Origin of the sequence: Streptomyces sp. NPDC035033, from assembly GCF_040636735.1 — a bacterium.
GTDB lineage: Bacteria > Actinomycetota > Actinomycetes > Streptomycetales > Streptomycetaceae > Streptomyces.
In genome coordinates this window covers 1-54,905 of the sequence record NZ_JBEZUZ010000050.1, presented here as the reverse complement: position 1 = coordinate 54,905, position 54,905 = coordinate 1, and the positions used below count along the sequence as shown (strand labels likewise).

Below are 54,905 nucleotides of genomic sequence, written 5' to 3'. Positions count from 1 at the left end.
TCGTCGAGGAAGACAGAGTTGAGCAGGATGCGGGCGGCCGGGTTGAGGCCGAAGGAGATGTTCGACAGGCCCAGCGTCGTCTGCACGTCCGGGTGGCGGCGCTTGAGCTCCCGGATGGCCTCGATCGTCGCGATGCCGTCCTTGCGGGACTCCTCCTGCCCGGTGCAAATGGTGAAGGTGAGGGTGTCGATGAGGATGTCGGACTCGTGGATGCCCCAGTTGCCGGTGAGGTCGTCGATGATCCGCTCGGCGATCTCGACCTTCTTCTCGGCGGTGCGGGCCTGGCCCTCCTCGTCGATGGTCAGCGCGATGAGCGCGGCGCCGTGCTCCTGGGCGAGGCGGGTGACCTTGGCGAAGCGGGAGTCGGGCCCGTCGCCGTCCTCGTAGTTGACGGAGTTGATGACCGCGCGGCCGCCGAGCTTCTCCAGGCCGGCCCGGATGACCTCGACCTCGGTGGAGTCGAGGACGATCGGGAGCGTCGACGCGGTGGCGAACCGCCCCGCCAGCTCCTCCATGTCGGCGACGCCGTCCCGGCCCACGTAGTCGACGCACAGGTCGAGCATGTGCGCGCCCTCGCGGATCTGGTCCCGGGCCATCTCCACGCAGTCGTCCCAGCGCCCGTCGAGCATGGCCTCGCGGAACTTCTTCGACCCGTTGGCGTTCGTCCGCTCGCCGATGGCGAGGTACGAGGTGTCCTGCCGGAAGGGGACGGTCTGGTAGAGCGAGGCGGCGCCGGGCTCGGGGCGCGGGTCGCGCGGGGCGGGCGTGAGGTCGCGGACGCGCTCGACGACCTGGCGCAGGTGCTCGGGGGTCGTGCCGCAGCAGCCGCCGACGAGGGAGAGGCCGTAGTCGCGGACGAAGGCCTCCTGGGCGTCGGCCAGCTCGGCCGGGCTCAGGGGGTAGTGGGCGCCGTCGGAGGTGAGGACGGGCAGGCCCGCGTTGGGCATCACCGAGAGCGGGACGCGGGAGTGGCGGGCGAGGTAGCGCAGGTGCTCGCTCATCTCGGCCGGGCCGGTGGCGCAGTTCAGGCCGATCATGTCGATGCCGAGCGGCTCCAGGGCCGTCAGGGCGGCCCCGATCTCGGAGCCCAGCAGCATGGTGCCGGTGGTCTCGACGGTGACGGAGACGATCAGCGGCACGTCGGCGCCGAGCGCTTCGAGGGCGCGGCGGGCGCCGATCACGGACGCCTTGGTCTGGAGGAGGTCCTGGGTGGTCTCGACGATGAGCGCGTCGGCGCCGCCGGTGAGGAGGCCCTCGGCGTTCTGCTGGTAGGCGTCGCGCAGGACGGTGTACGGGGCGTGGCCGAGGGTCGGCAGCTTGGTGCCGGGGCCGATGGAGCCGAGGACCCAGCGCTGGCGGCCGTCGGCGGCGGTGAACTCGTCGGCGACCTCGCGGGCGACGCGGGCGCCGGCCTCGGACAGCTCGTGGACGCGGTGGGCGATGTCGTACTCCCCCAGGGCCGCGTGGTTGGCGCCGAAGGTGTTGGTCTCGACGCAGTCGACGCCGGCGGCGAAGTACTCGCGGTGGACGGAGGCGACGATGTCCGGCCGGGTGAGGCTGAGGATCTCGTTGCAGCCCTCCAGGTTCTGGAAGTCCTCCAGAGTGGGCTCCTGGGCCTGGAGCATGGTGCCCATGGCTCCGTCGGCGACGACCACGCGGCTGGCGAGGGCTTCGCGGAGGGCGGCGGCGCGGGTCCGGCTGTCGGCGGAGACGGAAGGGGTCGGCGACGAGGCCATGAAGGAGCTCCCTGGGATGCGACGGCTGTCGGCTTTGCACCCTGGGCGCAGGGTGCACGGGCCCAGCGTAACCATGGTTCGACCGGGGCGGACACGGCGTCCCACGTGGCGGACGGCATCCTGTGTGCGAGGACTCCCGGTACGGCCCCTTCTTCGACGACACTGTCAGGTGCGAGGCAAGGTCGGCATCGACCGATAGTGTTCAGCATTGTCGAACAGCGATATGTGTGCGGTACGTGAGGGAGAAGGGCCGGGCGATGGCGAAGAACATCCAGTCGCTTGAACGGGCGGCGGCCATGCTGCGACTGCTCGCGGGCGGCGAGCGCCGGCTCGGCCTGTCCGACATCGCGTCCTCGCTGGGGCTGGCCAAGGGCACGGCCCACGGGATCCTGCGCACCCTCCAGGCGGAGGGCTTCGTGGAGCAGGACGCGGCCTCGGGCCGGTACCAGCTGGGGGCCGAGCTGCTGCGGCTCGGCAACAGCTATCTGGACGTGCACGAGCTGCGGGCGCGGGCGCTGGTGTGGACGGACGACCTGGCGCGGTCCAGCGGGGAGAGCGTGCACCTGGGGGTGCTGCACCAGCAGGGCGTGCTGATCGTCCACCACGTCTTCCGGCCGGACGACAGCCGCCAGGTGCTGGAGGTGGGGGCGATGCAGCCGCTGCACTCCACGGCGCTGGGCAAGGTGCTGTCGGCCTACGACCCGGTGGCGCACAGCGAGGCCGTGGAGGTGGAGCGCAAGCCCTTCACGCCGCGCACGGTCACGGGCCTGGAGGACTTCGAGTCGCTGCTCGACATGACGCGGGCGCGCGGCTGGGCGGCGGACGTGGAGGAGACCTGGGAGGGCGTGGCCTCGGTGGCGGCGCCGATCCACGACCGGCGCCGGATGCCGGTGGGCGCGGTGGCGGTCACCGGGGCGGTGGAGCGGGTCTGCCCGGCCGGGGAGCTGCGCCCGGAGCTGGTGGCGGCGGTGCGGGACTGCGCCCGGGCGGTCTCCCGGGACCTGGGGGCGGGCCGCTTCTGAGCCCGCGCCGCGGCGGCCGGTGAGTCGGTCCGCACGGAGAGCGAACCCGTCGGTAACGATCGCGTTATCGGCGGGTTTTTCGCTTCCCAGACCCTTGACGCGCTGTTAACCCCGGGGCAAAACTTCCGTTCATCGGTCGACATTGTCGAACACCTACCGGCAATACGCGTTAGAGTGTGGCAGTGCCAAGGGCCGTGGACGCCCTCACACGAGGGCGCGGACCACCGGGGCGGACCGGGGTCCGCCATCCCCTGGACGAAGGACAAAGGAGTCGCGGGTGTCCAGCTCCGACATCTTCCTCGGCGAGACCATCGGTACCGCCGTACTCATTCTTCTCGGCGGCGGCGTGTGCGCCGCCGTGACGCTCAAGAGCTCCAAGGCCCGCGGGGCGGGCTGGCTCGCGATCACCTTCGGGTGGGGCTTCGCCGTCATGACGGCCGTCTACATGACGGCTTCCCTCTCCGGCGCCCATCTGAACCCCGCCGTCACGGTCGGCATCGCCGTCAAGGACGGCGCGTGGGGCGACGTGCCGGTCTACTTCGCCGGCCAGCTGCTCGGCGCCATGATCGGCGCGGCGCTCGTCTGGATCGCCTACCACGGCCAGTTCCGGGCCCACCTCACCGACCCGGAGACCGTCGGCGACAAGCCGGTCGAGGGCCCCGGTCCGGTGCTCGGCATCTTCTCCACCGGCCCCGAGATCCGGAACACCTGGCAGAACCTCGCCACCGAGGTCATCGGCACCGTCGTGCTCGTCCTCGCCGTGCTCACCCAGGGCCTCAACGACAGCGGCAAGGGCCTCGGCGTCCTCGGCGCCCTGATCACGGCCTTCGTCGTGGTCTCCATCGGCCTCTCGCTCGGCGGCCCGACCGGTTACGCGATCAACCCGGCGCGCGACCTCGGCCCCCGCATCGTGCACGCCCTGCTCCCGCTGCCGAACAAGGGCGGCTCCGACTGGGGCTACGCCTGGATCCCGGTCGCCGGTCCGCTGATCGGTGGAGCCCTCGCCGCGGGTATCTACAACCTCGCGTTCGCCTGAGCCGTACGAGTACAGCAGAGCCCCGAGCCGTCCTTCCCAGACTTCCCCAGGAGCACACCGTGACCGACGCCCACACCGCCGGCCCGTTCATCGCCGCCATCGACCAGGGCACCACCTCGTCCCGCTGCATCGTCTTCGACAAGGACGGCCGGATCGTCTCGGTCGACCAGAAGGAGCACGAGCAGATCTTCCCGAAGCCGGGCTGGGTCGAGCACGACGCCACCGAGATCTGGACCAACGTCCAGGAGGTCGTCGCCGGCGCCATCGTCAAGGCCGGCATCACCGCCGCCGACGTCAAGGCCATCGGCATCACCAACCAGCGCGAGACCACGCTGATGTGGGACAAGAACACCGGCGAGCCCGTCCACAACGCGCTCGTCTGGCAGGACACCCGCACCGACGCCCTCTGCAAGGAGCTCGGCCGCAACGTCGGCCAGGACCGCTTCCGCCGCGAGACCGGCCTCCCGCTCGCCTCCTACTTCTCCGGCCCCAAGGTCCGCTGGCTCCTCGACAACGTCGAGGGCCTGCGCGAGCGCGCCGAGCGCGGCGAGATCCTCTTCGGCACCATGGACTCCTGGGTCATCTGGAACCTCACCGGCGGCACCGAGGGCGGCGTCCACGTCACCGACGTCACCAACGCCTCCCGCACCATGCTGATGAACCTGCACGAGATGGCCTGGGACGAGCGCATCCTGCACTCGATGGACATCCCGGCCGCCGTGCTCCCCGAGATCCGCTCCTCCGCCGAGGTGTACGGCACGGTCAAGGGCGGCGTCCTCGACGGCGTCCCGGTCGCCTCCGCGCTCGGCGACCAGCAGGCCGCCCTCTTCGGCCAGACCTGCTTCGCCGAGGGCGAGGCCAAGTCCACGTACGGCACCGGCACCTTCATGCTGATGAACACCGGTGACAAGATCATCAACTCCTACAGCGGCCTGCTGACCACCGTCGGCTACCAGATCGGCGACAAGAAGCCGGTCTACGCCCTGGAGGGCTCCATCGCCGTCACCGGCTCGCTCGTCCAGTGGATGCGCGACCAGATGGGCCTGATCAAGTCTGCCGCCGAGATCGAGACCCTGGCCTCCTCCGTCGAGGACAACGGCGGCGCCTACTTCGTGCCCGCCTTCTCCGGCCTCTTCGCCCCGTACTGGCGCTCCGACGCCCGCGGCGTGATCGCCGGCCTCACCCGGTACGTCACCAAGGCGCACATCGCCCGTGCCGTCCTGGAGGCCACCGCCTGGCAGACCCGCGAGATCACCGACGCCATGACCAAGGACTCCGGCGTCGAGCTGACCGCGCTCAAGGTCGACGGCGGCATGACCTCCAACAACCTGCTGATGCAGACCCTCTCGGACTTCCTGGACGCCCCCGTGGTGCGCCCCATGGTCGCCGAGACCACCTGCCTCGGTGCCGCCTACGCCGCCGGCCTCGCCGTCGGCTTCTGGCCGGACACCGACGCGCTGCGCGCCAACTGGCGCCGTGCCGCGGAGTGGACCCCGCGCATGGACGCCGACAAGCGCGACGGCGAGTACAAGAACTGGCTCAAGGCCGTGGAGCGCTCCATGGGCTGGCTCGAAGAAGAGAAGTGACGAGGAGTAGACCGAGATGACCACCCCGCAGACCGTTCCCGCCCTCGGAACGCACCCGGCCGCCGGCTCGCTTCCGACCCGCGCCGAGACCAGAGAGCAGCTTGCCAAGGCGACGTACGACCTCCTGGTGATCGGCGGCGGCATCCTGGGCATCTCCACCGCCTGGCACGCCGCGCAGGCCGGTCTGCGGGTGGCCCTGGTGGACGCCGGCGACTTCGCCGGCGCCACCTCCTCGGCCTCCTCCAAGCTCCTCCACGGCGGCCTGCGCTACCTGCAGACCGGCGCCGTGAAGCTCGTCGCCGAGAACCACTTCGAGCGGCGCGCCGTCTCCCGGCAGGTCGCCCCCCACCTGTCCAACCCGCTCACCTTCTACCTGCCCGTCTACAAGGGCGGCCCGCACGGCGCCGCCAAACTGGGCGCCGGCGTCTTCGCGTACTCCGCGCTCTCCGCCTTCGGCGACGGCGTCGGCCACCTCCTCTCCCCCGCCAAGGCGGCCCAGGACGTGCCCGAGCTGCGCACCGACAACCTCAAGGCCGTCGCCGTCTACGGCGACGACCAGATGAACGACGCCCGCATGGCGCTCATGACGGTCCGCGCGGCCGTCGACTCCGGCGCCGTCGTCCTCAACCACGCCGAGGTCACCGGGCTCCGCTTCACCAAGGGCCGGGTCACCGGCGCCGAGCTGAGGGACCGCATGTCCGGCGACGAGTTCGGCGTGACCGCGCGGCTCGTCCTCAACGCCACCGGCCCGTGGGTCGACCACCTGCGCCGGATGGAGGACCCCAACGCGGCCCCCTCCATCCGCCTCTCCAAGGGCGCCCACCTGGTCCTCAAGCGGACCGCGCCGTGGAAGGCCGCGCTGGCCACCCCGATCGACAAGTACCGGATCACCTTCGCCCTCCCCTGGGAGGACATGCTCCTGCTCGGCACCACCGACGAGGAGTACGAGGGCGACCCGGGCGAGGTCGCGGTCAACGACAAGGACATCGCCCAGATCCTGGACGAGGCCGCCTTCTCCATCCGCGACCAGCAGCTCGACCGCTCCCTCATCACCTACGCCTTCGCCGGCCTGCGGGTGCTCCCGGGCGGTCCCGGCGACACCTCCAAGGCCAAGCGCGAGACGGTCGTCACCGAGGGCCGCGGCGGGATGCTGTCGGTCGCCGGCGGCAAGTGGACCACCTTCCGCCACATCGGCCGCACCATCATGAAGAAGCTGGAGGCCCTTCCGGGCCACCCGCTGGGCGAGGACTACGAGCCGGTGTCCACGCTCCCCAAGCGGCTGCCGCTGCCGGGCATCGCCAACCCCAACGCGGTCGCCCACCGGCTGCTCGTCGACGGCCCGGCGCCCGGCCCGCGGATGGCCGCCGACACCGCCAAGCACCTGGCCACGCACTACGGTTCGCTCTCCTTCGACATCGCCCGGATGGCGAACGAGAACCCCGAACTGGCCCGCCGGATCCACCCCGACGCGCCGGAGATCTGGGCGCAGGTCGCCTACGCCCGCGACCACGAGTGGGCCGAGACGGCCGACGACGTGCTGCGCCGCCGCACCACCCTGACCATCCGCGGTCTCGCCACCGACGAGATCCGCGCCGGGGTCGACGCGATGCTGCGCGCGAAGTAGCCGCCACGAGCCGAGGGGCGGTCTTCTCCGGGGAGGGAGGAGGCCGCCCCTCTTCGCGCGTCCGGCCCCCCGCACGCGCGCGTGCCGGAGCCCCGTGTGCGGGGCCCCGTTCGTGGGTAGTCGATCAAGGCCGCACGGGTTTTCGGGCGCGCCCGAGGGCTGCGGCCGGGCGACCGGAAAGCCGTAAGGTTGGTCCGTACGACACGAACTTCGAAGAAGGAGGCACTGGGTGATCGAGCTCGAGGGGGTTCCCGAGCTGATCGACCCGGTCATGGTGGCCGCGTTCGAGGGCTGGAACGACGCCGGCGACGCCGCCTCCACCGCGGTCGCTCATCTGGACCGGGAATGGAAGGGCGAGGTCTTCGCGGCGCTCGACGCCGAGGACTACTACGACTTCCAGGTCAACCGTCCGACGGTGTTCCTGGAGAACGGCGTCCGGAAGATCACCTGGCCCACGACCCGGCTCTCCGTGGTCCGGATCGGCGGCGACAAGCCGCGCGACCTGGTCCTGGTGCGCGGCATCGAGCCCTCGATGCGCTGGCGCTCCTTCTGCAACGAGCTGCTGGGCTTCGCCCACGAGCTCGGCGTGGAGATGGTGGTGATCCTCGGCGCGCTGCTCGGCGACACCCCGCACACCCGTCCGGTGCCGGTCAGCGGCGTCACCTCCGACCCGGACCTGGCGCGGACGATGGACCTGGAGGAGACCCGGTACGAGGGCCCGACGGGGATCGTCGGCATCCTCCAGGAGGCGTGCACCCACGCGGGCGTGCCGGCCGTGAGCCTGTGGGCCGCGGTGCCGCACTACGTGTCGCAGCCGCCGAACCCGAAGGCGACGCTGGCGCTGCTGAACCGGCTGGAGGACCTGATCGGGCTGCGGATCCCGCTGGGCGAGCTGCCCGAGGACGCGCGCGCGTGGCAGGTGGGCGTGGACCAGCTGGCGGCGGAGGACAGCGAGGTCGCCGAGTACGTGCAGACGCTGGAGGAGGCCCGGGACACCGCGGAGCTCCCGGAGGCGTCGGGCGAGGCGATCGCCCGCGAGTTCGAGCGCTATCTGCGGCGGCGCGAGCCGGGCCCCAACCCGGGCGCCGGTCCGGGGGTGGCGACGGAGAGCGGGGACACCTCGTACCTGCGGGATCCGGGCAGCGGCCGGACCCGTCCGCCGAAGCCGGAGCGGACCGGCCGGCAGCCCGAGGAGCCCGAGCGGCCGGAGGAGGCCGACGGGGACGCCGGGGGTACCGAGGGCGCCGGGGACGGCGACGAGGAGTGAGGAGTGCGGGAGGGGCGGCGCGACCGCCCCTCCCGCTTCCGTCCCGGGTCCTTCTCGCTTCCGTCCCGAACCCGGACCGCTTCCGGCTCAGGCCCGGGCGACGGCGACGGCCTCGTACTCCGTGGTGGGCGTCGGGTCGACGTCGAAGCGGGCGTTGGGCAGGTAGATCCGGTCTCCCCAGGCGGCCGCCGTGGTGGGGATCCGGAAGCGCGGGTCGGTGATCCGGGCCACGGGCGTGCCGCGGGTGCCCGCCGCGTCCAGCCGGACCACGTTCACCTCGTTGGACGCCTGCTGGACGACGTACAGGTGCCGGCCGAGGAGGAGCAGTCCGTCGCCGTTGGGGATCTTCAGTCCGCCGAGGTCGACGGCGGTCGCGGCGCCGGTCGCGGGCTCGACCCGCATCAGGGTGCCGCCGTCGGCGATCGTGTTGACCACGAGGAGGGCGCGGCCGTCCGGGGTGCGCTCGATGCCGTTGGCGGTGAAGTCCGCGCCCTGGACCCAGTCGCCGCCCAGCGGCACGACGGCGGGGTCGCCCACCGGGTCGCCGGCCCGGTCGAGCGCCAGCCGGTAGAGCTGCGGCCGGTAGGAGTCGGTGAACCAGGCGGCGCCGGGGGTGAGGACCACGTCGTTGACCATGACGCTCTCGGCGAGGTCGTAGGAGCGCAGCGGGGCGCCCGAGCGGGCGTCGACGACGCGGATGGCGCGGCCCCAGCCGCCGGCGAGGAAGAGCCGCCGTTCGGCGCGGTCGATCTTGAGGCCGACGGTCGGGTGGCCGTCCCCGGGCCCGGTGGAGAGCAGCCGGCCCCGTCCGGTGGCCAGGCTCGCGCGGTAGACGTCGCCGTTGCCGAGCGAGCCGAAGTACGCGTACGGGCTGTGGCCGATCGCGATGCCCTCGGGCCGGAAGCCGGCGGGCAGCGGGAGGGCGGTGGGCCACCGGCCGGGCGCGGCGGCGGCGTGGGCGGTGCCGCCGAGCGGGCCGAGGAGCGCCGCGGCGCCGGTGGCCGCGGCGGAGACGAGCAGGTTCCGGCGGGTGACGGAGCGGTGCGTCGAGCGGGGCATGAGCGTCCTCTCGTACGGAGAATCGGTCCGCCCTCACCTCACCACAACTCGGCGCCGCTGCCTGCTGATCGACGCGATCCGCTTGTGCGGACGGGCCGCCCCGCGGAGCCCCTGGGGGGGGGTTCCGCGGGACGGCCCGGAGACGGCCGCGGGGCGCCCTAGAGGGCGACGCCGAGGAGCGCGTCGACCGTGCGGGAGACGAGGCCGGGGGCGGACTCGTCGGTGCCGCCGTCCGCCTCCTGGCGGGCGGCCCAGCGGTCGACCGCGGCGAGCGCGGCCGGGGCGTCGAGGTCGTCGGCGAGCGCCTCGCGGACCTCCTCTACGAGGGCGTCGGCGGACGGGCCGTCGGGGCGGGAGACCGCGGCGCGCCAGCGGTCGAGGCGGGCGACGGCGTCGGCGAGGACCTGGTCGGTCCACTCCCAGTCGGCGCGGTAGTGGTGGGCGAGGAGGGCGAGCCGGATGGCGGCCGGGTCGACGCCCTCGCGGCGGAGCGCGGAGACGAAGACCAGGTTGCCCTTGGACTTCGACATCTTCTCGCCGTGCAGGGCGACCATGCCGGCGTGCACGTACGCCTTGGCCATGGGGAACTCGCCGGTGAGGGCCTGGGCGTGCGAGGCGCCCATCTCGTGGTGCGGGAAGATCAGGTCGGAGCCGCCGCCCTGCACGTCGAAGCCCATGCCGAGGTGGTCGAGGGCGATGGCGACGCACTCGATGTGCCAGCCGGGGCGGCCGGGGCCGAGGCTGCCGCCGTCCCAGCTGGGCTCGCCCTCGCGGGCGGCCATCCACAGCATCGGGTCGAGCGGGTTCTTCTTGCCGGGGCGGTCGGGGTCGCCGCCGCGCTCGGCGGACAGGTGCCGCATCAGTTCGGTGTCGTAGTGCGAGACCTCGCCGAAGCGCGGGTCGGCCTCGACCGAGAAGTAGACGTCGCCGTCGAGCTCGTAGGCGGCGCCGGAGTCCCGGAGCCGCTCGACCAGGGGGACGATGGAGGGTATCGACTCCACCGCGCCGACGTAGTGGCGCGGGGGCAGCATCCGCAGGGCGGTCATGTCCTCGCGGAAGAGGGAGGTCTCGCGCTCGGCGAGGGCGGTCCAGTCGATGTCGTCACGGAGAGCGCGCTCCAGGAGCGGGTCGTCCACGTCCGTGACGTTCTGGACGTAGTGCACCTGCCGCTTGGTGTCGAGCCACACGCGCTGCACGAGGTCGAACGCGTTGTAGGTCGCCGCGTGACCCATGTGGGTCGCGTCGTAGGGCGTGATGCCGCAGACGTAGATACGGGCGACGGGGCCGGGGGCGAGGGTCACTCGTCCGCCGGTCGCGGTGTCGTGGATCCGGAGGTCGCGGCCCTTGCCGGGAAGGGCGGGGACCTCGGAAGCGGGCCAGGCATGCATGCCCCGAGCGTAACCGGACAGCTCTTTCGGATACGAACCGGATCCGGAATCTTGTCCGATCATGCGCTCTTGCGGGTGAGCGGCGTCTGTGCATACCCCCCAGGGGTCCGGGACCCCGCTCGGCCCCTGGCCGAAAACATATGGCTCCCGGCCCGACGGACCGGAGAGCCCCGCCTAGACCGGCGGCCAGGGGATCGCGGGCCACTGCCCGGAGGGCTCCGGGTGGAGACCGGAGGCGAGCAGCGCCGCCACCCGTTCCCGTACGGCGGACACCTCGGCGGCCGTGAGCAGTTCCCCCAGCCGGGTGGCAAGGGGCGCTCCGGGCGCCAGCGCCCCGGAGAGCGCCGTGAGGACGGCGGTCGCCTCCGCGGGCAGCTCCTGGCCCGCCCAGCCCCACAGCAGGGTGCGCAGCTTGTCCTCGACGTGGAAGGAGACGCCGTGGTCGATGCCGTAGAGCCGGCCGCCGGGGGCGGGCAGCAGGTGCCCGCCCTTGCGGTCGCCGTTGTTCATCACCGCGTCGAGGACGGCGAGCCGGCGCAGTTCGGGCGTGTCGGCGTGGACCAGGAGCGCGGTGCGGCCCTCCCCCACCTCGGCGGGGCCGATCGCCTTCCAGCCGTCGCCGGCCTCCTCGTCCTCGGTGAGGGCGAGCAGCCGGGCCTCCGGGTCGGCCTCGATCCAGAGCTGGACCATGCCCTCGCCGTACGGGCCGTCCCGCAGCACCGTCGGCGGGACCAGGCCCCAGCCGGTGGCCTCGGAGAGCTCGTACGCGGCGACCTCGCGCTCGGCGAGGGTGCCGTCCGGGAAGTCCCACAGGGGGCGCTCCCCCGCGACCGGCTTGTAGACGCAGGCGGCCTCCCGGCCCTCGTACGCGACCGTGCAGTAGAGCACCGCGTTGGAGGCCTCGCGGAGCCGCCCCCGCACGGTCAGCTCACCGCGGGCGAGCAGCTCGGTGTCCGGCAGGAGATCGGGGCTGCTGCTCATGCTCCGCGGCGGTATCCGTTCTGGCGGGGGCAGACGTGGCCCTCCGGGTCCAGCGGGAGGCTGCACAGCGGGCACGGCGGCCGGCCGGCGTTGACCACGTCCAGGGCCCGCTTGGCGAAGGCGCGGGCCTGGGCGCCGCTGAGCCGGACGCGGAGCATCGGCGGACCGTTCTCCTCGTCCTGGAGCAGCCGCTCCTCGGCGGCGGCGAGGTCCTCCTCGGACTCCACGTCGAGTTCGACGAGGGCCTGGGCCTCGACGATCATGCGCTGCTCCTCGCCGTCCCAGGCGAGCGCCATGGTGCCGACCCGGAACTCCTCCTCGACGGGGGTGTCGAGGGGCGCCGTGTCGGCGGCGTCGGCGGGGGCGACGGCGGGGACCGGGGCGTTGCCCCCGGTGCGGCGCAGCACCTCGTCCAGGAGTTCGTCGATGCGCTCGGCGAGGGCGGCGACCTGGGTCTTCTCCAGGGCGACGCTGGTCACCCGGCCGGCCGCGGACGCCTGGAGGAAGAACGTCCGGCGGCCAGGCAGCCCGACCGTGCCGGCCACGAAACGCTCCGGTGGGTCGTAGAGGAACACCTGACGGGACACTCTCCCGGCTCCCTTGACTGTCGACTGTCGTGCTACGGCGGCGAGTCCACCCTACTGCGCGGGGGTATCACGGTGCGCCCGCACCACCCCCGACCTCGGCCGCCCCACTGGTGTCCGGGGTCTCCCGGGGGGCCAGGGCGGCGAGGTCGCCGGTGTCGCCGAGGCGGACCAGGAAGGGCCGCAGCCGGGTGTAGCGGATCACGGTGAGCGAGCAGGGGTCGACGTGGATCCGCTGGAAGAGGTCCAGGTGGAGGCCGAGGGCGTCGGCGACCAGGGACTTGATGATGTCGCCGTGGGAGCACATGGCGTAGACGGCGTCCTCGCCGTGCTCGGCCTCGATCCGGGCGTTCCAGTCGCGGACCGCCTCGACGGCCCTGGCCTGCATGGCGCGCATGGACTCGCCGCCGGGGAAGGCGGCGGCGGAGGCGTGCGCCTGGACGACCTCCATGAGCGGCTCGTCGTTCAGCTCGCTGAGCTTGCGGCCGGACCAGTCGCCGTAGTCGCACTCGTTGATCCGCTCCTCGACGTGGAGCGGGAGGTCCGGGCGGGCCTCCAGGAGCGGCCGGAGGGTCTCGCGGCAGCGCTGGAGCGGGCTGGAGACGGCGGCGGCGAGCGGGACCCCGGCCAGCCGGCCGGGCAGGGCGGCTGCCTGGGCGGCACCGCGCTCGTCGAGCGCCACGCCCGGCGTGCGCCCGGCGAGCAGCCCGGAGGTGTTGGCGGTGGAGCGTCCGTGCCGGACGAGGATCAGCGTGGCCATGTCGGCCAGCCTACGGTGCACGCGCGCGTACGGGGCGGTCCGGTGGACGGTCCGCACGGGTGTGGAGCGGCGGGCCCGGGGTACGCGCGGGTGCGGGGGCGGGACGACGGAGGGAGAATACGGCGCGTGATCGTCGACTCAGCCCTGTACCGCGACGGACGCCGGACGGAAGGTCCCGGCGACCTCTCGCGGGCCCTGGCCGAGGCGCGGACCACGGGCGACGCCTTCCTGTGGGTGGGGCTCCACGAACCCACGGCGGCCGAGTTCGACCACGTGGCCTCGGAGTTCGTCCTGCACCCGCTGGCGGTCGAGGACGCCCTGAAGGCCCATCAGCGGCCGAAGCTGGAGGTCTACGACGACTCCCTCTTCGTGGTGCTCAAGCCGGTGCTCTACGAGCCGGAGAGCGACCGGGTCTCCACCGGGGAGCTGATGCTCTTCCTCGGCGACTCCTTCGTGGTGACGGTCCGGCACGGCGAGGGCGCTCCCCTGGCGGCGGTGCGCAAGCGCCTGGAGACCCAGCCGGAGGTGCTGCGGCAGGGTCCGACGGCGGTGCTCTACGCGGTGAGCGACGCGGTGGTGGACCACTACCTGGACGTGGCGGGCGAGCTCCAGGTGGACCTGGAGGAGCTGGAGGCCGACGTCTTCGCGCCGGGCGGGACGGGCAGCGCGAACACGGCGGAGCGGATCTACACGGCGAAGCGGCAGGTGCTGGAGTTCCGCCGGGCGACGGGGCCGCTGGCGGGTCCGATGGCCCGGCTGACGGCGGGCACGGTGCCGTTCGTGGACGAGGAGTCGCAGCCCTTCTTCCGGGACGTCACCGACCACCTGCTGCGGGCCAACGAGCAGGTCGAGGGGTTGGACCGGCTGCTGTCGGACGTGCTGTCGGCGCACCTCGCGCAGATGGGGGTGCGGCAGAACGACGACATGCGGAAGATCTCGGCCTGGGCGGCGATGGCCGCCGTCCCGACGATGGTGGCGGGGATCTACGGCATGAACTTCGACCACATGCCGGAGCTGCACTGGACCTGGTCGTACCCGGCGGTGATCGCGCTGATGGCGGGGGTCGAGATGGGCCTGTACCGCCTGTTCAAGCGGCGCGACTGGCTCTGAGCCGGCCGCGCCGCGGGCGGGGGCGGTCCCGGACGGGTCAGAAGGCGGGGGCGGGGGTCGCGGGGCCGCCGAGGGCGTCGAGCCGTTCGGGCATCCGCAGGTCGATCATCCGGTGCCAGCCGGCCGCGCGCTCGTACGCGTACATGCCGTGGACGCCGGCGGCGAGGGCCGCGTTCTTCGCCCTGGACCAGCCCAGGATGCGGCCCATGTGGCGCATCACGGCGAGGCTGACGTCGCGGTAGACCTGGATCTCGGCGAGCGCCGACGCGCGCAGGGTGCGCTGGATGAGCCGGCCGTGGCCGGCCCGGGCGAGCCGCAGCAGCTCCTCGTGGCAGTAGGCGAGGTGGTTGGCCTCGTCGTCGTCGATCATGTGGATGGCCCTGCCGAGCTCCGGGTGGTCGCCGAAGTACGTGACGAGCATGTCCATCTGGTCGGCCGCCCGCTGCTCGGTGACCCGGCTGTGCGCGAGGTAGACGATGACGTCCTCCTCGGTGAGGGGCTCGTCGCGGCGCAGCTTGTCGTGGGCGAGGCCGATGCCGCGCCGCTCCAGCAGCATCGTGTAGTCGGTCTCCGGCGGCACCGGGACGGGTTCGAGGCCGCGCTTGCGCAGCAGGGCGTTGAAGATCCGGCCGTGCTTGTCCTCGTCGGCGCCGTGCCGGGTGATCTTCGGGGTGAGCTCCCGCATGCCGGGGGCGACGAGGGCGGCGATCCGGGCGTTCTCCCAGCCGCCCTGCGCCTCGCCGCTGGCGGCGATCGAGCAGAAGAGCTGGAAGGCCTCGTCGTCGTCGATGATTTCCTGGAACAGGCTCTTGGCCGTGAGCATCGCTGCCACCTCCATGCGGACGTCCGCACTCCGCGCGTCCGGGGAGACCGAGTCAAGTGCGGTCCGGGGCGGCGGGCAACAGGAGGGCGCGCGGGTATCGGCCGAAAGAGTGAGGCCCGGGGCCGTAACCGGGGGCGTGCCGGCGCGTTGAAAGGCATGACGGCCGTGGCGGGGAAGACCCCCGAGCCCCCACCACGGCCGCAGGCCCCCTCACTTCTCGACGGCGACGCCCGCACCGTTCCGCCCCTGGGCCCCACGGGCTTCGGCCGCCCGCGCCGGGTTCCGGCGCGAGCACGCCCCCGGCCGCCGGTTACGCCAGGCCCGCCCGCTCCAGGGCGTCGACGCCGGCGCGCAGGGCGGCGAGGCGCTCGTCTAGGGTGAAGCCCGCCGGGGCGAGCGTCAGGGTGGTGACGCCGGCCTCCGCGTAGGCGGTCATGCGGTCCGCGATCCGGTCCACGGTGCCGAGCAGGGCGGTCTGGTCGATGAGGGCGCGGGGCACGGCGGCCGCGGCGCCCTCCTTGTCGCCGGCCAGGTACTTGTCCTGGATCTCGGCGGCCTCCTTCTCGTACCCCATGCGCCGGGCGAGCTGGTTGTAGAAGTTCTGGTCGCGGCTGCCCATGCCGCCCACGTAGAGGGCGGTGTAGGGGCGGAAGACGTCGGCGAGGGCGTCGACGTCCTCGCCGAGGGCGAGCGGCAGCGTCGGGCAGACGTCGAAGCCGTCCATGGTCAGGCCGGCCTTCTCGCGGCCCGCCCGGAGGTGGCGCAGGGCGGTCTCCTCCAGGTGCTCGGCGGAGGGGAAGATCAGCAGGGCGCCGTCGGCGATCTCGCCGGTCTGCTCCAGGTTCTTCGGACCGATCGCGGCGATGTACAGCGGGATGTGCTCGCGCTGCGGGTGGACGGTCAGCTTGATCGGCTTGCCGGGGCCGCCGGGCAGCGGCAGCGTCCAGTGCTCGCCGTCGTGGGTGAGGCGCTCGCGGGACATCGCCTTGCGGACGATCTCCACGTACTCGCGGGTGCGGGCCAGCGGCTTGTCGAACTTCACGCCGTACCAGCCCTCGGAGACCTGCGGGCCGGAGACGCCGAGGCCGAGGCGGAAACGGCCGCCGGAGAGCGAGTCCAGGGTGGCGGCGGTCATCGCCGTCATGGCGGGCTGACGGGCCGGGATCTGCATGATCGCCGAGCCGACGTCGATCCGGTCCGTCTTCGCGGCGACCCAGGAGAGCACGGTCGGCGCGTCCGAGCCGTACGCCTCCGCCGCCCAGCAGACGTCGTAGCCGAGGCGGTCGGCCTCCTGGGCGACGGCCAGGTTGTCGCCGTCCATGCCGGCGCCCCAGTAGCCGAGGTTGATGCCGAGCCGCATTTCCACGCACCCCTTACCCATCGGTAACGTCTCTCGGGCGGACTCTAGCGCGCGCTCCCCCGATCCGTCAGGAGCCGGGCGCCGCGCCGTCGTCCACAGGTTCCGTCCACAGGGTCTCCGCGCCCGCTGCCCCGGCCAGTAAGGTCCCGACCATGGAGCAGAGGCATCTCGGACGTACCGGCCTGCGCGTCTCGCGCATCGGGCTCGGCACGCTCACCTGGGGGCGGGACACCGACGAGCACGACGCCGGCGAACAGCTGAGGGCGTTCTGGGACGCGGGCGGCACGCTCGTGGACACCGCCGACGTGTACGGCGGCGGCGAGGCGGAGTATCTGCTCGGGCGGCTCATGGAGCGGCTCGTGCCCCGGCGGGACCTGATCCTGTCGACCAAGGCCGGCAGCGTCCCGGACCCGGACCGGCGCACCGACGGATCGCGCGGCCACCTCCTCGCCGCCCTCGACGCCTCCCTCGCCCGGCTCGGCACGGACCACGTGGACCTGTGGCAGCTGCACGCCTACGACCCGTACACGCCGCTGGAGGAGTCGCTCCAGGCGCTCGACATCGCCGTGCGCAGCGGCCGGGCGCGCTACGCGGGCGTGGCGAACTTCTGCGGCTGGCAGCTCGCCAAGGCCGGCACCTGGCAGCTGGCCGGCGACCGGACCCGGCTCGCCGGCGCCCAGCTGGAGTACTCGCTGCTCCAGCGGGGCGTCGAGAGGGAGGTGCTGCCCGCCGCGATCGACCTCGGCATAGGTCTGCTGCCGTCCTCCCCGCTGGGCCGCGGGGTGCTGACCGGCAAGTACCGGAGCGGCACCCCGGCCGACTCCCGGGGCGCCTCGGAGGCGCTGGCGCCGTTCGTGGAGCCGTACCTCGACGAGGCCGCGAGCCGGATCGTGGAGGCGGTCAGCACCGCCGCCGACGGGCTGGCCACCAGCCCCCTGCACGTGGCGCTCGCCTGGGTGCGCGACCGGCCCGGGGTCACCGCCCCGATCGTCGGCGCGCGCACGGCGCGCCAGCTCACGGCGGCGCTGTCGGTGGAGGGCCTTAGTCTTCCTGACGAGATCTGCCGGGCTTTGGACGATGTGTCCGCGCCCGTGCACCGTTATCCGGATCACGACTGGAGCACCTTGTGACCGAGCCTGCCGGGGAGACCGCGCCCGAGGCACCCGAGGACGTGGCCCACGAGGACGGGGCGCCGTCCGCCGAGCCGGAGGCGGCGACCGCCGCGCCGGGGGACGGGACGGCCGCCGACGAGACCGCCGGCGAGGGCGGCGAGGGCGGTGCGGCCTCGGAGGAGGCGGCGCCGGAGCTGAGCGAGGCGCAGGCCGAGCTGGCGGCCCAGCGGGAGCTGCGGGCCAGGATCGAGGCGCGGAAGGCCGAGAAGGCCGGTCCCGTGGCGAGCGGGGCGAAGCTGAGCGGCGCCGCCGCCGACCTGCTCGCCGCCGTACGGGCCGTGGAGGGCGGTTCCGCGTCCGGCGACGCCTTCTTCGCGCCGGCGCCCGAGCCGCCCCGGCCCGCCCACGCGGCCCCGCCGGTCCACCCGGCTCCCCCGGACCGGTCCGCCCCGTCCGGGGCGCCCGCCGTCCGTCCGCCCGTCCCGGCGCCCGCCGCCGCGCCCGTGCCCACGGCCGGGGCCCTGGCCGGGGTCCGCGAGGTGCTGGCCCGCGGCGGCGCTCCCGAGGCGCTGGCCGGACCGGCCGCCGCCGCGCTCGGCGAGCGGGCCGCCGAGGCCCTGGCCGAGGACCCGTGGCGGCTGCTGGCCGTCGCCGGGGTGCGGCCGGAGCAGGCCGACGGCTTCGCGCGGGCGCTGCTCGGCGGGGCCTGCGGCCCGGACGACCCGCGCCGCGCGGTCGCCCTGACCGTGTGGCTGCTGGACCGGGCCGCCCTCCAGGGCCACACCGCGCTCACCGCCGACGAGGTGCGGGCCGGGCTCGCCCGGCACGGGGTCCCCGACCCGGAGAAGGCCGTCGGGACGGCGGTCTCCGAGGGCGCCGTCCTCCTCTTCCAGGAGGAGGACGCGGAGGAGCCCCTGGAGGACGGGGAGCCGGAGGAGGACGGAGGGGGCCGCCCGGCGGAGGCCGGGCCGGCGGAGCCCCCGCTGCTCGGTCTCGACCGGTACGCGCTGGCCGAGGAGAGCCTCGCCGACGGTCTGGCCCGGCTGGCGCGCACGGTCACCGCCGAGGAGTGGGACGGCGGCGAGCTGGAGCGGGCCGTCGGCGGCCACGGTCTGGTGCTGCACACCGGCGGCGAGGCCGCCCGCGCCGAGCCCGTGGCCCTGGCCGCCGCCGCGCGGGAGCGCGGGCTGCGCGTCCTGGTCACCGTGCACGACCCGGAGCGGCCGGGCGAGGAGGAGCGCGCCGCCGGGACGGTGGTGCCGCTCGCCGCGCTGCTCTCCGGGACGGCCGGACCGGGCCGTGACGAGGACGGCTCCCTCGCCCTGGACCTGCTGGTGGTGCTCGACGCCCCCCAGCTGGACGTGGAGACGGGCGCGATGCTCGTCGAGGCCCTCCCCGACGGCTGCCGGCTGGTCCTCAGCGGCGATCCCGAGGTGCTCGGGGCGGCCGGCCCGGGCGCGGTGTTCGCGGACGCGCTCGCGGCCCGCGTCTGCCCCCGGGTGGCCTCCCGCCGGCCCGACCCGGGCCCCTTGGGCGAGCTGGTCTCGGGGATCGGCGTCGGCGAGCTGAACCAGGTCGAGGCCCCCGGCAAGGAGGTCGTGATCGTCCCGGTGCGGGACGCGGGCGAGGCCGTGCACCGCACGGTCCAGCTGGTCGCGGACTCGGTGCCGCGCGCCTTCGGGCTGACTGCCGAGCAGACCCGGGTGATCACGGTCGGCCACGGCGGCTCGGCCGGGACCCGCGCGCTGAACGCGGCGCTGAAGCAGCGGCTGAACCCGGGGCCGGGCCGCTTCGGGGGCTACGACCCGGGCGACCGGGTGGCGTACGCGCCGGTGCCCGGCCGGACGGTGGGGGCCACGGTCCTGGGGGCCGACGCCGAGGGCCTGCGGCTGCGCACCCCGGACGGCGAGGTCGTCGTGGCGAAGGAGCGGGTGGAGTCGGTGCTGCGGCACGGCTGGGCGCTGACCGCGCACCAGGCGGCCGGCGGCCGGTGGCCGGCGGTGGTCGTGGTGCTGCCGGGCGACGCGGCGCCGGGGCTGAGCCGGCCGTGGGTCTACACGGCCTTCGGCCGGGCGGAGCGCCACCTGTCGGTGGTGCACGGGGTGGACCAGGCGCTGCCGCGGGCGGTGGCCGAGGTCCTCGCCCCGGCCCGGACGACCCGGCTGCGGCCGCTCCTGGTGGGCCTGCTGGCCGCCCCCGACGAGGAGTAGGACCACCGGAGAGCGCCGGAGGGCCGGGACACCACGTGCGGGCGTCCCGGCCCTCCAGCGTCCTCCCCGGTACGCGTCAGCGGCCGCCGCCCCGCCCGCCGCCCGTCTCCGCGGCCCCGGCGGCCCGGTCGTCGTCCTCGTCGTCGTCGAAGACGGAGCTGATGTCGAAGCGGCAGACGATCCGCTCCGGGTCGGCCTGCTCGAAGGGGGCGGCCAGCCACTCCCCCGGCTCCGGGAGGTCCCCGGCGGCGGTGACCCAGAGCGTGGAGTCGCCCTCCTCCAGGCCGAACTCCTTGTGCCGGGAGGCGATCTCGTCGGGCTCGTACTCCCCGAAGAGGACCCCCAGCGCGGCGGCGGTGGAGCGGGGCCCGTCCTCGTCGTGGTCGAGGTCGGCGACGCGCCGGGCCTGGGCCACCAGCCGGCGCGGTTCCGCCACGGCGTAGTCGCGGCGGATCAGCACGCTGAGGGCGTGTGGTTCGTCAGGTCCCGCGTAGGGCGGCAGCCCGTCGTCGGCCCCCGGGATCTCGAAGGGGGTCACCTCGTCGTAGCGGTCGTAGAGGAGTTCGTCATAGGTCTCGGCGGCCGCGGCGAGGGCGTTGAACGCCTCGTACACCGCCGTGTCGTCGTCACCCGTGCGGCGTTCGACCGCCGCGAGGTGACGGTCCAGTGCGGTCTTGACCGCCTCTGCGGCGGCACGTACCTCGGCAGCGGTGGGCTGCGCAGCATCAGACATGGGACAGACGCTATCCGTACCGGGCCGGTGCCCGCACAATAGATGCGATGCCGGAATACGAATTTGTCGACGTGTACGTGCCGCGCGGCCTCTCCCGCAAGGAGACCGCGCGGCTTCTGACCGACCATGCCGAGTACGGACACTGGGAGTTGGACCGACTCACCCTGCGCCGGGACGGCAGTCGCAGAGTGCGGCTGAAGCGGCGGATCATCCGTCAGCTCCGCGCGACCTGGTGACGGACGCGAAAGGGGCCCCGCGGTGCGGGGCCCCTTCGCGTTCCGGCCGGCCGGCTCAGGCGCCGCGGCGGGAGCGCCGGTAGACCAGCGAGCCCGCGAGCAGCATCCCCGCGGCGGCCGGCACGATCACGCCGAGCGGCGCGGACGAGCCGGTCTCGGCGAGCTCGTCCGGAGCGGCCGGCGGCGGGGTGAGCTGCGGCCCCGGCTGGTTCGAACCGCCTCCGGGGCCGGGCGGCACACCGGGCGTGCCCGGCGTGCCGGGAGTACCGGGGGTACCCGGCGTACCAGGGGTGCCGGGGGTCCCCGGGGTTCCCGGCGTACCGGGCGTACCGGGGGTGCCGGGCGTGCCCGGGGTCCCCGGCGTACCGGGCGTGCCCGGGGTGCCGGGGGTCTCCGGGGTCTCGCCGTAGCCGCCCGGCTCCTCGCCATAGCCGCCCGGCTCCTCGCCGTAACCGCCGGGCTCCTCGCCGTAGCCCGTGTCGGGGTTCTCGCTCTGGGCGCAGTCGTTGCCGGTGGCGGCGTTGCCGAGGCCGATGCCCGTGACGCTGTTGCCGCACACGTTCACCGGGACCTCGACCGGCACCACGACGGTGTTGCCGGAGGCGACGCCCGGGGAGTCGCTCGCGTGCGCGGTGCCGGACGCGCCGGGACCGGCCTGTGCGGGGATGTTCGCGCAGGAGTTGCCCATCGCCGGGTTGAGCACCCCGACGACGTCGACGGTGTTGCCGCAGGCGTTGACCGGGGCGTGGACCGGGACCTGCACGGTGTTCCCGGACGCGACGCCGGGTGAGTTCGCGGCCCTGCCGTTCGCGGCGGAATCCGCCTGGGCGAGGCCGCCGCCGAGCGCGAAGACGCCTCCGGCCGCCGCGACGGTGATGATGCTCTTGCGCGTGACCTGTCGCATAGCTTGCTTACCTGCCTTCTCGGCATTCGCCTGATCGGCTTGGAAGAGAGGGCCACCGGGCCCGTGCCCGGGGCCGAATCGCCACCGGCCCCGGAGTGCATGGCACGCACTCCGGGGCCGGACCGGCTCACCCCCTCAGGGGGCGGGGCACAACGTCAGGCGTTGACGCAGGTGTTGCCGAAGGCGGGGTTCAGCAGGCCGATCACGGAAATCGTGTTGCCGCAGACGTTGACCGGCACGTGGACCGGGACCTGCACGACGTTGCCCGAGAGGACACCGGGGGAACCGATGGCCGCACCCTGGGCACCGGCGTCGGCGACGGCCATGCCCGCGCCCGCGAGAACCAGACCGCCCGTGGCAGCCGCAGCAGCGACGACCTTCTTGATCATTATTCCTCCTAGTTGACAATGCGGCCCCAGCCGCGGACCGCACCACCTGTAACGAGGGGGAAGGAAGGGGGCTACGAGCTCCCGGGTGCATTCACTCTTTCCGGTCACGCCCAAACGCGCTGCCGAATCCGCCGGTCAGCAGGCGTCGAGGAAGCGGTCCAGGACGCGCACGCCGAACTTCAGGCCGTCGACCGGGACGCGCTCGTCGACGCCGTGGAACATGCCGGCGAAGTCCAGCTCCGGCGGCAGCTGGAGCGGGGCGAAGCCGAAGCAGCGGATGCCGAGGTCGTCGAAGGACTTGGCGTCGGTGCCGCCGGAGAGCATGTACGGGACGGCGCGGGCGATCGGGTCCTCGGCGCGCAGGGCGAGCTGCATGGCGTCGACGAGGGCGCCGTCGAAGCTGGTCTCCAGGGCCTTGTCGCCGTGCACGTCCTCGCGCTTCACCCGGGGGCCGAGGATCCGGTCGAGGTCGGCGAGGAACTCCTCCTCGTAGCCGGGCAGGAAGCGGCCGTCGACGTGGGCGGTGGCCTGGCCGGGGATGACGTTCACCTTGTAGCCGGCGCCGAGCATGGTGGGGGCGGCGGAGTTGCGCAGGGTGGCGCCGACCATCTTGGCGATGCCGCCGAGCTTGGCGAGGGTGGCGTCCATGTCCTCGGGGTCGAGCGGGGTGCCCAGCGCGTCGGACAGCTCGTCGAGGAAGCTGCGGACGGTCTTGGTGACGCGGACCGGCCACTGGTGGCGGCCGAGCCGGCCGACGGCCTCGCACAGCTCGGTGATCGCGTTGTCCGAGTTGGTCATCGAGCCGTGGCCGGCCGTGCCCTCGACGGTGAGCCGCATCCAGTGCATGCCCTTCTGGGCCGTCTCGACCAGGTAGAGCCGCAGGTTCTCGTTGACGGTGAAGGAGAAGCCGCCGACCTCGCCGATCGCCTCGGTGACGCCGTCGAAGAGGTCGCGGTGGTGGTCGACCAGGTGGCGGGCGCCGTAGGTGCCGCCGGCCTCCTCGTCGGCGAGGAAGGCGAGGACGACGTCGCGCGGGGGCTTGCGGCCGCTGCGCAGCCGGTCGCGGACGACCGCCAGGGTCATCGCGTCCATGTCCTTCATGTCGACGGCGCCGCGCCCCCAGACGCAGCCGTCGGCGACCTCGCCGGAGAAGGGGTGGTGGGTCCAGTCGGCGGCGTCGGCCGGGACGACGTCGGTGTGGCCGTGGATGAGCAGGGCCGGGCGGGACGGGTCCTCGCCCTCGATGCGGGCCACGGTGGAGGCCCGGCCCGTGTGGGACTCGATGATCTTCGGCTCCAGGCCGACCTCGGCGAGCTTCTCGGCGACGTACTCGGCCGCGGCGCGCTCCCCCGGGCCGGAGTGGTCCCCGTAGTTGCTGGTGTCGATGCGGATGAGGTCCCGGCAGAGGTCGACGACCTCGTCCTCGCCCGAGACGGTCCGGCCGGTGTTCGACTCGCTCACGCTGCTTCCTCCCACGACGTGCACCGCGTGCTTCCTGGTGATCGCCCCCATCCTCCCGCGCCCCCGCCCCGGCGGCGCAAGGGCGTCCACCGGCCGACACGCCCCGGACACATGGCGAGACCGGCCGGTCCGGCGGGGCCGGCGGGGCGGCCGGGGCGGGCGAGGGGGTGGTGATCGGCCGTCCCGAATGTTTGCTATGGTTTTCCTCGTCGGAACGGCCCAGGGCCGCGAGACACACACCCTGTCCGGGTGGCGGAATGGCAGACGCGCTAGCTTGAGGTGCTAGTGCCCTTTATCGGGCGTGGGGGTTCAAGTCCCCCCTCGGACACCAGTGAAGAAGTCCCGGTCGAGTCCTCTCGGCCGGGACTTCGGCGTATGTCGGCGTGTGCGGACGGAGTGAGGCGGAGCCGTGCGGAGGAAGAGGGTGCCGGCCGCGCCGCTGCCGCAGCGGGACGGGATCGACCCGGTGCGGCTGCGGCTGCCGGAGGACTCGGAGGGGGCCTGGCCGACCGTGGGGGCGTACCTGCTCGGGCGGTACGGGGCGGCGGTGGGCGCGGAGCGGATCGGCGCGATGCTGGACGCGGGGCGGTTCGTGGGGGCCGACGGGCGGGCGGCGGCGGCCTCGGAGCCGTACGAGCCGGGGCGGTGGCTGTGGTTCCACCGGGACCTGGTGCCCGAGGAGCGGGTGCCGTTCGAAATCGGGGTGGTCCACCGGGACGAGCGGATCGTGGTCGCGGACAAGCCGCACTTCCTGGCGACGACCCCGCGCGGGCGGCACGTGACCGAGACGGCGATGGCGCGGCTGCGGGCCGGGCTGGGGCTGCCGGCGCTGCAGCCGGCGCACCGGCTGGACCGGCTGACGGCCGGGCTGGTGCTGTTCGTGGTGCGGCCCGAGGACCGGGGGGCGTACCAGCTGCTCTTCAAGGAGCGGCGGGTGCGCAAGGAGTACGAGGCGGTGGCGCCGTACGACCCGGCGGTGGGGCTGCCGGTGACGGTGCGCAGCCGGATCGAGAAGGAGCGGGGGGTGCCGGCCGCCCGGGAGGTGCCGGGCGAGCCGAACGCGGTGAGCCGGATCGAGCTGCTGGAGCGGCGGGGCGGGCTCGGGCGGTACCGGCTGCTGCCGGAGACCGGGCGGACGCATCAGCTGCGGGTGCACATGAACGCGCTGGGGCTGCCGATCCTGGACGATCCGCTCTATCCGGTGGTGCGGGAGGACGGGCCGGAGGACTACCGGCGGCCGCTGCGGCTGCTCGCGCGGACGCTGGAGTTCACCGACCCGCGCACGGGTGAGGAGAGGCGGTTCGTCAGCCGCCTCTCGCTCGGTCCGCTCAGTGGCCCCGCCTGATCCACTCCTCCAGGTGCGGGGCCTCGGCGCCGATGGTGGTGGAGTCGCCGTGGCCGGTGCGGACGACCGTCTCCGGCGGGAGGGTCAGGAGCTTCTCCCGGATCGAGCCGACGATCGTGGGGAAGTCCGAGAAGGACCGGCCGGTGGCACCCGGGCCGCCCTGGAAGAGGGTGTCCCCGGTGAAGACCGTGCCCAGGTCGGGGGCGTACAGGCAGACCGCTCCGGGGGCGTGCCCCGGGGTGTGGAGGACCCTCAGGTCGGTGCCGGCGATGGTGAGGACCTGGCCGTCGGCGAGGTCGCCGTCGGGGGTGTGATCGGGGTGGGTGAGCTTCCACAGCGGCTGGTCGGCGGGGTGGAGCAGGACGCGGGCGCCGGTGGCGGCGGCGAGCGCGGGGGCCGCGCCGACGTGGTCGTCGTGGGCGTGGGTGCAGACGATGGCGCGCAGGGTGCGGCCGTCGAGGGCGGCGAGGATCGCGTCGGGGTCGTGGGCGGCGTCGATGACGATCGCCTCGGTGTCGTCGCCGACGATCCAGACGTTGTTGTCGACGTCCCAGGTGGAGCCGTCGAGGCTGAAGGTGCCGGAGGTGACCAGGTGGTCGACGCGGGCGGTCATCACAGCACCACCACCGAGCGCAGGACGTCGCCCTCGTGCATGCGGGCGAAGGCCTTCTCGACCTCGTCGAGGGCGATGGTCTCGGTGACGAAGGCGCCGAGGTCGACGCGGCCCTGCCGGTGCAGGTCGATGAGCATCGGGAAGTCGCGGGACGGCAGGCAGTCGCCGTACCAGGAGGACTTGAGGGAGCCGCCGCGGCCGAAGACGTCGAGGAGGGGGAGTTCGAGCTTCATCTCGGGGGTGGGGACGCCGACGAGGACGACGGTGCCGGCGAGGTCGCGGGCGTAGAACGCCTGCGTGTACGTCTCGGGGCGGCCGACGGCCTCGATGACGACGTCGGCGCCGAAGCCGTCGGTGAGCTCGCGGACCGCCTCGACGGGGTCGGCGGCGCGGGAGTCGACGGTGTGGGTGGCGCCCATCTCCTTCGCCTTGGCCAGTTTCCGCTCGTCGATGTCGACGGCGATGATCTTCGCGGCTCCGGCGAGGCGGGCGCCGACGATCGCGGCGTCGCCGACGCCCCCGCAGCCGATGACGGCGACGGTGTCGCCCCGGGAGACGTTCCCGGTGTTGATCGCGGCGCCGATGCCGGCCATCACGCCGCAGCCGAGGAGGCCGGCGATCTCGGGGGCGACGGCCGGGTCGACCTTGGTGCACTGGCCGGCGGCGACGAGGGTCTTCTCGGCGAAGGCGCCGATGCCGAGGGCCGGGGAGAGCTCGGTGCCGTCGAGCAGGGTCATCCTCTGCCGCGCGTTGTGGGTGTCGAAGCAGTACCAGGGGCGGCCGCGGCGGCAGGCGCGGCACTGGCCGCAGACGGCCCGCCAGTTGAGGATCACGTAGTCGCCGGGGGCGACGTCGGTGACGCCCTCGCCGACGGCCTCCACGACGCCCGCGGCCTCGTGGCCGAGGAGGAAGGGGAAGTCGTCGTTGATCCCGCCCTGCTTGTAGTGGAGGTCGGTGTGGCAGACGCCGCAGGCCTGGATCTTCACCACGGCCTCGCCGGGGCCCGGGTCGGGGACGACGATCGTCTCGATCCGCACCGGCTCGTTCCGACCGGGGGCGATGACCCCCCGCACGTGCTGTGGCATCGCTGACTTCCCTTCAGAGGATCTTGTAAGCCTCCTGCGTACCACTATCTCCTGATAAAAGGCGAGACCCCCGCAGGCCGTGCCTGCGGGGGTCCTTCGCTCCCGTGGGGGGAGTCGGGGGTGGGTCAGTCCTGCTTGCCGGAGGTCTCCCGGACCCGGCGGCGGACCAGGAACCAGCCGCCGACGAGGGCCGCGGCGATCAGCGGCAGGCAGTTCACGGTGGTGCGGCCGATGCCGCCGTCCATCCACATGAGGACGATGACGGAGGCCAGGAAGACCAGCGTCACGATCTGGGTGTACGGGGCCCAGGGCAGCCGGTAGGCGGGGCGGGTGAGCTTGCCCTCCTCGGCGCGGCGGACGAAGAGCAGCGAGCAGACCATGATCATGGCCCAGGTGCCGATGATGCCGATGGAGGCGAAGTTCAGCACCAGCTCGAAGGCGTCCTCGGGCATCACGAAGTTGAGGAAGACGCCGGCGACGCCGAAGCCCGCGGTGAGCAGGATGCCGCCGTAGGGCACGCCGCCCTTGTTCATGACGCCGGTGAACTTGGGCGCGGAGCCGGCCAGCGACATGGAGCGCAGGATGCGGCCGGTGGAGTACAGGCCCGAGTTGAGGCTGGAGAGGGCGGCGGTGAGGACGACGAGGTTCATCACGCCGGCGGCGCCGGGGACGCCCAGCTTGTCGAAGACGGTGACGAAGGGGCTCTGGTCGCCGGAGTAGGCGGTGTACGGGAGGATCAGCGCGAGCAGGACGACGGAGCCGACGTAGAAGAGGCCGACGCGCCACATGATCGAGTTGATCGCCTTCGGCATGATCTTCTCGGGGTTCTCGGTCTCGCCGGCGGCGACGCCGCACAGCTCGACGGAGGCGTAGGCGAAGACGACGCCCTGGACGAGCAGGAGCATCGGCATCACGCCGTTGGGGAAGATGCCGCCGTTGTCGGTGATGTTGGCGAGGCCCGGGGTGGAGCCGCCGACGTCGTGCGAGGTCACGACGAGGAAGATGCCGACGAGCATGAAGGCGACGAGCGCGGCGACCTTGATGATCGCGAACCAGAACTCCATCTCGCCGAAGTACTTCACCGAGATGAGGTTGGCGGCGAGGACGACCGCGAGGGCGATCAGCGCGAGGATCCACTGGGGGACGTCGCTGAACATCGACCAGAAGTGGGCGTAGGTGGCCGCGGCGGTGATGTCGGCGACGGCGGTGGTCGACCAGTTGAGGAAGTAGAGCCAGCCGGCCGTGTAGGCGCCCTTCTCCCCCATGAACTCACGGGCGTAGGAGACGAAGGCGCCGGAGGACGGGCGGTAGAGCACCAGCTCGCCCAGGGCCCGGACGACGAAGAAGGCGAAGACGCCGCAGACCGCGTACGCGATGAAGAGCGAGGGGCCGGCGCTGGCCATGCGGCCGCCGGCGCCGAGGAAGAGCCCGGTGCCGATGGCGCCGCCGATGGCGATCATGTTGATGTGCCGGGACTTGAGGTCCTTGCGGTATCCGGCGTCGCCGGCGTCCACGTGGGGGGAGGCTGCCGTGCCCGCCGGGGCGGCGGACAGCGGCTCGGCCGCGATGACGCGGTCACTCATGGAGTTGTTCGCCTTCGTGAGGGGGAGGGGGCTGTGCGGTACCCGGCCGTGCCCCGGGATCCCTTCGTGGGGGTCGCCCCTGGACGGCCAGCCGACATCCTCACGGCAAGGGCCGCTCACTGACTGTGAGCGAATTCACTGAACGCCCGGATTTGAGCTACTTCAGAGGTTACGCAGCGCTGTACGGCGTACGGCGGGAACGCGTCGTCACGGGGCGAGGACGTCCAGTTCCCGGAGCGCGCCGACGGCGATCTCGCGGGTCAGCGCCTCGGCCCGGGCCGCGTCCCGCTCGCGGACGGCCTCGGCGACCTGGACGTGGAGGGTGACGGCGGCCGGGTCGGGGTCCTCGAACATCACGTGGTGGTGGGTGCGGCCGGTGAGGACCTCGGCGACGACGTCGCCGAGGCGGGCGAACATCTCGTTCCCGGAGGCGTTGAGGACGACCCGGTGGAAGGCGATGTCGTGGACCAGGTACGCCTCCAGCTGCCGGCCGCGCGAGGTGGCGACCATGCCGAGGGCCTGCTCGGTGAGTTCGCGGCACTGGGCGGGGGTGGCGTTGAGGGCGGCGAGGCCGGCCGCGACGGGCTCGACGGCGGAGCGCAGCACGGTGAGGGAGCGGAGCTGGCGGGGGCGGTCAGCGCCGGCCAGCCGCCACCGGATGACCTGGGGGTCGTAGACGTTCCAGCTCTCGGTGGGCAGGACCGTGACGCCGACGCGGCGCCGGGACTCCACCAGGTGCATCGACTCCAGGACGCGGACGACCTCGCGGACGACGGTCCGGGAGACGTCGAAGCGCTGGGCGAGCTCGTCGGTGCGCAGGACGGTGCCGGGCGGGTACTCCCCGGCGGTGATGGCCAGGCCCAGGGTGGCGAGCACGTGCGAGTGGAGCCCCTGGGCCGGTGTCGTCATGGGGCTCAGCCTATGCGGGGCCGGGCCGGTGATCACACCGGAGACCGGGCCGGGGCGCGGCGGGGAGGCAGACGGGAATTAAAAGTACGACTTTTATGTCACAGACTCTTGAATACGTCGTACTCAATGGGTTTCATGAGCGCGACGGATCGATGTCGCGAAGACAGCACCGATGTCGAAGAAGACAGCGAGGCACCCCCCATGAGCACCACCCCCCACCCCGCCGCTCCCCCGGTCGTCGTCGTCATGGGCGTCGCCGGCACCGGCAAGACGACGATCGGTCCGCTGGTCGCCGAGGCCCTCGGCCTGCCGTACGCGGAGGGCGACGACTTCCACCCGGCGGCCAACGTGGCCAAGATGTCGGCCGGCGTCCCGCTGGACGACGCCGACCGGGAGCCGTGGCTCGACGCCATCGGCGCCTGGGCGCACGGCCGGGCCGGGCGCGGCGGGGTGGTCAGCAGCTCCGCGCTGAAGCGGGTCTACCGGGACCGGCTGCGCGCGGCCGCCCCCGGGATCGTCTTCCTCCACCTGACCGGCGACCGGGAGCTGATCGAGGGCCGGATGGCGGCGCGCAAGGGGCACTTCATGCCCACCGCGCTGCTCGACTCCCAGTTCGCCACCCTCCAGCCGCTGGAGGAGGACGAGGCCGGCGTCGCCGTCGACGTCTCCGGGACCCCGGAGGAGATCGCCGCCCGCGCGGTGGCCGCGCTGCGGGCCTTCGACCGGCCCGTACCGCTCTTCTGATCCGTCCCCTCCTCCTCCCTCCCCTTCCCCCCTTCCCCCCTTCCTCCCCTTCGACCCCCAAGGGACCCACCGTGACCAGTCTCAGCGTCGAGATGCTGGCAGCGGACGCCGTCGAGCCGATCACCTCGGCCGGCAACGCCCAGCTGGGCATCGCCGTGCTCGCCGGCATCGCCGTCATCGTCCTGCTCATCACCAAGTTCAAGCTGCACGCGTTCCTGGCGCTGACCATCGGCTCGCTCGCGCTCGGCGCGTTCGCCGGCGCCCCGCTCGCGGACACCATCAAGTCGTTCAGCACCGGGCTCGGCAACACCGTGGCCGGCGTGGGCGTGCTGATCGCGCTCGGCGCGATCCTCGGCAAGCTGCTCGCCGACTCGGGCGGCGCCGACCAGATCGTCGACACGATCCTGGCGAAGGCGAGCAGGCGGTCCATGCCGTGGGCGATGGTCCTGATCGCCTCCGTGATCGGCCTGCCGCTCTTCTTCGAGGTCGGCATCGTGCTGCTGATCCCGGTGGTCCTGATGGTCGCCAAGCGGGGCAACTACTCGCTGATGCGGATCGGCGTCCCGGCCCTGGCCGGCCTGTCCGTGATGCACGGGCTCATCCCGCCGCACCCCGGCCCGCTCGTCGCGATCGACGCCGTCGGCGCCAACCTGGGTGTCACCCTCGCCCTCGGCCTGGTCGTCGCGATCCCGACCGTGATCATCGCGGGTCCGCTCTTCTCCCGGTACGCGGCCCGCTGGGTGGACATCCAGGCGCCCGAGCACATGATCCCGGCGCGTCCCTCCGAGGACCTGGAGAAGCGCCCCGGCTTCGGCGTCACCGTCGCCACCGTGCTGCTGCCGGTGGTCCTGATGCTGGTGAAGGCGCTCGTCGACATCGTGGTCGACGACCCCGAGAACGCCGTGCAGAAGGTCACCGACGTCATCGGCTCGCCGCTGATCGCGCTGCTCGCCGCCGTCATAGTGGCCCTGTTCACGCTGGGCCGCGCGGCCGGCTTCACCAAGGAGCGGCTGTCCTCGACGGTCGAGAAGTCCCTCGCCCCGATCGCCGGCGTGCTGCTGATCGTCGGCGCGGGCGGCGGCTTCAAGCAGACCCTGATCGACATCGGCGTCGGCCAGATGATCCTGGACCTCTCCAAGGACTGGTCGATCCCGGCCCTGCTCCTGGCCTGGCTGATCGCCGTCGCCATCCGGCTCGCGACGGGCTCCGCCACGGTCGCGACGATCTCGGCGGCGGGCCTGGTGGCCCCGCTCGCCGCGGGGATGTCCACCGGCGAGACGGCGCTCCTGGTGCTCGCGATCGGCGCCGGCTCGCTCTTCTTCAGCCACGTCAACGACGCCGGCTTCTGGCTGGTGAAGGAGTACTTCGGCATGAACGTCGGCCAGACGATCAAGACCTGGTCGGTGATGGAGACCATCATCTCGGTGGTGGGCCTGGTCTTCGTGCTGCTGCTGTCGCTGGTGCTGTAGCGCCGCCGGTGCCGCGACAAGGGCCCCGGACCTCCTCGGAGGTCCGGGGCCCTTCGTCCGTGCGGTCAGGCCGTCGCCGCGGCCGCCGCCCGGCCGGCCGCGCGGCCGGAGAAGACGCAGCCGCCGAGGAAGGTGCCTTCGAGGGAGCGGTAGCCGTGGACGCCGCCGCCGCCGAAACCGGCGGCCTCGCCCGCCGCGTACAGGCCGGGGAGGGGTTCGCCGGTCTCGGTGAGGACGCGGGAGGAGAGGTCGGTCTGGAGGCCGCCGAGGGACTTGCGGGTGAGGATGTTGAGGCGGACGGCGATCAGCGGGCCGGCCTTCGGGTCGAGGATGCGGTGCGGGGCGGCGGTGCGGATGAGCCGGTCGCCCAGGTAGCCGCGGGCGCCGCGGATCGCGGTGATCTGGAGGTCCTTGGTGAAGGGGTTGGCGACCTCCCGGTCGCGGGCGGTGATCTCGCGGCGGAGCGCGGCCTCGTCGATCAGGTCCTGGCCGGTGATCCGGTTCATGCCGCGGACGAGGGCGGAGAGGTCGTCCTCGACGACGAAGTCGGCGCCGCGGTCCATGAAGGCCCGGACGGGGCCGGGGACGTCGGCGCGGGCGCGGCCGAGGACGTCGCGGACGGACTTGCCGGTGAGGTCGGGGTTCTGCTCGGAACCGGAGAGGGCGAACTCCTTGCCGATGATCCGCCGGTCGAGGACGAACCAGGTGTGGTCGTGGCCGGTCCGCATGATGTGTTCGAGGGTGCCGAGGGTGTCGAAGCCGGGGAAGAGCGGCACCGGGAGCCGCTTGCCGGTGGCGTCGAGCCAGAGGGAGGACGGGCCGGGCAGGATGCGGATGCCGTGCCGGGCCCAGATCGGGTTCCAGTTCTCGATGCCCTCGGTGTAGTGCCACATCCGGTCGCGGTTGACGTGCCGGGCGCCCGCCTTCTCCGCGATGCCGAGCATCAGGCCGTCGACGTGGGCGGGGACGCCGGAGAGCAGCTTCGCGGGCGGGGTGCCGAGGCGGGCGGGCCACTGGGCGCGGACCAGGTCGTGGTTGCCGCCGATGCCGCCGGTGGTGACGATCACCGCCTGGGCCCGCAGCTCGAAGGAGCCGGTGGCGGTGCGGCTGCTGGCGGTGCCGCGCTCGGCGTCCGAGGGCTCCAGGATCTCGCCGGAGACGGTGTCGACGGTGCCGTCGGTGCGGCCGAGGGCGGTGACCCGGTGGCGGAAGCGGAAGGTGACGAGGCCGCGGGCGGCGCCCTCGCGGACCCGGCGCTCGAAGGGGGCGACGAGGCCGGGGCCCGTGCCCCAGGTGATGTGGAAGCGGGGGACGGAGTTGCCGTGCCCGGTGGCGTCGTAGCCGCCGCGCTCGGCCCAGCCGACGACCGGGAAGAAGCGGACCCCGCGCGCGTGGAGCCAGGAGCGCTTCTCGCCGGCGGCGAAGTCCACGTACGCCTCGGCCCAGCGGCGGGCCCAGTCGTCCTCGGGGCGGTCGAAGCCGGCGGTGCCCATCCAGTCCTGGAGGGCGAGCGCGTGGCTGTCCCGGACGCGCAGCCGGCGCTGTTCGGGCGAGTCGACGAGGAAGAGCCCGCCGAAGGACCAGTGGGCCTGGCCGCCGAGGGACTGCTCGGGCTCCTGGTCCAGGAGGATCACGGACCGGCCCGCCTCGACCAGCTCGGCGGTGGCCACCAGGCCGGCGAGGCCCGCTCCGATCACGATCACGTCTGCGTCGTAGGACATGGACCGCATCTTGGATACACGGATGTATCGAGTCAACCGTCCGGGCTCCGCCGGCCCCTCCCGTTTTTTAATGTCGAGCATTAACATGGACGCATGGCAAGGACGTCGGGGCCCGGGACCCGGGACAAACTGATCCGCGCGGCGGAGGAACTCTTCGCCGCCCAGGGCGTCGACGGCGCCCAGCTGCGGGACATCACGCGGCTCGCCGGACAGGCCAACCCGTCGGCCGTCCAGTACCACTTCGGCTCCCGCGCCGGGCTCCTCGACGCGGTCATGGCCGGCCGGCTGGCCCGTACCGAGCGGGTGCTCGTCTCCCTCGGGTACGACGAGGAGGCCGGCGTGCGCGAGCTGATCACGGCCCTCGTCACCGCCGAGGCGAGCGAGCTGGAGACCGAGCGGGGCCGCCGCTGCCTGCGGATCTCCGCACAGCTCAGCCACGAGAGCGGCATCCGCTCCCGCACCCCGCACCCCACCCTGGCCGGCACCGCCTACTGGGCGCTGATCGAGCGCGTGGCCGAGCGGCTGGCCGCCGACGGGCTGCCGGAGCCGCTGGTCCGCGAGCGCGTCGACCTGGCCCTCACGGTGGTGGGCGCGGCCCTCGCCGACCGGGCCCGGCAGTACCTCGACGGGACGGAGCCGCTCACGAGCCGGGCGCTCTTCCTCGCCGATCTCGTCGGGACCACCACCGCGCTCCTGCGGGCCGCACCGCCCCGGACGGCCTGAACCCCCAGAAAAGGACTTCTCATGAACGACCTCACCGGCAAGACCGTCCTCGTCACCGGCGGCGCCCGCGGCCTGGGCGCCGAGGCCGCCCGCCAGGCCGTCGCCGCCGGCGCGAACGTGGTGATCACCGACGTCCTCGACGAGGACGGGAAGGCGACCGCCGCGGAGCTCGGCGAGCGCGCCCGCTTCCTCCACCACGACGTCACCTCCGAGGAGGAGTGGGCGGCGGCCGTCGCGTACGCCGTCGCCGAGTTCGGCGCGCTGCACGGCCTCGTCAACAACGCCGGCATCTCCACCGGCGCCCTCCTGGAGACCGAGAGCGTCGAGCACTTCCGCAAGGTCCTCGACATCAACCTCACCGGCGTCTTCATCGGCATGAAGGCCGCGATCCCGGTGATGCGGGAGGCCGGCGGCGGCTCCATCGTCAACATCTCCTCCGCGGCCGGCCTGATGGGCCTCGCGCTGACCGCCGGCTACGGCGCCTCCAAGTGGGGCGTGCGCGGCCTCACCAAGATCGGCGCGGTGGAGCTCGGCACCTCGAGGATCCGCGTCAACTCGGTCCACCCGGGCATGACCTACACGCCGATGACCGCCTCGGTCGGCATCCGGCGCGGCGAGGGCATGTACCCGAACACGCCGATGGGCCGGGTCGGCGAGGCCGACGAGATCGCCGGCGCGGTCGTCTTCCTGCTCTCGGACGCCGCCTCGTACGTGACGGGCGCCGAGCTCGCCGTGGACGGCGGCTGGACCACCGGCCCGACGGTCAAGTACGTCATGGGGCAGTGAACCCCGGGGCCCGGCTGCTTTGATGGGGCCATGAGCGCCTCCGAAGAAGTACTCGACGTCGTCGACGAGCAGGACCGGGTGATCGGCCGGGCCCCGCGCGGTGAGGTGTACGCGCGGGGCCTGATCCACCGCTGCACCTTCATCCGGGTGCGGGACGCCGAGGGCCGGGTCTTCGTCCACCGCAGGACCCCGACCAAGCTGGTCTTCCCGTCGATGTACGACCTGTTCGTCGGCGGGGTCGTCGGCGCCGGCGAGTCCTACGACGACGCGGCGCTGCGCGAGGCCGAGGAGGAGCTGGGCGTCTCCGGGCTCCCCCGGCCCGCCTTCCTGTTCAAGTTCCTGTACGACTCCGGGGGCGTGGCCGGGAAGTGGTGGTCGTCCGTGTACGAGGTCCGCTGCGACCTGCCGGTGCGGCCCCAGGCGGAGGAGGTCGCCTGGCACGCCTTCCTCACCGAGGACGAGCTGCGGGAGCGGCTGCCCGGCGCCCCCGGGGCCTGGGAGTGGGTGCCGGACGGCCTCGCCGCGTACGAACGGCTGACGGCGCGGCGGGGGCGGTAGGCGCGGAGCGGGCCGGACCCGGGCGGGGCGCCGGTGGGCGCGGTCCCGGGGACGGGTGCCGTCGGGGGCGGGCCGTTAGGGTGCCGGGGTGAGTGAATTCGTGCAGAGCCTGCGGCTGTGGTTCGCGCCGCGGCGGATCCGGGACGAGGGCGAGACCCCCGACTACCGTTTCTCCCTCGCCAACGAGCGGACCTTCCTCGCCTGGATCCGGACGGCGCTCGCGCTCATCGGCGGCGGCTTCGCCGTCGACCAGTTCCTGCCGGACCTGCGCTGGGCGGTCCGGGTCGGGCTCGCGCTCGCGCTGCTCGCCGCGGGCGTGCTGTGCGCGCTGCGTGCGGTGAACCACTGGATCCGCTGCGAGCGGGCCATGCGCCGGGGCGAGGACCTTCCCGTCTCCCGCTTCCCGGCGGTGCTGAGCCTCGTGGTGGCCGTGGTGGCGGTCGCGATGGTGGGGCTCGTGGTCTTCGGCCGGGCCGGGTAGTGGGCGGGCCGGCCGGGGCCGGGGACGAGGCCCGCGACCCCGGGCTCCAGCCGGAGCGGACCCGGCTCGCCTGGCGGCGCACCACCCTGTCGTACACGGTCGTGGCGGTGCTGGGGATCAAGCTGGCCCTCATGGGCGGCACCACGGCCGCCCACGTGGCCGGGCCGGCCCTCGCGGCGCTGCTGTGGATCGGTTTCCTGGCCGTGACCCACCGGCGGATCCGGGCCCTGGACACCGCCCGGCCGCCCGTCCTGTCGGCGCGGGGCGCGCTGCTGGCGGCCGGGTGCACGGTGGCCCTGGCGGTGTGCGGGGCGGTGCTGCTCTGGTGACCGCGGCGCCGGCGGCCGGGGCCGCGGGCCCTACGGGACGGTGACGACGACCTTGCCCTGGAGGCCGCCCTCGGCGTTGGCGCGCTGGGCGTCGGCCGCCCGTTCCAGCGGGAAGGTCTTCGCCACCCGGACGTCCAGGACGCCCTCGTCGGCGAGGTCGGCGAGGGCGGCCAGGTCGGCGGCGTCGGGGCGCACCCAGTAGTAGCGGCCGCCGAGCGCCAGGACCTCGCCGTCGGCGATGGAGGCGAGCCGGCCGCCGGGGGCCAGCAGCTTCGCCGCGTGCTGGAGGAAGGGGCCGCCGAGGGTGTCGAGGACCGCGTCGACGCCGTGCGGGGCGAGCTCCCGGACCCGGTGGGCGAAGGAGGGTTCGTCGAAGAGGACGAACTCGGCGCCGAGCGCCGTCACCCGCTCCCGGCCGGACGCGCGGGCGGCGCCGAGGACCCGGCAGCCGAGGTGCCGGGCGATCTGCACGGCCATGGAGCCGACCCCGCCGGCCGCGGCGAGCACGAGGACCGTCTCCCCCGGCCGCACCGAGAGGGCGGTGCGCAGGGCCTGGTAGGCGGTGAGGCCGGCCAGGGGCAGTCCGGCGGCCTCCTCGAAGGAGCAGGTGCGCGGCTTGCGGGCGAGGGTGCGGATCGGGGCGGCGACGTACTCGGCGAAGGTGCCGTGGGAGAGGACGTCCTCCCGCACGTACCCCATCACCTCGTCGCCCTCCGCCCATTCGGTGACGGAGACGCCGGGCCGGACGACGACGCCGGAGACGTCCCAGCCGGGGACGACGGGGAAGACGGCGTCGATCATGCCGTCGAGGTAGCCGGCCTGCGCCTTCCAGTCGACCGGGTTGACCGCCGCCGCCCGGACCTCGACCAGGACCTCGTCGGGTCCGACCTTCGGGTCGGGCAGCTCGCCGTACTCCAGGACCTCGGGGCCGCCGTACCGGCGGTAGCTGATCGCCTTCATGGTTCCGACCCTCGGCGGAGGCGGGGCGCTGCGCAAGCCGGACGGGCCGGCGGAGGACGGGACCGGGCGGAGCGGGCCCGGCGGCGCGGCCGGGAGGCGGGCCGGTCCTCGGGAACCGGCCCCCCGGCGGGTCCCGCGGTGGCAGGCTTCCCCTGTTTCGTCGATCTTCTTCCCGGGGGAGCCCCGTGCCTGCCACCGATCCGTACGTGGTCACGCTCGCGCCGCACGTCCACGCCTACGTCCAGCCCGACGGCGGCTGGTGCCTGAACAACGCCGGTTTCCTCGGCGGCGCGGACGAGTCGCTGCTCGTCGACACCACCGCCACCGAGCGGCGCGCCCTGCTGCTGCGCGAGGCGGTGCTCGCCGCGGGGCTGCCGCTGCCGCGCACGGTCGTCAACACCCACCACCACGGCGACCACACCTACGGCAACGGCGTCTTCCGGCCGGAGGCGCGGATCGTCGGGCACGAGAACTGCCGGGCCGAACAGCTGGCCGCCGGGCACCAGCTGCACCTGCTCTGGCCGGCGACCGACTTCGGCCGGGTCGAGATCACTCCGCCGGACCTCACCTACCGCGACCGGATGACCGTGTACGCGGGCGGGATCGAGGTGCGGGTGGTGCACCCGGGTCCCGCGCACACCACCGGCGACTCGATCGTGCACCTGCCGGAGCAGGGCGTGGTCTTCACCGGCGACCTGGTCTTCCAGGGCGGGACGCCGTTCCTGCCGATGGGCTCGCTGGCCGGCTCGCTGCGCGCGCTGGAGGTGCTGCGGTCGCTGGACGCGGAGCGGGTGGTGCCGGGGCACGGGCCGGTGACGGACCCCGGCGCGTACGACGCCACCGAGCGGTATCTGCGGTGGGTGGCGGAGCTGGCCGCCGAGGGGCACGCCAAAGGGGACCCGCCGCTGGAGACCGCCCGCCGGGCGGAGCCGGGCGAGTTCGGCGCGTGGCGGGAGAGCGAGCGGCTGGTGGCGAACCTGCACCGGGCGTACGCGGAGCTGGACGGGCTTCCGGAGGGGCACCCGCTCGACCCGGTGACGGTCTTCGGCGACATGGCGGCGATGAACGGGGGCGTGCCGGTGGCCTGCCACGCGTGAGCGGGGAGGCCGTCCGGTGGGGGCGGGGCCCGGGCCCCGCCCCCACCGCGTTCGGGGACCCCCCTGGACGACATACCGACTGGTCGGTCATCATGAACGCCGACCGACCGACCCACCGGAGGTACGCCCGATGAGCCACTCCGCCCCGCCGCCCGGCCTCGACCCCGAGCGCCTGCGCCACCACCTCGACCGCGAGCGGCCGGGCCTGGTCGCCGGCCCCCTGGAGGCCCGGCTGATCGAAGGCGGCCGCTCCAACCTGACGTACGCCGTCACCGACGGCACCGGCCGCTGGGTGGTGCGCCGCCCCCCGCTCGGCCACGTGCTGGCCACCGCGCACGACATGCGGCGCGAGCACCGGGTGATCAGCGCCCTCGGCGGGACCCCGGTCCCGGTGCCGGGCACGGTGCTGCTGTGCGAGGACGAGTCGGTGCTCGGCGCGCCCTTCTACGTGATGGAGTTCGTCGAGGGGACCCCGTACCGCTCGGCCTCCCAGCTGGCCCCGCTCGGCCCGGAGCGCACCCGCGCCGCCGTGCACGCCCTGGTCGACACGCTCGTCGACCTGCACGCGGTGGAGCCGGAAGCCGTCGGGCTCGGCGACTTCGGCCGGCCCGAGGGCTTCCTCGACCGGCAGCTGCGCCGCTGGGGCAAGCAGCTCGCCGCCTCCCGCGGACGCGAGCTGCCCGGGATCGAGGAGCTGCACGCCGCCCTCGGCCGCGCGCTGCCCGAATCCCCCGCGCCCACCGTGGTCCACGGCGACTACCGGCTCGACAACGCCCTGGTCGGCGAGGACGACCGGATCCGGGCGGTGCTGGACTGGGAGATGTCCACGCTCGGCGACCCGCTCACCGACCTCGGTCTGCTCGTCATGTACAGCACCCCGCTGGACCTGCCCGGCTCGCCGATCTCGACGACCGCGACCGCCGCGGGCCACCCCCCGGCCGCCGAACTGGTCGAGCGGTACGCCGCCCGCTCCGGCCGGGACGTCTCCGCCCTCTCCTGGTACACGGCCTTCGCCTGGTTCAAGCTCGCCGTGATCCTGGAGGGCATCCACTACCGCTACACCCTCGGGCAGACCGTGGGCGCCGGCTTCGACCGCATCGGCGACCTCGTCCCCGTCTTCATCGAGCACGGCCTGACCACCCTTCAGGAGGGCTGAACCGCCATGGACTTCGCCTACGACGCCCGCACCGAGGAGCTGCGCGCCCGGCTCCTCGCCTTCATGGACGAGCACGTGTACCCCGCCGAGGCCGTCGCCGAGGAGCAGCGGGCCGGGCTCGCCTCGCCGTGGGACGAGCCGCCGGTGGTGGCCGAGCTGAAGGCCGAGGCCAAGCGGCGGGGGCTGTGGAACCTCTTCCTCCCGGACGAGGAGTACGGGGCGGGCCTCACCAACCTCCAGTACGCCCCGCTCGCCGAGATCACCGGCCGCAGCCCGCAGCTCGCGCCGACCGCCCTCAACTGCGCCGCCCCGGACACCGGGAACATGGAGCTGCTCGCCCAGTTCGGCGACGAGGCGCAGAAGAAGCAGTGGCTGGAGCCGCTGCTCGCGGGCGAAATCCGCTCGGCCTTCGCGATGACCGAGCCCGAGGTGGCGTCGTCCGACGCGACCAACATCGAGACCCGGATCCGGCGGGACGGGGACGGGTACGTGATCGACGGGCGCAAGTGGTACATCTCCGGGGCGATGAACCCGGACTGCAAGGTCTTCATCGTGATGGGCAAGTCAGCGACTGCCGAGGGCCCTGACGGGCCCGACCCGCGCCGCCAGCAGTCGATGATCCTGGTCCCGCGCGACACCCCGGGCGTCACCGTGCGCCGGGCGATGCGGGTGTACGGCTACGAGGACCACTACCACGGCGGTCACGCCGAGGTCGTCTTCGAGAACGTGCGGGTCCCGGCCGCGAACCTGATCGGCGAGGAGGGCGGCGGCTTCGCCATCGCGCAGGCCCGGCTCGGGCCGGGCCGGATCCACCACTGCATGCGGCTGATCGGCATGGCCGAGCGGGCGGTGGAGCTGATGTGCCGGCGGGCCGTCTCCCGTACCGCCTTCGGCAAGACCCTCGCCCAGCAGGGCGTGGTGCAGAACTGGATCGCGGACGCGCGGGTGACGATCGAGCAGCTGCGGCTGCTCGTCCTGAAGACGGCCTGGCTGATGGACACCGTCGGCAACAAGGGCGCCCACACCGAGATCCAGGCGATCAAGATCGCCACCCCGCGCGCGGTGGTGGACATCATCGACAAGGCGGTGCAGGCGCACGGCGCCGGCGGCGTCTCGCAGGACTTCCCGCTCGCCGAGCTGTGGGCGGCGGCCAGGACCCTGCGGCTCGCGGACGGGCCGGACGAGGTGCACCAGCGGTCGCTGGCCCGCCGCGAGCTGAAGCGCTACCTCTGAGGGCTCAGGGGCGCAGGGCCCGCAGCAGGAGGCCGGCGAGGTGGTCGGCGACCTGCTGCGGGGTCAGCGGTCCGTCCGGGCGGTACCACGTGGACAGGTGGTGCACCGAGCCGAAGTGGTAGTCCACGACGAGGTCGGCGGGCGTGGCGGAGGAGAAGACGCCCGCCCGCTGGCCTTCCTCCACGAGGGCGCGGAAGCGCTCGTGGTAGCGGCGGCGCTCGGCGCGGACCTGCTTGTTCTTCTCCGGACTCAGGTGGTGCATGGAGCGGAAGAAGATCGAGGCGTCGTCGAGGTTCTCGATGGTGGTGACGACGACGTCGGCGGCGGCGGCGCGCAGCCGCTCCTCGACGGGCGCGTCGGCGTCCGCGAACGCGTCGAGCCGCTCCTGCTGGAGGCGGAGCACGCGCGCGTACACCTCCTGGAGGAGGTCCTCCTTGGAGCCGAAGTAGTGGTAGAGGGCGCCCTTGGTGACGCCGGCCGCCTCGACGATCTCCTGGACGGAGGTGCGGTCGTAGCCCCGCTCGGCGAAGAGCCGGGTGGCGGCGGCGAGGAGCCTCTGGGGGACGGGAACGCCGTCCTCGTCCGTCGTCCTGGCCATGCTCCGCCGCCTTCCGGTTCGCCGTCCCCGTCCCTGGTGGCCGGGGTGTCCGTCGGTAGATCTTCCCATCCGTCGCCGGGTGCGCTACCGCGCGCCCGCCTCCCAGTGCCGCTGGAGCTTGTTCATGCCCCCGATCCAGCGCTCGGGGTCCTCCGCGCGGTGCCGGTAGTAGTCGGCGACCTCCGGGTGCGGGAGGACGAGGAAGCGGTCGGCGGCGACGGCGTCGAGGAGGGCGTCGGCGACGGCTTCGGGCTCGACGGCGGTGGGGACGAGCACGAGGTCGCCGGCCGAGCCGGTGGCGGCGAGCATGTCGGTGCGGACGCCCTGCGGGCAGATGGCGTGGACCTTCAGGCCGCGGTGGCGGTAGGTGAGGGAGAGCCATTCGGCGAAGGCGTAGGCGCCGTGCTTGGAGACGCTGTACGGGGCCGCGCCGATCATGGTGAGCAGGCCGGCGGCGGAGACGGTGGAGACGAAGCGGCCGGTGCCGCGCTCCAGCCAGTCGGGGAGCAGGGCGCGGGCCGCGCGGACGTGGGCCATGACGTTGACGTCCCAGGCGGTGGCCCAGACGTCCTCGTCGGCGAAGGCGTCGCCGCCGGAGGCGACCCCGGCGTTGGCGCACCAGACGTCGACGGTGCCGCCGAGGGCCGCGCGGGCCTCGTCGACGATCGCGGAGGCGTCGCCGGGGACGGCGACGGCGCCGAGTTCGGCGGCGACGGCCTCGGCGCGGTCGGGATCGAGGTCGTTGACGACGACGCGGGCGCCCTCGGCGGCGAAGCGCCGGGCGAGGGCGGCGCCGATGCCGCCGCCCGCCCCGGTGACGACGACGGCGGCGTCCCGGAGCTCGTGCGTGGCCGCGTTCATGGACCCCTCCAGATGGTTCGGCTCGGTCGCGGTTCGGCTGACCCGGGCAGACTAACCGGTCGGTATGGAAGGGTGGAAGACCCGGCGGTCCGCCGCGCGGCTTCCGCACGCCTCGTTCCCCCGGGCCGTCAGGAGCGCTAGCCTGCGTGCCCATGTCACGCATGAGGCGGATGAAGCCGTCACGCCGGGATCTGCTGGCCGCCGGAGCGGCGCTGACCGCCGGAGGGGCGCTGGCCGTCACGGCCGCCCCCGCCGCGGCGGACCCGGGCCGGGGGCACGCGCGCGTACGGACCGGTTTCGAGCGGCTCGCGGCGGACGGGTACGCGCTCCTGGCCGGCGAGCGGGTCGGCGTCGTCACCAACCCGACCGGGATCACGCCGGACGCCCGGCACCTGGTGGACGTGATGCACGCCGACGAACGGGTCGACCTGGTGGCCGTGTTCGGGCCCGAGCACGGCTTCCGGGGCACCGCGCAGGCGGGCGGCTCGGAGGGGCGGCACGACGATCCCGCGACCGGGCTGCCGGTCTACGACACGTACCTGAAGAGCGGCCGGGCGCTCGCGGACGTCTTCACCGCCTCCGGCGTCGACACCGTCGTCTTCGACATCCAGGACGCGGGCGCCCGCTTCTACACCTACATCTGGACGCTGTACGACTGCATGGCGGCGGCGGAGCTGGCCGGGAAGCGGTTCGTGGTCCTGGACCGGCCGAACCCGGTGAGCGGCCGGGCGGCCCTCGGCCCGGTCCTGGACCGGGCGTTCGCCACCTTCGTCGGGCGCGAGCCGATCGCGCAGGCGCACGGGATGACGGTGGCGGAGCTGGCCCTCCTGTTCAACGCCGAGTTCCTGGCCCGGCCGGTGAAGCTGGAGACGGTCCGGATGACGGGGTGGCGGCGGGCGGACTTCTTCGACGCCACCGGGCTGCCCTGGGTGCCGCCGAGCCCGAACATGCCGACCCCGGAGACCGCGCTCGTCTACGCGGGCACCTGCCTCTTCGAGGGCACCAACCTCTCCGAGGGCCGGGGCACCACCCGCCCCTTCGAACTCCTCGGCGCGGAGGGGATCGACCGCCGCTGGGCGGAGGCGGCGAACGCGCTGGAGCTGCCCGGGGTCCGGTTCCGCGAGGCGTACTTCGCGCCGACCTTCTCCAAGTTCCAGGGCCGCACGGCCGGCGGCGTCCAGCTCCACGTCCACGACCGCGAGACCTTCGACCCGGTCCGCACCGGCATCGCCCTCCTGGTCACCGCCCGCCGCTCCTGGTCCGGCTTCGCCTGGCGCGCCGACCACTGGATCGACAAGCTCACCGGCTCCACCCGGGTCCGCACCCTGATCGACGCGGGCGCGGACACCGACGAGGTCGTGGGCTCGTGGACCGAGGACCTGGCGGCCTTCCGGTCGGTGCGGCGGGAGCATCTGCTGTACCGGTGACGGGGGTTGTCCCCCGTACCGAAGCGGGGGCGGCCGGGATGTCCCGGCGGGCGGCCGGACGGAGAGGCTGGGCCCATGAAACCTCTCTCCTTCCGCCGCCTGTCCCTGGTCGGACTGCTCGCCGCCGCCTGTCTCGCCGCCACCGTGCCGGGCGCCGCCGCCACCGCGCCCGCGCGGCCGGCGGCCGGCGCCGATCCCGCCCGCGAACTCGCCCGCACCGCCCGCCCCCTGGACGACCCGCGGGCCCTCGACCGGCTGGTCGGCGGGGCGAAGGTCGTCGGCATCGGGGAGGCCACCCACAGCTCGGCCGAGTTCTTCACCGCCAAGCACCGGATCTTCGAACACCTCGTGGAGGAGAAGGGGTTCACCACCTTCGCCCTGGAGGCCAGCTGGTCCACGGGGCTCCTGATCGACCGGTGGGTGACCACCGGCGAGGGCGACATCGAGCGGATCATGCAGGACGAGTTCCAGGAGTCGTACCGGCTCTGGAACACCGAGGAGTACCTCGACCTCTTCCGCTGGATGCGCCGGCACAACCAGGCCCACCCGGACCGCCGGGTCCGCTTCATGGGCAACGACCTCGGCTACGCCGGGCCGAACCTCTTCGACGCCGTCACCGCGTACGTGGGCGGGAACCACCCCGGTCTCCTCCCCCGCTTCCGGGAGCTCTACCGGGACTCCCGGCCCACCGGCGAGGTGGAGAGCTGGATGAAGGGGTACATGGCCAGGCCGCTCGGCGAGCGGCGGAAGATGGCCGCGGACGTGAACCGGGCCCTGGAGCTCCTGGCGGAGCAGCGGCCGGGCAAGGGCGCGGCGGCCCGCGAGGCGCACCTGTGGGCGGTGCAGCACGCCCGGGCCGTCGCCCAGATCGGCACCGAGTTCGCGCACGACCTGCACAGCGAGGAGGGGAGCGCGGCGGCCATGCTCTACCGGGACCGGGTCATGGCCGAGAACACCGCCTGGTGGCAGCGGCACACCGGCGACCGGATGGTCCTCTCCGCGCACAACGGGCACGTGGCGTACGAGTCCCTCACGCCCGCCCACTACCCGCGCACGCAGGGGGCGTTCCTGCGGGACCTCCTCGGCCGGGGGTACGTGACGATCGGCGCCTCCTTCGGGCGGGGGTCGTTCACCGCGCACGACACGGAGGCTCCCGGGGAGCCGCTGCGCGTCTTCACCGTGGGCCCGCAGGGGCCGGGCAGCGCCGCGGAGACCCTGGACCGGGTGGCCTCCGGCCCCTTCCTGCTCGACCTGCGGCGGACGGCGCCGGCCGCCCACGCGTGGCTCGCGGAGCCGCGGCCGGTCCGGAACATCGGGACCGCCTTCCCCTGGCCCGGCACGACCCCCTCGGTCCGGCTCCCCGCCGCGTACGACGGGCTGGTCCACTTCCCGGCGGTCACCGCCGCCCGGCTGCGCTGAGGCCCGGTTTCCGGCCGCCGCCGGAAGTCTGGGGGCGGCCGGATCCGGGCATGCTGCCCAGGGGTTGCGGGACGCGGCCCCTGGGCGCTTCCTCGACGGGGAGGGACGGGCGGGCCGTGAGCGGGATGAGTGTGGATCCGTACCGGGAGATCGTCTTCGACAAGGACGGGGACGGTCCGGCCGGGCAGGCGGCCGAACTGGTCGCGCTGGCGCGGCGGGGGGTGACGGACCTGGTGGTGTTCGCGCACGGCTGGAACAACTCGCCGTCCGGGGCCACCCGGATGTACTCGGAGTTCTTCGCGCCCTTCCCGGGGCTGCTGGCACCGGGGGTGGAGGCGGGGTACGCGGGCGTGGTCTGGCCCTCGATGATGTTCACGGACGAGCCGGTGCCGGACTTCCGGGCGCTGGTGACGACGCTGCCGGAGAAGGAGCGGACGGTCGTCCGGCTCACCGAGCTGCTGGCGCTGGCGCCGCCGGAGGAGGCGGCGTTCCGGGAGTTCGGGGCGCTGCTGCGGGAGCTGGCCGGGGTGGGCGAGGGGGTCCTGGCCGGCGGCGGGGTGCCGGACTTCCTGACGGCGGATCCGCGGGAGGTGTGCGCCCTGTTCGCCGCCGCCCTGGAGGAGACCGCGCCGGAGGAGGCCGTCCTGGCGGGGGCCGCGCCGGAGGGGACCGCCCTGGCGGGGGCCGCGCCGGGGGCGGTGTCCGGGGACGGGCCGGAGCGGCTCTGGAAGGGCGGCCGTGAGGCGCTGCGGCAGGCCGCGTACTACGTGATGAAGCGGCGGGCGGGGCAGGTGGGCGAGCGGGGGCTCGGGCCGCTGCTCGCGGAGGTGGCGCGGGGCGCGCCGGGGCTGCGGGTGCACCTGGTGGGGCACAGCATGGGCGCCCGGCTCGTCGCGTACGCGCTGCGCGGGCTGCCGGGGGCGCACCGGCCGGTCCGGTCGATGACGCTGCTCCAGGGCGCCTTCTCGCACTACGCGTTCGCGGCCCGGCTGCCGCACGACCTGGACCGGTCGGGGGCGCTGCGGGACATGCAGCTGCGGGTGCGGGGGCCGGTGGTGGCCTGCCACTCCCACCACGACACCGCCCTCGGGGTCCTGTACCCGCTGGCCTCCCGCGCCGCGCGGGACTCGGCCTCCCTGGCGGGGCCGCTGGGGCGGCTGGTGGCGCGCGACCCGCGGTGGGGGGCGATCGGGTGGGACGGCGTCCAGGGCGTGCCGGGGGCGGCGCGGCGGACGCTGGCGGCGGTGCTGCGGGACGGCGTTCCGGCCTCGGGCTGCGTGAGCGTGGACGCGGCGGAGGCGGTCCGCTCGCACGGCGACGTCCGGCGGCCCGAACTGGCCCGGGTGGTGGTCTCGGCGGCCCGGATGGGCCGCCGGTAGCGCGCGGCCCCGGTGGCGTCTTCTCGCCAGAAGGCTCCCGTTCGGCGTCCGGGCGGAACACGGCGGCGCCGCCGTTCGTCCCTCTGGTACCGCGGATGCGCGAAGGACCAGCGACGGAGGTGGCGAGCGATGGCCGGTTTCCGGAGTCTCGCGAGACAGGTGCGCGATCAGGGCTGCGACACGGCGCTGCGCAGATACTCGCTGCGCAAGTGCCTGGAGCGGTTCGCTCCCTACGGGCACCGGGCGACCTGGGACCACCTGTGCCGCAGGCACGGGTTCGGTCCCGACGACCGGGAGCTCGATCCGGCGCGGCTGGTGGCCGCCCTGGAGGAGCTGGAGGAGGCGCGGGCGGTCTGGCTCGCGTACGAGAAGGAGTTCGCCGCCCGGCGCCGGCGCGAGAAGCACGGCGGGCTGCGGGGGCTGGGGGCGACGGACGACTGGCACCGGGACGTGTGGGGCGGCAACGGCGTGGTGCGGTGCGGCGATCCGGCCGTCCATCCGACGGATCCGCTGCCCGAGGTGGTGCGGCGGCTGGTGACGGCGCTGGAGCGCGGGCCGGGCGAGGCGTGCCCGCTGTGCGCGGGGACGCGGATGGCGTGGGGCGGCGATCCCGGGGACCAGGCGTGGTACGGGCCGGTGTGCGGGGACTGCGGGGTCGAGGTGCCCCGGGCGGTCCTCACGCCGGGGGCGCTGGCCCGGGCCCGGGGGAGGCTCGCCCGGCCGCTGGTCCCGGCGGCGTGACCCGGCCGGGGCCGCAGCGGCTCCGGGTGGCACCCGGGGGGGCACGGAAGCCGGCGGCGGTGCCGCGCGGTCCGGCGGGGCGACCCGGCCGGTGACGCGGCCGGCCGGGCGGACCGGCCCGGAGGCCCCCCGTTCCCGCCGGACGGCCGCCGCGCCCGCTCCGCGGCGGAGCGGATGCGGGCGGCGACGCCGGTCTAGGCCGTTTCCTGGTTCTCCTTGCGCAGCGGGAGGAGGCGGGAGCCGGCCATGCTCTCGCCGATGACGTCGTCGGGGTTGGACAGGACGCAGTTCTCCAGGGAGAGGCAGCCGCAGCCGATGCAGTCCGTCAGGTGGTCGCGGAGCCGGCCGAGCTGCGTGATGCGGGCGTCGAGCTCGGTGCGCCAGGCGGCGGAGAGCCGGGACCAGTCCTCGCGGGTCGGCGTGCGCTCCTCCGGGAGGGCGGAGAGGGCCTCGCGGATGGTGGCGAGGGGGATGCCGACGCGCTGGGCGGCGCGGATGAAGGCGACCCGCCGCAGGGCGTCGCGTGCGTAACGGCGCTGGTTGCCGCTGGTGCGGCGGCTGCTGATGAGCCCCTTGGCCTCGTAGAAGTGGAGGGCGGAGACGGCGGCGCCGCTGCGGGCGGAGAGCTGGCCGACGGTGAGCTCGTGGATCTTCTCTGGAATCTGCGGCACCCCTCGAACCCTACTGGTCCGTTGACAGCGGGGCCCCCACCCCACATGCTGAGCAAGCGCTTAGATACAGACCGTTGGGTATGTCGTACGAGAAGGGACCTGGGGACATGGCCGAGCCGAGGATCTTCACCTCCGCCGAGGAGCTGCGCGCGGGGGTCGGCGAGCAGCTGGGGCACAGCGACTGGCTGGAGATCGACCAGAAGCGGATCGACCTCTTCGCCGAGGCCACCGGCGACCACCAGTGGATCCACGTGGATCCCGAGCGCGCCGCCTCGGGCCCCTTCGGCTCGACGATCGCCCACGGCTATCTGACCCTCTCCCTGCTGCCGCTCTTCGTGCCGCAGGTGCTGCGGGTCGAGGGCATGAGGATGGGCCTCAACTACGGCACGGAGAAGGTGCGCTTCCCCGCGCCGGTGCCGGTCGGCTCGCGGCTGCGCGCCACGGCGGTGCTGACGAAGGTGGAGGAGGCCGGCGGCGGGGTGCAGGTCACCGCGAAGGTGACCGTGGAGCGCGAGGGCGGCGACAAGCCGGTGTGCGTCGCCGAGTCGGTCTCGCGCTACTACTTCTGAGCCCGGTACCCCACCATGCGGAGCACGAGGTCGGCGTAGAGCGCGCCGACCTCGTCGGGCGTCCGGCGGCCCCGGGGGTTGAACCAGCGGGCCACGTCGATGCAGAGCGAGAGCACCGCGACGGTGGTGCCCGGCGGGTCCTCCGCGTCGAACTCGCCGTCCGCCACGCCCTGTTCGATGATCCGGCGCACGGTGGCGTCGGTCTCGCGGCGCAGCTCCACGATCTCGGCGCGGTGCTCGGGGCCGAGCGCGTCCAGCTCGTACTGGACGACCCGGGCGGTGGTGTGGTGCTCGGCGTGCCAGCGGACGAAGGAGCGCACGGCGTCGGCGAGCCGGCCGGCGGCGGAGCCGTCGCGGGCCTCGGCGGCCCGGAGGATCTCCAGGGCCTTGTCGTGGCCGATGCGGCTGATCCGGTGGAGCAGCTCTTCCTTGGTCTTGTAGTGGATGTAGAGCGCGGCCGGGCTCATCCCGGCGCGGCCGGCGATGTCGCGGGTGGTGGTGGCGTGGTACCCGCGCTCGGCGAAGGCCTCGACGGCCGCGACCAGCAGCCTCCGGGCGGCCTCGGGCGCGACCTCACCCCAGGGCACGTCCTCGCCGCCGGGCGTCTGCTCCGCCGTGCTCATCCCACACTCCTCCTCGGACCGGTCAGGACGAACACCATACAACGAAGCTGAGCAAGCGCTTAGAGATCGGGTGCGCGGGACGCCCGGCGGGGCGGCGTTCAGAGCTTCTGCTGGAAGGGGTCGTGCTCGGCGAGGAGCTTCTCCAGGCGGGCCTGGTCCACCCGGCTGACGATCCGCTCCGACTCCTGCCGGTCGCGGACCACCTTGGCGAGGGTGAAGGCCGAGGTGGTGAGGTAGAGGACGGAGACCGCGAGGAAGGCGCGCACCCAGGCGCTCGCCTCCAGCTGGTAGATCCCGATGGCGACGGCGGCGAGGGCGACCGCGAAGGAGATGACGGCCTGCACGTGGTAGGCGCCGGTGTTCTGCTGCTTGACCTGTGACTCGCTCATGCGCAGAGCATCGGGCGGACGGGGCACCCGCCACATCCGCCCGGATACTCAGACGGGCCTGGGGCACCGGGCTCAGAAGGCGGAGACCCCGGTGAGCGCCCGGCCGATGATGAGCTTCTGGATCTGGCTGGTGCCCTCGTAGAGCGTCATCACGCGGGCGTCCCGGAGCAGCTTGCCGACCGGGTACTCGTCGATGTAGCCGTAGCCTCCGAAGACCTGGAGGGCGTTGCTCGCGGCGCGGACGGCGGCCTCGGAGGCGTACAGCTTGGCCTGGGAGGCGGCGGTGGCGAAGTCCTCGCCCCGGTCGATCAGGTCGGCGACCCGCCAGGTCAGCAGCCGGGCGGCGGCCACGTCGACGGAGATGTCGCTGAGGAGCTCCTGGACGAGCTGGTACGAGGCGATGGGCCTGCCGAACTGCTCGCGCTCCCCCGCGTAGCGCACGGCGGCGTCGAGGGCGGCCTGGGCGATGCCGACGCAGCCGGCCGCGACCGACATGCGGCCCTTGGCCAGGGCGGACATGGCGACGGAGAAGCCCTTCCCCTCGGGGCCGAGCATCGCGGAGGCCGGGACGCGCACGCCCTCCAGGGCGAGCTCGGCGGTGGCCTGGCCGCGCAGGCCGAGCTTGCCGTGGACCGGGCGGCGGGTGAGGCCGGGGGCGTCGGCGGGGACGAGGAAGGCGGAGACGCCCTTGTGGCCGGGGGCGTCGCCGGTGCGGGCGAAGAGCAGGACGACGTCGGCCCAGGTGCCGTTGGTGATGAACATCTTGGCGCCGTCGATGACGTAGTCGTCGCCGTCGCGGACGGCGCGGGTGGTCAGGTTGCCCGCGTCGGAGCCGGTGCCGGGCTCGGTGAGGCCGAAGCAGCCGAGGGCGTCGCCGGAGGCGAGCCGGGGCAGCCAGGCCCGCTTCTGCTCCTCGGTGCCCCACGCGGCGACGGTCTTGGCGACGAGGCCGAGGGAGACGGAGACGATGCCGCGCACGGAGGAGTCGCCGCGCCCCAGCTCCTCGGTGACGAGGCAGTACGCGAGGTGGTCGCCGCCCGAACCGCCGTACTCCTCGGGGATCGTGAGCCCGAGGAAGCCGACGGCGCCGAGCTTCTTCACGATGCCCCGGTCCACCTCCTCGGCGCGGTCCCACGCGGCGGCGTACGGGGCGACCTCGCGTGCGACGAAGTCCTCGGCGAGCCGCCGCACGTCCTCCTGCTCCTCGCTCAGCGCCAGATCCACGATGCCACCTCGCCCCTCCGTTTAATTACCACTGCTAGTTTTTGAGCGCACGCCTACTATGTGCGCCATGGCCCGACCGCGCAAGCCCCTGCTCAGCCGAGACCGCATCGTCGAGACGGCGGGCGCGCTCGTCGACGCGGAGGGGCTGGCCGCCCTCTCCACCCGGCGGCTCGCGGCCGAACTCGGGGTGAGCGGACCCTCGCTCTACAACCACTTCCGCACCAAGGACGAGATCCTGGACGCGGTCGCGGACGCGGTGAGCGCCAAGATCGACCTGTCGATGTTCGCGCCGGACGACCCCCGGGACTGGCGCACCGCCCTGCACGACTGGGCGCTCTCCTACCGGGCGGCCCTCGCCGACCACCCGCACATCGTCCCGGTCCTCGCCCAGGGGCCGGGCCGCCGCCCGGCCGGCCTCAAGGTCGCCGACGCGGTCTTCGGCGCGATGGTCCGGGCCGGCTGGCCGCCGGCCCAGGCCACCCACATCGGCGCCCTGATGCGGTACTTCGTCACCGGCTCCGCCCTCGGCTCCTTCGCGCGCGGCTTCGTCGACGACGAGTCGGCGTACGACCCCGCCGACTATCCCCACCTCGGCCAGGCGCACCGCCTCGCGGAGCACCGGGAGAAGGTCGACGAGGGAGCCTTCACGACGGGCCTGCGCGCGCTGCTCGACGGCCTGGGCGCGCAGTACGAGAAGCTCGCGGACGTTTCGGGCGCGGCCGAAGCGTGAGCGCGGGATGCTGGCGGCATGGGAGCCACTGATCTCGCCGCGTTCGCGGCGCTGTTCGCGGAGGAGAGCCGGGCCGCGATGGTGCTCGCCCTGCTCGACGGGCGGGCCTGGACGGCCGGGGAACTGGCCCGCCACGCGCGCGTGGCGCCGTCCACCGCGACCGAGCACCTGGGGAAGCTGGTCGCGGGCGGGGTGCTGACCGAGGAGCGGCAGGGCCGGCACCGGTACGTGCGGCTCGCCGGACCCGGGATCGCGCACCTCGTGGAGGAGCTGGCCGGACTCGCCGGGCCGGGCCCGGACGAGGCGCCCCGGTCGCTGCGGGCCGCGAGCGCCGGCCGGGCCATGGCCCGGGGCCGCACCTGCTACGACCACCTCGCCGGACGGCTCGGCATCGCCGTGACGGACGCGCTGACCGCGCGCGGACTGCTGCGCCAGGACACCGGGTTCGCGCTCACGGACCGGGGCCTGGCGTGGTTCGCGGAACTCGGCGTCCCCCTCGCGCCGAAGGGCCGGCGGCCGCTCGCGCGCGGCTGCCTGGACTGGACCGAGCGCCGCCCGCACCTCGCGGGCCTCGCGGGCGCGGCGCTCTGCGCGCACGCGCTGGACAGCGGCTGGTGCGTACGGATCGGGTCCGAGCGGGCGGTGAAGGTGACCCCGGCGGGCGAGCGGGCCCTGTGGCGGGAACTCGGCATCGCGGCGGACGCCCTGCGCTGAGCCTCCGCGTCCCCGCCGACGGACCGTGCGGTGGGGGCCGAAGCGTGCGGGCCCTACTGTCGGGGGCATGCCGAGAACCGCTTCCTCCGACCGGCTCGCGCTCGCCGCCGCCGGGGTCACCGTCGTCCTGTGGGCCTCCGCCTTCGTCTCCATCCGCAGCGCCGGGGCCGCCTACTCCCCCGGCGCGCTCGCCCTCGGGCGGCTGCTCGCCGGGACGGTGGTCCTCGGGGCCGTCCTCCTGGTCCGGCGGGAGGGGCTGCCGCCCCGTGCCGCCTGGCCGGGGATCCTCGTCTCCGGGGTGCTCTGGTTCGGCGTGTACATGGTGGCGCTGAACTGGGGCGAGCAGGAGGTGGACGCCGGGACGGCCGCGATGCTGGTCAACGTCGGGCCGATCCTCATCGCCCTGCTCGGCTCCCGCTTCCTGGGGGAGGCGCTGCCGCCGCGGCTCCTCGCCGGCATGGCGGTCTCCTTCGCGGGCGCGGTGACCGTGGGCCTGTCGATGTCCGGCGAGGACGGCCGCGCCTCGGCGCTGGGCGTCGGGCTCTGCCTGGTGGCGGCGGTGACGTACGCGGGCGGGGTCGTCGCGCAGAAGCCCGCGCTGGCCCACGCGAGCGCGCTCCAGGTGACGGCGTTCGGCTGCGCGATCGGCGCCGCCGCCTGCCTCCCCTTCGCCGGGCAGCTGGTGACGGAGGCGGCGCGGGCCCCGCTGTCGGCGACCGCGAACATGGTCTACCTCGGGGTCTTCCCGACCGCGCTGGCCGTCACGACCTGGGCGTACGCGCTGGCCCGGACGACCGCGGGGCGGATGGGCGCGACCACGTACGCCGTGCCCGCCCTGGTGGTCCTGATGGCCTGGGCCGTCCTGGGCGAGCTGCCCGGGCCGCTGACGCTGGCGGGCGGCGCGCTCTGCCTGGCGGGGGTGGCGGTCTCCCGGTCCCGCCCCCGGCCGTCCGCACCCCCGGCGCCGGACGCGGGCGCCGGCCCGGAGAAGACCGGGAGGACCGCGGGCGGACGCCGGGGGTGAGGCCGCGGGGGCCGGGGTCAGAAGACGACGAGGGCCCGGCCGCCCTTGCCCGCGAGCATCGCGTCGAAGGCGCCGGGGATGCCGTCCAGGGTGATCCGCTCGGTGACGAGCGCGCCCAGGTCGAAGCGGCCCTCCCGGATGTGCCCGGCGATCACGGGCAGGTCGGCGGCCGGGTCCGAGTTGCCGTACACGCAGCCGGCGAGGGTGCGGCCCCAGTGGAAGATCTCCAGGGCGTGGAAGGAGACCCGCTGGTCCTTGCCGCCGATGCCGACGACGGTGGTGCGGCCGCCGCGCCGGGTGGACTCCCAGGCGGTGCGGATGGTGACGGCCCGGCCCACGCACTCCACGGCCACGTCGACGCCGTGACCGCCGGTCAGCTTCCGGATCTCGCGGGCGGTGGTCTCCGAGGCCACGACGTACTCGGTGGCTCCGGCGGCCCGCGCCAGCCCCTCCTTCTCCGGGGAGACGTCCACGGCGACGATCGTGGACGCCCCGGCGATCCGGGCGGCCTGGAGGGTGGCGAGGCCGACGCCGCCGACGCCGAAGACGGCGACGGTCTCGCCCGCCCGGACCCGGGCCGCGTGGTGCACGGCGCCCCAGCCGGTGAGGACGGCGCATCCCAGCAGGGCGGCGTCGGTGAGCGGCACGCCCTCCGGGACGGGCAGCACGCAGTCGGCGGCGACGACGGTCTCCTCGGCGAAGGCCGCCACGTTGAGGCCCGGGTGCAGCTCGCGCCCGTCGGCGGCGCGGGCGTGCGTGTTCCCCGCCCCGCTCAGGGCGTTGTCGCAGAGCCAGACCTCGCCGAGCGCGCAGGGGTGGCAGGCGCCGCAGGACGGCGCCCAGTTGAGGACCACGCCGTCGCCGGGGGCGACGTGGGTCACGCCCTCCCCCACCGCGACGACGGTGCCGGCCCCCTCGTGGCCGAGGACGGCCGGGACCGGGACGCGCATGGTGCCGTTGGAGAGCGACAGGTCGGAGTGGCAGACCCCGGCGGCGGCGAGCCGGATCCGGACCTGACCGGGGCCGGGCTCGGGCAGCTCGATGCCGGTGATCTCCAGCGGGGCACCGACGGCGGGCAGGACGGCGGCACGGATCACGGGTGTCTCCTTCTGCGGGGCGGGATCCCGCGCCGCGCCCCGCGGGCCGGGGCGGCGTCGCGGGGCGCGGTCGCCGGGCTCAGAACTGGAGGGACTTGGTCTGGAGGTACTCGGCCAGTCCGTGGGCGCCGAGTTCGCGGCCGACGCCGGAGCGCTTCCAGCCGCCGAAGGGCGCGAGCGGGTTGAACCGGCCGCCGTTGACGTCCACCTGGCCGGTCTCCATGCGCCGGGCGAAGGCGACCGCCTCGGTCTCCTCGCCCCAGACGGCGCCGGCGAGGCCGTACTCGGAGCCGTTGGCGATCGCGAGGGCCTCCTCCTCGTCCTCGTACCGGAGGATCGAGACGACCGGGCCGAAGATCTCCTCGCGGGCGATGGTCATGTCGGGGGTGACGTCGGCGAAGACCGTCGGGGAGACGTAGTAGCCGGTCTCCAGCGGGGCCTCGGGGCCGCCGGCGACGAGCCGGGCGCCCTCCTCGATCCCCTTCTCGACGTAGCCGCGGACCCGGTCGCGCTGGCGGGCGCTGACCAGCGGGCCGAGGCGGTCGCCGGGCGTGTACTTGGCGGCGGCCTCGGCGGCGAGGGCGACAGCCTCCTCGTACCGCTCGGCGGGGACCAGCATCCGGGTCCACGCGCTGCACGTCTGGCCGGAGTTGGACATGACGTTGGCGACGCCGACGGCGACGGCCCTGGCGAGGTCGGCGCTCGGCAGGATCACGTTGGCGGACTTGCCGCCGAGTTCGAGGGCGACCCGCTTCACGGCGCCGCCCGCGAGGGCGCCGATGCGGCTGCCGACGGCGGTGGAGCCGGTGAAGGAGACCATGTCGACGTCCGGGTGCTCGACGAGGGCCTGGCCCGCGACCGTCCCGAGACCGGTGACCAGGTTGAAGACGCCGGCCGGGAGGCCCGCCGCGTGGACGGCCTCGGCGAAGAGCTGGGCGGTGAGCGGGGTGTCCTCGGCGGGCTTGAGGACGGTGACGCAGCCGGCCGCGAGCGCCGGGGCGACCTTGGCGACGATCTGGTGGAGCGGGTAGTTCCAGGGCGTGATGGCGGCGACGACGCCGACCGGCTCCGCGTAGACGGTGGAGTTGCCGACCTTCTCCACGAAGGGGTGGGTGGCGGCGAGTTCGGCGTACGAGCCGGCCACCGCGACCGGCAGCCCGGCGTGCACCGTCGCGGCGAGCTTGGGCGGGGCGCCGAGCTCGGCGGTGACGGTGGCGGCGATCTCCCCGGCGCGGGCGGCGAGCGCGTCGCGCAGGGCGCCGATCG

General features: G+C 74.0%; 54 protein-coding genes and 1 tRNA gene (1 of these 55 running past the window's edge). 29 read left to right on the top strand and 26 right to left on the bottom strand.

Features of this window, described 5'->3' with window-relative positions; all coding sequences use genetic code 11:
- Window positions 1–1,736, bottom strand: part of the annotated coding region (locus AB0E83_RS20955) for a homocysteine S-methyltransferase family protein (RefSeq protein WP_362113729.1) (this coding region is incomplete at its 3' end). 462 nt of the annotated region lie to the left of the window's left edge; 1,736 of its 2,198 annotated nt are in view.
- Between the two features lie 257 nt (window positions 1,737–1,993).
- Between AB0E83_RS20955 and AB0E83_RS20950 the strand changes: the two genes are divergently transcribed.
- From AB0E83_RS20950 to AB0E83_RS20930, 5 genes are all read left to right on the top strand, one after another.
- Complete coding sequence (locus tag AB0E83_RS20950) at window positions 1,994–2,758, top strand: IclR family transcriptional regulator (RefSeq protein WP_362113726.1); 765 nt, start codon at window positions 1,994–1,996, stop codon at window positions 2,756–2,758.
- A 277-nt stretch (window positions 2,759–3,035) separates the two neighbouring features.
- A complete protein-coding gene (locus AB0E83_RS20945; RefSeq protein ID WP_362113723.1) occupies window positions 3,036–3,794 on the top strand; it encodes an MIP/aquaporin family protein in 759 nt (252 codons plus the stop codon).
- Window positions 3,795–3,853: 59 nt separating this feature from the next.
- A complete protein-coding gene (glpK, locus tag AB0E83_RS20940; protein WP_362113720.1) occupies window positions 3,854–5,380 on the top strand; it encodes a glycerol kinase GlpK in 1,527 nt (508 codons plus the stop codon).
- Window positions 5,381–5,396: 16 nt separating this feature from the next.
- Entirely contained in the window at window positions 5,397–7,004 is a 1,608-nt protein-coding gene (locus AB0E83_RS20935; RefSeq protein ID WP_362113717.1) for a glycerol-3-phosphate dehydrogenase/oxidase, read from the top strand.
- Window positions 7,005–7,233: 229 nt separating this feature from the next.
- Entirely contained in the window at window positions 7,234–8,271 is a 1,038-nt protein-coding gene (locus tag AB0E83_RS20930; protein WP_362113714.1) for a PAC2 family protein, read from the top strand.
- Window positions 8,272–8,358: 87 nt separating this feature from the next.
- Here the strand turns inward: AB0E83_RS20930 and AB0E83_RS20925 are convergent, their stop codons facing one another.
- The 5 genes from AB0E83_RS20925 to AB0E83_RS20905 form a co-directional block, all read right to left on the bottom strand.
- Complete coding sequence (locus tag AB0E83_RS20925) at window positions 8,359–9,330, bottom strand: superoxide dismutase (RefSeq protein ID WP_362113711.1); 972 nt, start codon at window positions 9,328–9,330, stop codon at window positions 8,359–8,361.
- A 158-nt stretch (window positions 9,331–9,488) separates the two neighbouring features.
- Entirely contained in the window at window positions 9,489–10,718 is a 1,230-nt protein-coding gene (gene mshC, locus AB0E83_RS20920) for a cysteine--1-D-myo-inosityl 2-amino-2-deoxy-alpha-D-glucopyranoside ligase (protein WP_362113708.1), read from the bottom strand.
- A 174-nt stretch (window positions 10,719–10,892) separates the two neighbouring features.
- On the bottom strand, window positions 10,893–11,699 hold the full coding sequence (locus tag AB0E83_RS20915) for an SCO1664 family protein (RefSeq protein ID WP_362113705.1): 807 nt from the start codon (window positions 11,697–11,699) through the stop codon (window positions 10,893–10,895).
- Complete coding sequence (locus AB0E83_RS20910; protein WP_362113702.1) at window positions 11,696–12,286, bottom strand: DUF3090 domain-containing protein; 591 nt, start codon at window positions 12,284–12,286, stop codon at window positions 11,696–11,698. Before AB0E83_RS20910 ends, AB0E83_RS20915 begins: the two co-directional genes overlap by 4 nt.
- 67 nt (window positions 12,287–12,353) lie before the next feature.
- Window positions 12,354–13,043 (bottom strand): histidine phosphatase family protein, encoded by a 690-nt coding sequence (locus AB0E83_RS20905; protein WP_362113699.1) that lies wholly within the window; start codon window positions 13,041–13,043, stop codon window positions 12,354–12,356.
- Window positions 13,044–13,160: 117 nt separating this feature from the next.
- Here AB0E83_RS20905 and corA point away from each other — a divergent pair, with 117 nt between their 5' ends.
- Complete coding sequence (gene corA / locus AB0E83_RS20900) at window positions 13,161–14,153, top strand: magnesium/cobalt transporter CorA (RefSeq protein ID WP_362113735.1); 993 nt, start codon at window positions 13,161–13,163, stop codon at window positions 14,151–14,153.
- A gap of 37 nt (window positions 14,154–14,190) precedes the next feature.
- Here corA and AB0E83_RS20895 read toward each other — a convergent pair whose 3' ends face one another.
- The gene (locus AB0E83_RS20895) at window positions 14,191–14,976 is read right to left on the bottom strand and encodes a ferritin-like domain-containing protein (RefSeq protein ID WP_362113696.1); all 786 of its coding nucleotides are present in this window, start codon (window positions 14,974–14,976) and stop codon (window positions 14,191–14,193) included.
- A 310-nt stretch (window positions 14,977–15,286) separates the two neighbouring features.
- The gene (locus AB0E83_RS20890) at window positions 15,287–16,336 is read right to left on the bottom strand and encodes an LLM class F420-dependent oxidoreductase (protein WP_362113693.1); all 1,050 of its coding nucleotides are present in this window, start codon (window positions 16,334–16,336) and stop codon (window positions 15,287–15,289) included.
- 152 nt (window positions 16,337–16,488) lie between these two features.
- Between AB0E83_RS20890 and AB0E83_RS20885 the strand changes: the two genes are divergently transcribed.
- Both AB0E83_RS20885 and AB0E83_RS20880 read left to right on the top strand, forming a co-directional pair.
- On the top strand, window positions 16,489–17,466 hold the full coding sequence (locus AB0E83_RS20885) for an aldo/keto reductase (protein ID WP_362113690.1): 978 nt from the start codon (window positions 16,489–16,491) through the stop codon (window positions 17,464–17,466).
- Window positions 17,463–19,658 carry an ATP-dependent RecD-like DNA helicase gene (locus AB0E83_RS20880; RefSeq protein WP_362113687.1) on the top strand — a complete coding sequence of 732 codons (2,196 nt, stop codon included), beginning with the start codon at window positions 17,463–17,465 and terminating at the stop codon, window positions 19,656–19,658. Before AB0E83_RS20885 ends, AB0E83_RS20880 begins: the two co-directional genes overlap by 4 nt.
- Window positions 19,659–19,734: 76 nt before the next feature.
- On the opposite strand, the gene AB0E83_RS20875 is transcribed toward AB0E83_RS20880, so the two are convergent.
- Window positions 19,735–20,391, bottom strand: a complete 657-nt coding sequence (locus tag AB0E83_RS20875; RefSeq protein ID WP_362113684.1) for a hypothetical protein — start codon at window positions 20,389–20,391, stop codon at window positions 19,735–19,737.
- A gap of 47 nt (window positions 20,392–20,438) precedes the next feature.
- On the opposite strand from AB0E83_RS20875, the gene AB0E83_RS20870 reads away from it, so the two are divergent.
- Entirely contained in the window at window positions 20,439–20,627 is a 189-nt protein-coding gene (locus tag AB0E83_RS20870; RefSeq protein ID WP_282693716.1) for a DUF5703 family protein, read from the top strand.
- Window positions 20,628–20,682: 55 nt separating this feature from the next.
- Here AB0E83_RS20870 and AB0E83_RS20865 read toward each other — a convergent pair whose 3' ends face one another.
- The 3 genes from AB0E83_RS20865 to AB0E83_RS20855 form a co-directional block, all read right to left on the bottom strand.
- Window positions 20,683–21,531, bottom strand: a complete 849-nt coding sequence (locus tag AB0E83_RS20865) for a chaplin (RefSeq protein WP_362113681.1) — start codon at window positions 21,529–21,531, stop codon at window positions 20,683–20,685.
- A 155-nt stretch (window positions 21,532–21,686) separates the two neighbouring features.
- Entirely contained in the window at window positions 21,687–21,920 is a 234-nt protein-coding gene (chpH, locus tag AB0E83_RS20860; RefSeq protein ID WP_362113678.1) for a chaplin ChpH, read from the bottom strand.
- Window positions 21,921–22,055: 135 nt separating this feature from the next.
- Entirely contained in the window at window positions 22,056–23,381 is a 1,326-nt protein-coding gene (locus tag AB0E83_RS20855) for a M20/M25/M40 family metallo-hydrolase (RefSeq protein ID WP_362113675.1), read from the bottom strand.
- Between the two features lie 243 nt (window positions 23,382–23,624).
- On the opposite strand from AB0E83_RS20855, the gene AB0E83_RS20850 reads away from it, so the two are divergent.
- Window positions 23,625–23,712, top strand: a tRNA-Leu gene (locus AB0E83_RS20850).
- A 78-nt stretch (window positions 23,713–23,790) separates the two neighbouring features.
- Window positions 23,791–24,726, top strand: a complete 936-nt coding sequence (locus tag AB0E83_RS20845) for an RluA family pseudouridine synthase (RefSeq protein WP_362113672.1) — start codon at window positions 23,791–23,793, stop codon at window positions 24,724–24,726.
- Here AB0E83_RS20845 and AB0E83_RS20840 read toward each other — a convergent pair.
- From AB0E83_RS20840 to AB0E83_RS20825, 4 genes are all read right to left on the bottom strand, one after another.
- Complete coding sequence (locus AB0E83_RS20840) at window positions 24,710–25,339, bottom strand: MBL fold metallo-hydrolase (protein WP_362113669.1); 630 nt, start codon at window positions 25,337–25,339, stop codon at window positions 24,710–24,712. The two genes, AB0E83_RS20845 and AB0E83_RS20840, sit on opposite strands and share 17 nt — an antisense overlap.
- On the bottom strand, window positions 25,339–26,424 hold the full coding sequence (locus tag AB0E83_RS20835) for an S-(hydroxymethyl)mycothiol dehydrogenase (RefSeq protein ID WP_362113666.1): 1,086 nt from the start codon (window positions 26,422–26,424) through the stop codon (window positions 25,339–25,341). The genes AB0E83_RS20840 and AB0E83_RS20835 overlap by 1 nt, the downstream gene beginning before the upstream one ends.
- 125 nt (window positions 26,425–26,549) lie before the next feature.
- Window positions 26,550–28,007, bottom strand: a complete 1,458-nt coding sequence (locus tag AB0E83_RS20830) for an amino acid permease (RefSeq protein ID WP_362113663.1) — start codon at window positions 28,005–28,007, stop codon at window positions 26,550–26,552.
- A gap of 207 nt (window positions 28,008–28,214) precedes the next feature.
- Window positions 28,215–28,916, bottom strand: coding sequence for an FCD domain-containing protein (locus AB0E83_RS20825; protein WP_362113660.1), 702 nt, complete (start codon window positions 28,914–28,916; stop codon window positions 28,215–28,217).
- A 201-nt stretch (window positions 28,917–29,117) separates the two neighbouring features.
- On the opposite strand from AB0E83_RS20825, the gene AB0E83_RS20820 reads away from it, so the two are divergent.
- Together AB0E83_RS20820 and AB0E83_RS20815 are read left to right on the top strand one after the other, a co-directional pair.
- Entirely contained in the window at window positions 29,118–29,660 is a 543-nt protein-coding gene (locus tag AB0E83_RS20820; RefSeq protein WP_362113657.1) for a gluconokinase, read from the top strand.
- A 71-nt stretch (window positions 29,661–29,731) separates the two neighbouring features.
- Window positions 29,732–31,129: a gluconate:H+ symporter gene (locus tag AB0E83_RS20815; protein WP_362113654.1), complete on the top strand. Its 1,398-nt coding sequence runs from the start codon at window positions 29,732–29,734 to the stop codon at window positions 31,127–31,129.
- A 65-nt stretch (window positions 31,130–31,194) separates the two neighbouring features.
- Here AB0E83_RS20815 and AB0E83_RS20810 read toward each other — a convergent pair whose 3' ends face one another.
- A complete protein-coding gene (locus AB0E83_RS20810) occupies window positions 31,195–32,850 on the bottom strand; it encodes an FAD-binding dehydrogenase (RefSeq protein ID WP_362113651.1) in 1,656 nt (551 codons plus the stop codon).
- Between the two features lie 93 nt (window positions 32,851–32,943).
- Between AB0E83_RS20810 and AB0E83_RS20805 the strand changes: the two genes are divergently transcribed.
- The 5 genes from AB0E83_RS20805 (at window position 32,944) to AB0E83_RS20785 (ending at window position 35,727) form a co-directional block, all read left to right on the top strand.
- Window positions 32,944–33,573, top strand: coding sequence for a TetR family transcriptional regulator (locus AB0E83_RS20805; protein ID WP_362113648.1), 630 nt, complete (start codon window positions 32,944–32,946; stop codon window positions 33,571–33,573).
- A gap of 21 nt (window positions 33,574–33,594) precedes the next feature.
- On the top strand, window positions 33,595–34,359 hold the full coding sequence (locus AB0E83_RS20800; RefSeq protein WP_362113645.1) for a glucose 1-dehydrogenase: 765 nt from the start codon (window positions 33,595–33,597) through the stop codon (window positions 34,357–34,359).
- A 30-nt stretch (window positions 34,360–34,389) separates the two neighbouring features.
- The gene (locus tag AB0E83_RS20795) at window positions 34,390–34,917 is read left to right on the top strand and encodes an NUDIX domain-containing protein (RefSeq protein ID WP_362113642.1); all 528 of its coding nucleotides are present in this window, start codon (window positions 34,390–34,392) and stop codon (window positions 34,915–34,917) included.
- Window positions 34,918–35,005: 88 nt separating this feature from the next.
- Entirely contained in the window at window positions 35,006–35,398 is a 393-nt protein-coding gene (locus AB0E83_RS20790) for a DUF202 domain-containing protein (RefSeq protein WP_362113639.1), read from the top strand.
- A complete protein-coding gene (locus tag AB0E83_RS20785; protein WP_362113637.1) occupies window positions 35,398–35,727 on the top strand; it encodes a DUF202 domain-containing protein in 330 nt (109 codons plus the stop codon). Before AB0E83_RS20790 ends, AB0E83_RS20785 begins: the two co-directional genes overlap by 1 nt.
- A 30-nt stretch (window positions 35,728–35,757) precedes the next feature.
- Here AB0E83_RS20785 and AB0E83_RS20780 read toward each other — a convergent pair whose 3' ends face one another.
- A complete protein-coding gene (locus AB0E83_RS20780; RefSeq protein ID WP_362113634.1) occupies window positions 35,758–36,687 on the bottom strand; it encodes an NADP-dependent oxidoreductase in 930 nt (309 codons plus the stop codon).
- A 185-nt stretch (window positions 36,688–36,872) separates the two neighbouring features.
- Here AB0E83_RS20780 and AB0E83_RS20775 point away from each other — a divergent pair, with 185 nt between their 5' ends.
- The 3 genes from AB0E83_RS20775 to AB0E83_RS20765 all read left to right on the top strand — a co-directional run bounded on the left by AB0E83_RS20775 (window position 36,873) and on the right by AB0E83_RS20765 (window position 40,173).
- Window positions 36,873–37,784 carry an MBL fold metallo-hydrolase gene (locus tag AB0E83_RS20775; protein ID WP_362113631.1) on the top strand — a complete coding sequence of 304 codons (912 nt, stop codon included), beginning with the start codon at window positions 36,873–36,875 and terminating at the stop codon, window positions 37,782–37,784.
- Between the two features lie 130 nt (window positions 37,785–37,914).
- Complete coding sequence (locus AB0E83_RS20770; RefSeq protein WP_362113628.1) at window positions 37,915–38,940, top strand: phosphotransferase family protein; 1,026 nt, start codon at window positions 37,915–37,917, stop codon at window positions 38,938–38,940.
- A gap of 6 nt (window positions 38,941–38,946) precedes the next feature.
- Window positions 38,947–40,173, top strand: a complete 1,227-nt coding sequence (locus AB0E83_RS20765; protein ID WP_362113625.1) for an acyl-CoA dehydrogenase family protein — start codon at window positions 38,947–38,949, stop codon at window positions 40,171–40,173.
- A gap of 4 nt (window positions 40,174–40,177) precedes the next feature.
- Here the strand turns inward: AB0E83_RS20765 and AB0E83_RS20760 are convergent, their stop codons facing one another.
- Both AB0E83_RS20760 and AB0E83_RS20755 read right to left on the bottom strand, forming a co-directional pair.
- The gene (locus AB0E83_RS20760; protein WP_362113622.1) at window positions 40,178–40,771 is read right to left on the bottom strand and encodes a TetR/AcrR family transcriptional regulator; all 594 of its coding nucleotides are present in this window, start codon (window positions 40,769–40,771) and stop codon (window positions 40,178–40,180) included.
- Window positions 40,772–40,855: 84 nt separating this feature from the next.
- Window positions 40,856–41,632 (bottom strand): SDR family oxidoreductase, encoded by a 777-nt coding sequence (locus AB0E83_RS20755; RefSeq protein ID WP_362113619.1) that lies wholly within the window; start codon window positions 41,630–41,632, stop codon window positions 40,856–40,858.
- Window positions 41,633–41,802: 170 nt separating this feature from the next.
- Here AB0E83_RS20755 and AB0E83_RS20750 point away from each other — a divergent pair, with 170 nt between their 5' ends.
- The 4 genes from AB0E83_RS20750 to AB0E83_RS20735 all read left to right on the top strand — a co-directional run bounded on the left by AB0E83_RS20750 (window position 41,803) and on the right by AB0E83_RS20735 (window position 46,598).
- Entirely contained in the window at window positions 41,803–43,059 is a 1,257-nt protein-coding gene (locus AB0E83_RS20750) for a DUF1343 domain-containing protein (RefSeq protein ID WP_362113732.1), read from the top strand.
- Window positions 43,060–43,134: 75 nt separating this feature from the next.
- Window positions 43,135–44,478 carry an erythromycin esterase family protein gene (locus AB0E83_RS20745; protein ID WP_362113616.1) on the top strand — a complete coding sequence of 448 codons (1,344 nt, stop codon included), beginning with the start codon at window positions 43,135–43,137 and terminating at the stop codon, window positions 44,476–44,478.
- A 125-nt stretch (window positions 44,479–44,603) separates the two neighbouring features.
- Window positions 44,604–45,857: a serine-threonine protein kinase gene (locus tag AB0E83_RS20740; protein ID WP_362113613.1), complete on the top strand. Its 1,254-nt coding sequence runs from the start codon at window positions 44,604–44,606 to the stop codon at window positions 45,855–45,857.
- 129 nt (window positions 45,858–45,986) lie between these two features.
- Entirely contained in the window at window positions 45,987–46,598 is a 612-nt protein-coding gene (locus tag AB0E83_RS20735; RefSeq protein ID WP_362113610.1) for a hypothetical protein, read from the top strand.
- A gap of 194 nt (window positions 46,599–46,792) precedes the next feature.
- Here AB0E83_RS20735 and soxR read toward each other — a convergent pair whose 3' ends face one another.
- The gene (gene soxR, locus AB0E83_RS20730; protein WP_362113607.1) at window positions 46,793–47,269 is read right to left on the bottom strand and encodes a redox-sensitive transcriptional activator SoxR; all 477 of its coding nucleotides are present in this window, start codon (window positions 47,267–47,269) and stop codon (window positions 46,793–46,795) included.
- A 107-nt stretch (window positions 47,270–47,376) separates the two neighbouring features.
- On the opposite strand from soxR, the gene AB0E83_RS20725 reads away from it, so the two are divergent.
- Window positions 47,377–47,838, top strand: a complete 462-nt coding sequence (locus tag AB0E83_RS20725) for a MaoC family dehydratase (RefSeq protein ID WP_362113604.1) — start codon at window positions 47,377–47,379, stop codon at window positions 47,836–47,838.
- On the opposite strand, the gene AB0E83_RS20720 is transcribed toward AB0E83_RS20725, so the two are convergent.
- The 3 genes from AB0E83_RS20720 to AB0E83_RS20710 all read right to left on the bottom strand — a co-directional run bounded on the left by AB0E83_RS20720 (window position 47,829) and on the right by AB0E83_RS20710 (window position 50,074).
- Window positions 47,829–48,461, bottom strand: a complete 633-nt coding sequence (locus AB0E83_RS20720) for a TetR/AcrR family transcriptional regulator (RefSeq protein ID WP_362113601.1) — start codon at window positions 48,459–48,461, stop codon at window positions 47,829–47,831. The genes AB0E83_RS20725 and AB0E83_RS20720 overlap by 10 nt on opposite strands.
- Before the next feature lie 98 nt (window positions 48,462–48,559).
- Window positions 48,560–48,850, bottom strand: a complete 291-nt coding sequence (locus AB0E83_RS20715) for a YiaA/YiaB family inner membrane protein (RefSeq protein ID WP_362113598.1) — start codon at window positions 48,848–48,850, stop codon at window positions 48,560–48,562.
- Window positions 48,851–48,922: 72 nt separating this feature from the next.
- Window positions 48,923–50,074, bottom strand: coding sequence for an acyl-CoA dehydrogenase family protein (locus tag AB0E83_RS20710; RefSeq protein WP_362113595.1), 1,152 nt, complete (start codon window positions 50,072–50,074; stop codon window positions 48,923–48,925).
- Window positions 50,075–50,141: 67 nt separating this feature from the next.
- Here AB0E83_RS20710 and AB0E83_RS20705 point away from each other — a divergent pair, with 67 nt between their 5' ends.
- The 3 genes from AB0E83_RS20705 to AB0E83_RS20695 all read left to right on the top strand — a co-directional run bounded on the left by AB0E83_RS20705 (window position 50,142) and on the right by AB0E83_RS20695 (window position 52,542).
- Complete coding sequence (locus tag AB0E83_RS20705; RefSeq protein WP_362113592.1) at window positions 50,142–50,804, top strand: TetR/AcrR family transcriptional regulator; 663 nt, start codon at window positions 50,142–50,144, stop codon at window positions 50,802–50,804.
- 18 nt (window positions 50,805–50,822) lie between these two features.
- A complete protein-coding gene (locus AB0E83_RS20700; RefSeq protein ID WP_362113589.1) occupies window positions 50,823–51,518 on the top strand; it encodes a helix-turn-helix domain-containing protein in 696 nt (231 codons plus the stop codon).
- Between the two features lie 67 nt (window positions 51,519–51,585).
- A complete protein-coding gene (locus AB0E83_RS20695) occupies window positions 51,586–52,542 on the top strand; it encodes a DMT family transporter (protein WP_362113586.1) in 957 nt (318 codons plus the stop codon).
- A 17-nt stretch (window positions 52,543–52,559) separates the two neighbouring features.
- Here the strand turns inward: AB0E83_RS20695 and AB0E83_RS20690 are convergent, their stop codons facing one another.
- Both AB0E83_RS20690 and AB0E83_RS20685 read right to left on the bottom strand, forming a co-directional pair.
- Window positions 52,560–53,639: a Zn-dependent alcohol dehydrogenase gene (locus tag AB0E83_RS20690; RefSeq protein WP_362113583.1), complete on the bottom strand. Its 1,080-nt coding sequence runs from the start codon at window positions 53,637–53,639 to the stop codon at window positions 52,560–52,562.
- A gap of 79 nt (window positions 53,640–53,718) precedes the next feature.
- Window positions 53,719–54,905, bottom strand: a 1,187-nt coding sequence (locus AB0E83_RS20685; RefSeq protein WP_362113580.1) for an aldehyde dehydrogenase family protein, incomplete at its 5' end; no start/stop codon positions are given.

Bases quoted from the DNA above. Each gene is read 5' to 3' on its own strand.
- AB0E83_RS20885 (WP_362113690.1), top strand. From the start codon at position 16,489: ATGGAGCAGAGGCATCTCGGACGTACCGGCCTGCGCGTCTCGCGCATC.
- AB0E83_RS20735 (WP_362113610.1), top strand. From the start codon at position 45,987: ATGGCCGGTTTCCGGAGTCTCGCGAGACAGGTGCGCGATCAGGGCTGC.
- AB0E83_RS20755 (WP_362113619.1), bottom strand. From the start codon at position 41,632: ATGAACGCGGCCACGCACGAGCTCCGGGACGCCGCCGTCGTCGTCACC.
- AB0E83_RS20765 (WP_362113625.1), top strand. From the start codon at position 38,947: ATGGACTTCGCCTACGACGCCCGCACCGAGGAGCTGCGCGCCCGGCTC.
- AB0E83_RS20890 (WP_362113693.1), bottom strand. From the start codon at position 16,336: ATGCGGCTCGGCATCAACCTCGGCTACTGGGGCGCCGGCATGGACGGC.
- AB0E83_RS20875 (WP_362113684.1), bottom strand. From the start codon at position 20,391: ATGTCTGATGCTGCGCAGCCCACCGCTGCCGAGGTACGTGCCGCCGCA.
- AB0E83_RS20770 (WP_362113628.1), top strand. From the start codon at position 37,915: ATGAGCCACTCCGCCCCGCCGCCCGGCCTCGACCCCGAGCGCCTGCGC.
- chpH (WP_362113678.1), bottom strand. From the start codon at position 21,920: ATGATCAAGAAGGTCGTCGCTGCTGCGGCTGCCACGGGCGGTCTGGTT.
- AB0E83_RS20820 (WP_362113657.1), top strand. From the start codon at position 29,118: ATGAGCACCACCCCCCACCCCGCCGCTCCCCCGGTCGTCGTCGTCATG.
- AB0E83_RS20780 (WP_362113634.1), bottom strand. From the start codon at position 36,687: ATGAAGGCGATCAGCTACCGCCGGTACGGCGGCCCCGAGGTCCTGGAG.
- AB0E83_RS20950 (WP_362113726.1), top strand. From the start codon at position 1,994: ATGGCGAAGAACATCCAGTCGCTTGAACGGGCGGCGGCCATGCTGCGA.
- AB0E83_RS20700 (WP_362113589.1), top strand. From the start codon at position 50,823: ATGGGAGCCACTGATCTCGCCGCGTTCGCGGCGCTGTTCGCGGAGGAG.
- AB0E83_RS20830 (WP_362113663.1), bottom strand. From the start codon at position 28,007: ATGAGTGACCGCGTCATCGCGGCCGAGCCGCTGTCCGCCGCCCCGGCG.
- AB0E83_RS20805 (WP_362113648.1), top strand. From the start codon at position 32,944: ATGGCAAGGACGTCGGGGCCCGGGACCCGGGACAAACTGATCCGCGCG.
- AB0E83_RS20795 (WP_362113642.1), top strand. From the start codon at position 34,390: ATGAGCGCCTCCGAAGAAGTACTCGACGTCGTCGACGAGCAGGACCGG.
- AB0E83_RS20760 (WP_362113622.1), bottom strand. From the start codon at position 40,771: ATGGCCAGGACGACGGACGAGGACGGCGTTCCCGTCCCCCAGAGGCTC.
- AB0E83_RS20705 (WP_362113592.1), top strand. From the start codon at position 50,142: ATGGCCCGACCGCGCAAGCCCCTGCTCAGCCGAGACCGCATCGTCGAG.
- AB0E83_RS20840 (WP_362113669.1), bottom strand. From the start codon at position 25,339: ATGACCGCCCGCGTCGACCACCTGGTCACCTCCGGCACCTTCAGCCTC.
- mshC (WP_362113708.1), bottom strand. From the start codon at position 10,718: ATGCATGCCTGGCCCGCTTCCGAGGTCCCCGCCCTTCCCGGCAAGGGC.
- AB0E83_RS20720 (WP_362113601.1), bottom strand. From the start codon at position 48,461: ATGAGCACGGCGGAGCAGACGCCCGGCGGCGAGGACGTGCCCTGGGGT.
- AB0E83_RS20895 (WP_362113696.1), bottom strand. From the start codon at position 14,976: ATGCTCACGGCCAAGAGCCTGTTCCAGGAAATCATCGACGACGACGAG.
- AB0E83_RS20835 (WP_362113666.1), bottom strand. From the start codon at position 26,424: ATGCCACAGCACGTGCGGGGGGTCATCGCCCCCGGTCGGAACGAGCCG.
- AB0E83_RS20925 (WP_362113711.1), bottom strand. From the start codon at position 9,330: ATGCCCCGCTCGACGCACCGCTCCGTCACCCGCCGGAACCTGCTCGTC.
- AB0E83_RS20800 (WP_362113645.1), top strand. From the start codon at position 33,595: ATGAACGACCTCACCGGCAAGACCGTCCTCGTCACCGGCGGCGCCCGC.
- AB0E83_RS20905 (WP_362113699.1), bottom strand. From the start codon at position 13,043: ATGGCCACGCTGATCCTCGTCCGGCACGGACGCTCCACCGCCAACACC.
- AB0E83_RS20810 (WP_362113651.1), bottom strand. From the start codon at position 32,850: ATGTCCTACGACGCAGACGTGATCGTGATCGGAGCGGGCCTCGCCGGC.
- AB0E83_RS20695 (WP_362113586.1), top strand. From the start codon at position 51,586: ATGCCGAGAACCGCTTCCTCCGACCGGCTCGCGCTCGCCGCCGCCGGG.
- AB0E83_RS20865 (WP_362113681.1), bottom strand. From the start codon at position 21,531: ATGCGACAGGTCACGCGCAAGAGCATCATCACCGTCGCGGCGGCCGGA.
- AB0E83_RS20725 (WP_362113604.1), top strand. From the start codon at position 47,377: ATGGCCGAGCCGAGGATCTTCACCTCCGCCGAGGAGCTGCGCGCGGGG.
- AB0E83_RS20825 (WP_362113660.1), bottom strand. From the start codon at position 28,916: ATGACGACACCGGCCCAGGGGCTCCACTCGCACGTGCTCGCCACCCTG.
- AB0E83_RS20935 (WP_362113717.1), top strand. From the start codon at position 5,397: ATGACCACCCCGCAGACCGTTCCCGCCCTCGGAACGCACCCGGCCGCC.
- AB0E83_RS20715 (WP_362113598.1), bottom strand. From the start codon at position 48,850: ATGAGCGAGTCACAGGTCAAGCAGCAGAACACCGGCGCCTACCACGTG.
- AB0E83_RS20750 (WP_362113732.1), top strand. From the start codon at position 41,803: ATGAAGCCGTCACGCCGGGATCTGCTGGCCGCCGGAGCGGCGCTGACC.
- AB0E83_RS20915 (WP_362113705.1), bottom strand. From the start codon at position 11,699: ATGAGCAGCAGCCCCGATCTCCTGCCGGACACCGAGCTGCTCGCCCGC.
- AB0E83_RS20745 (WP_362113616.1), top strand. From the start codon at position 43,135: ATGAAACCTCTCTCCTTCCGCCGCCTGTCCCTGGTCGGACTGCTCGCC.
- AB0E83_RS20740 (WP_362113613.1), top strand. From the start codon at position 44,604: ATGAGTGTGGATCCGTACCGGGAGATCGTCTTCGACAAGGACGGGGAC.
- AB0E83_RS20870 (WP_282693716.1), top strand. From the start codon at position 20,439: ATGCCGGAATACGAATTTGTCGACGTGTACGTGCCGCGCGGCCTCTCC.